The sequence below is a fragment of the Streptomyces buecherae genome (assembly GCF_014295035.1).
GTDB classification, from domain to species: domain Bacteria; phylum Actinomycetota; class Actinomycetes; order Streptomycetales; family Streptomycetaceae; genus Streptomyces; species Streptomyces youssoufiensis.
On the sequence record NZ_CP060404.1, the window covers coordinates 1,520,991 to 1,578,661 of the forward strand.

Genomic DNA, 57,671 nt, shown 5'->3' on the forward strand with positions numbered 1-57,671 from the left:
CCCGGCCTCGGCCCACGGGCCCCAGGCCACCGAGGTGGCGGCGAGGCCCTGGGCCCGGCGCTGCTGCGCCAGGGCGTCGAGATAGGCGTTGGCCGCCGCGTAACTGCCCTGGCCGGCCCCGCCGATCGCCCCGGCGAGCGAGGAGAAGAGCACGAACGCGGACAGGTCGAGACCCTGGGTCAGCTCGTGCAGGTGGCGGGCCCCGTCCACCTTGGGACGCAGCACGCCCGCCACCCGCTCCACCGACATCGAGTCCAGGACGCCGTCGTCCAGGACGCCCGCCGCGTGCACGACGGCGTGCAGCGGGTACCGCTCGGGGATGGCGGCCAGTACGGCGGCCAGGGCGTCGCGGTCGGCGATGTCACAGGCCGCGACGGTCACCTCGGTGCCCAGGGCGGCGAGTTCGTCGCGCAGTTCGGCCGCGCCGGGGGCGTCCAGGCCACGCCGGCTGGTCAGCACCAGGTGTTCGGCGCCGGCGCCCGCCAGCCACCGGGCCACCTGGCCGCCCACTCCCCCGGTGCCGCCGGTCACCAGCACCGAGCCACGCGCGTTCCACGGCCGGGCCGTGGTCCGCGGCGCGGCGGCCCGCACCAGGCGCCGGGTGAACACGCCGGACGTGCGCACCGCCACCTGGTCCTCGAACTCGCCCGCGCCGCCGCCCAGCACACCGGACAGCCGGTTCGCGGCACGCTCGTCCAGCGTCTGCGGGAGGTCCACCAGGCCGCCCCAGAGCTTGGGGTGCTCCAGTCCGGCGACCCGGCCGAGGCCCCAGACCTGCGCCTGGGCGGCGCTACGCAGGGTGTCGGATGCGGTCACCGACACGGCGCCCCGGGTCGCCACCCACAGCGGGGCCTCGACACCGGCGTCCACGAGTGCCTGGAGCGCGACGAGGTTCAGCGCGAGCCCTCGCGGCACCACCGCGTGCCCGACGCAGGGGTCCTCGTCCAGGGCCAGCAGGGAGAGCACCCCGCCGACGGTCCCGCCGGACGCGCCCTCGACCGCGGTACGCAGCCGTTCGGCGACCGCCGCCCGGTCGGTGTCCACCGCGCCGTCGAGCACGATCCGTGCCACGTGCGCGCCCTGCCGTTCGAGCATGGTCACCGCGGAGGTGACCAGCGCGTCGTCGGCGTACGGCTGGGGGACCATGACCATCCAGGTGCCGGTCAGTGCCCGCTCCGAGAGCTCCGAGACCGCGTTCCACGCGATCTGGTAGCGCCAGCCGTCCACCGTGGACCGCTCGCGGTGGCCCTTCCGGTACGACGACAGGGCGGGGAGCACCTCGGTCAGCGAGGCGCTTCCGTCCACGTGCAGGGCGGTGGTCAGCGCCTCCAGGTCCTCGCGCTCGACCGCGTCCCAGAACCGGGCGTCGACCGAGTCCGCGGAGGCGGAGGGGTCGACGGCGTCGCTCTCGGGGGCGTCCAGCCAGTACCGCTGCCGCTGGAACGCGTACGTCGGCAGCTCGACCCGCCGGACGTGCTGGCCGGCGAACAGGGCCTGCCAGTCGACGGTGGCGCCGTGGACGTGGAGTTCGGCCAGCGCCGTCGTCAGCGCCCGCACCTCGGCGCGGTCCTTGCGCAGCGCGGGCACCACGACCGGGGCCGAAGCCCCCTCCGCCGTCAGGCACTCCCGTGCCATCGCCGCGAGCACACCGTCGGGGCCGACCTCCAGGAACCTGGTCACGCCCGCGCTCTCCAGGGAGCGCAGCCCGTCCAGGAAGCGTACGGCCTCCCGGACGTGGCGCACCCAGTACTCCGCCGAGCACACCTCGTCGGCGCCCGCCGCCTTGCCCGTCACGTTGGACACCAGGGCGATGGCCGGCGGGGCGAACGACAGCTCTTCGACGACCTTGCGGAAGTCGCCGAGCATCGCGTCCATGCGGGGTGAGTGGAACGCGTGGCTGACCCGCAGCCGACGGGTCTTACGGCCCTGCTCGGCCCACCGTTCGGCGATCTCCAGCGCCGCGGCCTCGTCACCGGCGATGACCACGGCGTTCGGGCCGTTGACCGCGGCCAGGCTCACCTCGGCCTCACGACCGGCGAGCGACGCCGCGACCTCCTCCTCGGACGCCTCGACGGCGACCATCGCCCCACCGTCCGGCAGGGCCTGCATCAGGCCACCACGGGCGGCCACCAGCGTGCACGCGTCCTCCAGCGAGAACACCCCGGCCACATGCGCGGCGGCGATCTCACCGATGGAATGCCCGATCACCACGTCCGGCCGGACACCCCAGTGCTCAAGCAGCCGGAACAACGCCACCTCGACGGCGAACAACGCGGGCTGCGTGAACGCGGTCCCGTCCAGCAGCTCGGCGTCCGCGCTGCCCTCCGCCGCGAACACCACGTCCAGCAACGGACGGTCGAGCAGCACGTCCAGATGCGCGCACACCTCGTCCAACGCGCGGGCGAACACCGGGAACGTCTCGTACAACTCCCGTCCCATGCCCAGGCGTTGCGCGCCCTGGCCCGAGAACAGGAACGCCGTGGTCCCCGTCGGGGTCGCGACCGCGCGGACGACGCCGGGGGCGTCCTCGGCGGCGGCGACGGCCTCAAGACCGCGCAGCAGCTCCGCGCGGTCCGCGCCGGTCAGTACGGCACGGTGCTCGAACACCGCACGGGTGGCGACCAGGGAGTAGCCGACGTCCCTCAGGCTCAGCTCCGGACGTGCGATCAGCTGTGCCCGCAGCCGCCGTGCCTGGGCCCGCAGCCCGTCCGCGCTCCGGGCGGAGAGCGTCCAGGGCGCCGTGCCACGGTCGTCGGGGGTCGCCGCCTCGGCCGGTCGGGTGTCCTCGGCGTCCGAGGGGGCCTGCTCGATGATGGTGTGCGCGTTGGTCCCGCTCACGCCGAAGGCGGAGACGCCGGCCCGACGCGGATGCCCGCTCTCGGGCCACTGGGTGGCCTCCGTCAGCAGCCGCACCTCACCCGCCGACCAGTCCACCTGGTGCGACGGCTCGTCCACGTGCAGCGTCTTCGGCAGCACACCGTGCCGCATGGCCATCACCATCTTGATGACCCCGGCGAGCCCGGACGCGGCCTGGGTGTGGCCGATGTTCGACTTCAGCGCGCCCAACAGCAGCGGACGATCCTCCGGCCGGTCCTGGCCGTAGGTGGCCAGCACCGCCTGCGCCTCGATCGGGTCACCCAACGACGTACCGGTACCGTGCGCCTCCACCGCGTCGACCTCGGCCGCCGACAGTCCGGCGCTGGCCAGCGCCTGCCGGATCACCCGCTGCTGCGACGGGCCGTTCGGCGCGGTCAGACCGTTGCTGGCACCGTCCTGGTTGACCGCCGAACCCCGCACGATGCCCAGCACCTGGTGGCCGTTGCGCCGCGCGTCCGACAGCCGCTCCACGAGCAGCACATCGGCGCCCTCGCTCCATCCCGTACCGTCCGCCGCCGCCGCGAACGGCTTGCAGCGGCCGTCGGGCGCGAGCCCGCCCTGCCGGCTGAACTCGACGAACGCCATCGGAGTGGCCATCACCGCCACACCGCCGACCAGCGCCATGTCGCACTCGCCCTGACGCAGCGACTGGCAGGCCAGGTGCAGGGCCACCAGCGACGACGAGCAGGCCGTGTCCACCGTGATGGCGGGGCCTTCCAGGCCGTAGGTGTAGGCGAGCCGGCCGGAGACGACGCTGCCGGCGTTGCCGGTCAGCAGGTGGCCCTCGACGTCCTCGGGCACCGTCTCCAGGTTGGTGCCGTACCCGGAGCCCGAGAAGCCGACGAACACACCGGTCTGGCTGCCCCGCACCGACGCGGGGTCGATGCCCGCCCGCTCGAACGCCTCCCAGGAGGTCTCCAGGAGCAGGCGCTGCTGCGGGTCGGTCGCCAGGGCCTCGCGGGGCGAGATCCCGAAGAAGCCGGGGTCGAACTCACCGGCGTCGTAGAGGAATCCGCCTTCCCGGGCGTAGAACGTGCCCGGCCGGTCCGGGTCGGGGTCGTACATGCCCGACAGGTCCCAGCCACGGTCCGTCGGGAACGACGAGATGGCGTCACCGCCGCCGTCGATCAACTGCCACAGGTCCTCCGGGCTCCGCACCCCACCGGGCAGGCGGCAGCTCATGGAGACGATCGCGATGGGCTCGTCGTCCGCGCCGGAGCCGGCGGGGCCCCCGGGGCCGGTGGCCGGCTCCGGGGACGTGGCGCCCAGTACCTCGGTGCGCAGATGCGCCGCGAGCACCGCGGCGCTGGGGTAGTCGAAGACCAGCGTGGCGGGGAGGCCGAGACCGGTCTCGGCGGCCAGCCGGTTGCGCAGGTCGACCGCGGTCAGCGAGTCGAAACCCAGGTCGCGGAAGGCCCGGTTCGGCTCGACCGTCTCGGCGGAGGAGTAGCCGAGTACGGAGGCGGCGTGCCCGCGCACCAGGTCGAGCAGCGCCCGGTCCCGCTCGCCCTCGGTGAGCGGCTTCAGCCGTTCACGCAACTGGGCCCCGGCGGCGTCGGCGCTCCCGCCGTCACCGCCCTTCGTCTCCAGCGCCCGGACCTCGTCGAGGTCGCCCAGGAACGGGCTGGGCCGGACCGCGGTGAACGAGGGCGCGAACCGCTCCCAGTCCACGTCGACGACCGTGACCACACCGTCGTCGCCCGCCACCGCGCGTTCCAGGGCGGCGATCGCCAACTGGGGTGCCATCGCGGGCAGTCCGCGCCGCGCGAGCTGCTCCCCCGCGTCGCCCCGGGTGGCCATGCCGTCCTCGGCCCACGGGCCCCAGGAGACGGCGGTGCCCGCGAGGCCCCGCGCACGGCGGCGCTCGACCAGTGCGTCCAAGAAGGCGTTCGCGGAGCCGTAGACGCCCTGACTGCCGCCGCCCCACACACCGGAGATGGAGGAGAAGACCACGAACGCGTCGAGCTCGCGGTCGCCGAGCAGCTCGTCCAGGTTGACGGCGCCCGCCACCTTGCCCGACACGACCGCCGCCGCGTCGGCGAGCTCCGTCTCCAGCAGGGAGGCCGCGAGCGTGACACCCGCCGCGTGCACCACCGCGGTGAGCGGCCGGTGCTCCGGTACGGCGTCCAGGACGGCGGCGAGCGCGTTCCGGTCGGCCGCGTCGCACGCGGCCACCGTCACCTCGGCGCCCATCTCCTCCAGCTCCGCCTTCAACTCGGCGGCGCCTTCGGCGGCGAGACCGCGGCGGCTGGTCAGCACCAGGTGCTCGGCGCCACTACGGACCAGCCAGCGGGCCACCTGCCCGCCGAGCCCGCCCGTGCCACCGGTCACCAGCACGGTGCCGCGCGCCCGCCACGAGGGCCCCTCGCCGACGGACGCGGCCGAGCGCGCCAGACGCCGTACGAAGACACCGGAGCCGCGCACCGCGACCTGGTCCTCGCCGCCCTCGACGGACAGCACACCGGCCAGCCGTTCCGCACCGCGCGGGTCCAGCGTCGCGGGCAGGTCGACCAGACCGCCCCACAGGGGCGGCAGTTCCAGACCGGCCACCCGGCCCAGCGCCCAGACCATCGCCTGCGCCGGGCTGGTGAGCCGGTCGGAACGGCCCACCGAGACGGCGCCGCGCGTACCGCACCACAGCCGGGCCGGAAGATCGGCCTCGACCAGGGCCCGCACCAGCACCAGGGTCAGCGCATAGCCGCCGGTCAGCGCCGGATGGCCGGGGCAGGGCCGCTCGTCCAGGGCGAGCAGCGACAGCACGCCGCCCAGCTCGGGTGCCTCGGCGGCCACCACGCGCAGCCGCTCCGCCAGCACGTCCGCGTCGAGGTCCCGCTCGTCCACGGTGACCGGGACGGCGCTCGCGCCATGCCGTTCGAGCCCGGCGACGACGCCCGAGACCAGTTCGTCCTCGGCGAGGGACGCCGGAACCACCACGAGCCACGTCCCCGACAGCGAGCCGTCGGCGGCGTCGGAGAACGGCTTCCACGTGACCCGATAGCGCCAGCCGTCGATCGTGGACCGGTCGCGGTTGTCGCGGTGGTACGCGGACAGGGCGGGCAGCACGGCGCTCAGCGGCGCCTCGCTGTCGACCGCCAGCGTCCCCGCCAGCGTCTCCAGGTCCTGGCGCCGCACCACGTCCCAGAACCGCTCGTCGACGGAACCGGCGCCATCGGCCACGCCCCCGCCGGGCGGCAGACCGAACCCGTCGAGCCAGTAACGCTCGCGCTGGAAGGCGTACGTCGGCAGCTCGACCCGGCGGGCACGACGGCCCTCCAGGGTGACGGCCCAGTCGACCCTGGTGCCACGCGCGAACACCTCGGCGGCGGAGGTCAGGAACCGCTCCAGGCCGCCCTCGTCGCGGCGCAGCGTGCCGACGACCACGGCCTGGGCGTCAGCGGCCTCCACCGTCTGCTGGACCGGCAGGGTCAGCACCGGATGCGGGCTCACCTCGACGAACACACCATGTCCAGTGCCCAGGAGAGTACGGGTCGTGGCCTCCAGCTCAACCGTCTGACGCAGGTTGCGGTACCAGTACTCGGCGTTCAGGCCGACGGTGTCCACCAACTCACCGGAGACCGTCGAGTAGAACGGCACCTGCGACGAACGCGGCGCGATGTCCGCCAGGACCTGCAACAGTTCCTCGCGGATCGACTCCACGTGCGCGGAGTGCGAGGCGTAGTCCACCGGCACCCGGCGAACCCGCACCTCCTCACCCTCAAGCTCGGCCACCATCTCATCCAACGCACCCGGATCACCGGAGACCACGACCGAGCCCGGGCCGTTGACCGCGGCGACCGAAATCGCACCGCCCCAACCCGCGATGCGCTCCCGTGCCTGGTCCACCGGCAACCCCACCGACACCATGCCGCCACGACCCGCCAGACCACCCGCGATCGCCCGCGACCGCAACGCCACCACCTTCGCCGCGTCCTCCAACGACAACGCGCCCGCCACACAGGCCGCCGCGATCTCACCCTGACTGTGACCCATCACCGCATCCGGCACCACACCCACCGAACGCCACAACCGCGCCAACGACACCATCACCGCGAACAACACCGGCTGCACCACATCCACCCGATCAAAACCGGGAGCACCCGCAGCACCACGCAACACATCCGTCAACGACCAGTCCACATACGCCGACAGAGCCGCCTCACACTCGGCCACCGCCTCCGCGAACACCGGCGAGGAGTCCAACAACCCCACCGCCATACCCACCCACTGCGCCCCCTGACCCGGGAACACGAACACCGAACGACCACGCACATCGGCCACACCACGCGTCACACCCGAGACCACCTCGTCCCCGGCCAACGCACCCAACCGCGCCAACAACTCCTCACGATCAGCACCCGTCACCACCCCACGGTGCTCGAACACCGAACGCGACGTCGCCAACGAGAACGCCACATCAGCGGCGCTCAACCCAGGACGCTCGGCCACGAACTCCCGCAGCCGCCCCGCCTGCGCCCGCAGCCCGGCCGCGCTGCGGCCCGACACCACCCACGCCACCGGACCATCGGCGACCCCGGCCTCGGACGACTCCTCGGCCTCCTCGGACTCCTCGGCCTCCGGCGCCTGCTCCAGGATCGCGTGCGCGTTCGTCCCGCTGATGCCGAACGAGGACACACCCGCCCGCCGGGGCTGCTCGGTCTCGGGCCAGTCAGTGGCCTCGGTGAGCAGTCGGATGTCGCCCTCGGACCAGTCCACTTGGGTGGAGGGCTCGTCCGCGTGCAGGGTCCTGGGCAGTACACCCTCGCGCATGGCCATCACCATCTTGATGACCCCGCCGACACCGGCGGCGGCCTGGGAGTGGCCGATGTTGGACTTCAGCGAGCCCAGCCACAGCGGCCGTCCATCCGCCCGCTCCTGACCGTAGGTGGCCAGCAGTGCCTGTGCCTCGATCGGGTCCCCCAGCGCGGTGCCCGTACCGTGCGCCTCGACCGCGTCCACGTCGGCCGGCGTCAGGCCCGCGTTCTTCAGTGCCTGGCGGATCACCCGCCGCTGCGAGGGGCCGTTGGGCGCCGTGAGACCGTTGCTCGCACCGTCCTGGTTCACCGCGCTGCCCCGCACCACGGCCAGCACGGGGTGGCCGTTGCGCCGGGCGTCCGAGAGCCGCTCCAGGAGGAGCAGGCCCACGCCTTCGGCCCAGCCGGTGCCGTCGGCTCCCGCGCCGAACGCCTTGCACCGGCCGTCGGGAGCGAGCCCGCCCTGCCGGCTGAACTCCACGAACATGCTGGGGGTGAACATGACCGCGACGCCGCCCGCCAGGGCCAGCGAGCACTCCTCCTGACGGAGTGCCTGGCAGGCCAGGTGCAGGGCGACCAGCGACGACGAGCACGCGGTGTCCACCGTCACGGCGGGCCCTTCCAGGCCCAGGGTGTAGGCCACCCGGCCGGACACCACGGAGGTGGCGTTGCCCGCGAGCAGCAGCCCCTCGACGCCTTCGGGCATCTCGCTCACCCCGGCGCCGTAGCCGGAGGACGAAGCGCCGACGAACACACCGCCCTGGCTGCCCCGCACCGACGCCGGGTCGATCCCGGCGCGCTCGAACGCCTCCCACGCGGTCTCAAGGAGCAGCCGCTGCTGCGGGTCGGTGGCGAGTGCCTCCCGCGGGCTCATGGAGAAGAAGCCGGGGTCGAAGTCGCCGGGGGCGTCCAGGAATCCGCCCTCGCGGACGGAGAAGGTCCCGGACCGCTCCGCGTCGGGGTCGAAGAAGCCGTCGACGTCCCAGCCCCGGTCGGGCGGGAACTCGGTGATGCCGTCGCCGCCCTCGGCGACGAGCCGCCACAGCTCCTCCGGAGTCCGCACGCCTCCGGGGTACCGGCAGCTCATCGCCACGATGGCGATGGGCTCCCGGTCCCGCTCCTCCACCTTTCGAAGTCGCCGACGAGCCTGACGCAGGTCAGCCGTCACCTTCTTGAGGTAGTCAAGGAGTTTTTCGTCTTCCGCCACTATCCCCAGCCCCTTGAAACACTCTGTGAGTTCCAGCTCGCCACGTCAGGACATTCCGAATTCGTCATCGATGAGTTTGAAGATGTCGTCGGCGGTGGCCGACTCGATCTCGCTGCTGTCGTCCAGGTCGTCGTCCGCCACCGTCACGGCGCCGGCCACCTGGCCGGTACCGCCGGCGGACCACTTCGCCACCATCCCCTGGAGCCGCGCCATGACCTGGGCGTGCGTCTTGCTGTCGGACGCGAGCGCCGACAGGGTGGATTCCAGTTGGTCGAGTTCTCCGAAGACGTGCTCGGTCGCGGGCTCGTCGGCGGGGGCGACCTCCTCGCGCAGGAACCGTGCGAGCGACGCCGGCGTCGGGTAGTCGAACACCAGGGTCGCCGGCAGCCGCGTTCCGGTGATCGCGTTGAGCCGGTTGCGCAGCTCGACGGCCGACAGGGAGTCGAAGCCCAGGTCCTTGAAGGCGTGTCCGGGGTCGATCGCCTGCCCCGACGCGTATCCGAGGACGACGGCCACCTGGTCGCACACCAGGTCCACCAGGACGCGCTCGCGCTCCGTCTCGGACTTCCCGGCCAGGTGCTGCTTGAGCGCGGCGGCCGGATCGACCGTGGTGCTCGTGGCCGCCGACTCCGCGGTCCGGCGCGCGGGTGCGCGCACCAGTCCGCGCAGGAGCGCGGGTACCGGCTCGCCCACCGAGGACATGTCCATCGTCATGGGCACCAGGACGGCACCGTCGAGATCGCGGGTCGCGTCGAACAGCGCGAGCCCGGCCTCGGGGGTGAGGGCGACCATGCCGGTCCTGGTCATCCGGGTGACGTCGGCGTCGGCCAGTTCGGTGGTCATGCCGCCGTCCTGCGTCCACGGCCCCCATACGAGGGAGGCCGCCGCGAGGCCCGCGGCCCTGCGGTGCTGGGCGAGGGCGTCCATGAAGGCGTTGCCCGCCGCGTAGTTGGCCTGGCCCGCGCCGCCGAAGGTCCCGGATACGGAGGAGAACAGGATGAACGCGGAGAGGTCGAGGTCGCGGGTCAGCTCGTGCAGGTGCAACGCCGCGTCCACCTTCGGACGCAACACCCGATCCACCCGCTCCGGCGTCAACGACTCCACCACACCGTCATCCAGCACACCCGCCGCATGCACCACAGCCGACAACGGGTACTCAGACCCGATCCCCGCCAACACACCCTCCACCGCGGCACGATCAGCAACATCACAGGCCACCACCCGCGCCTGCGCACCCAACCCCACCAACTCCGCCACCAACTCCACCGCGCCCGGCGCCTCCACGCCACGACGACTCGTCAACACCAGAGAACGCACACCGTGCTCGACCACAAGGTGACGAGCCAACAACGCACCCAGACCACCCGTACCACCCGTGATCAACACCGTGCCACGACCGTCCAGCGTCCTCGGCATCGTCAGCGCCACCTTGCCGGTGTGGCGTGCCTGGCTGAGGAAGCGGAAGGCGTCGGGCGCCCTGCGGACGTCCCAGGTGCGTACCGGCAGCGGTCGCAGTACTCCCTGCTCGAAGAGCGCGATCAGGTCGTTCCACATCTCGTTGATGCGGTCGGGTCCCGCCTCGATCAGGTCGAACGCCCGGTAGGAGACACCGGGGTACTCGGCGGCCACCTCTTCCGGAATCCGGATGTCGGTCTTGCCCATCTCCAGGAACCGGCCGCCGCTCGGCAGCAGCCGCAGGCCGGCGTCCACGAACTCCCGCGCCAGCGAGTCGAGCACCACGTCCATGCCGCGCCCGCCGGTCGCTTCGAGGAAGCGCTTCTCGAAGTCCAGCGTCCGGGACGACGCGATGTGCTCGTCGTCCAGACCCAGCGACCGCAGCGTGTCCCACTTGCCCTCGCTCGCGGTGCCGAAGACCTCGGCGCCGAGGTGCCGTGCCAACTGGAGCGTGGCCATGCCCACGCCACCCGCGGCGGAGTGCACCAGCACCGACTGACCGGCCTTCAGGCCAGCCAGGTCCACCATGGCGTAGTAGGCCGTCAGGAACACGATCGGGGTGGAGGCCGCCTGCTCGAACGTCCAGTTCTCCGGGACCCGGGCGACGACGCGCCGGTCGGTGATGGCGAACGGGCCGAACGACCCGCTGAAGATGCCCATCACCTTGTCACCGGGGACGAGGTCCCGCACCGCGGAGCCGACCTCGGTCACCACGCCGGCACCCTCACCACCGAGCGGCCCGGCCTCCCCGGGGTACATCCCCAGGGCGTTGAGCACGTCGCGGAAGTTCAGGCCCGCGGCGCGCAGCGCCACCCTGATCTCGGTCGCGCCGAGTTCCTCCGAGGCGTCCGGGCTGGGCAGCAGCGCCAGGTTCTCCAGGGTCCCCTTGGCGTGCATGTCCAGCCGCCAGTCCCGCACCCCGGCGGGCGGCAGCAGCGCGGTGCCCGAGGAGACCCGAGCCATGCGCTGGCCGAGCACCGTGCCCTCGCGGACCACGGCCTGCGGCTCGTCGGTGGCGAGCACCGCGGGCAGTACGGCCTTGGACGCCTCGTCCTCGTCGAGGTCCACCAGGACGAAGCAGTTCGGATTCTCCGACTGCGCGGACCGCACCATGCCCCACAGCGGGGCGTGGATCAGGTCCGGGGTCTCGTCGCGATCGTCGGGTGCCATCGCGCCCGAGGTCACGAAGACCAGCCGGGAGGAAGCGAACCGGCGGTCGCCCAGCCAGCCCTGGATCATGCCGAGCGTGTGGTGCGTCACCGCGTGGATGGCTTCCACGGGCTCCAAACCCCGCTTGGCCTTGCCCCTGCCCTTCGCCTTGCCCTTCCCCTTGCTCTTGGGCCCGCCCTGCGCCGCCTCGTCGGCGAGGCCCGGCGCGTAGGAGACCAGCACGGCCTCCGGGGCGGCGGCGCCGTCGTCGATCGCGGCGCCCAGGGCGTCGAGATCGGCGTAGGCGGTCACCTGGGCCCCGGCGATCGCCCCGGCGGCCAGTCCGTAGTGGTCGGTGCCCACCACGGCCCAGGTGGCCGTGGTCGCGTCCGCCGGGGAGACGGCCGGCACGGGGGTCCAGTCCAGCGTGAACAGCGAGTCGCGGAACGCCGACGTCCTGGCCGTGTCGATGTGGTCCACGGATACCGGGCGCAGTACGAGGGACTCGATCGACGCCACGGGGCGGCCTGTTCCGTCGGCCACCGCGAGGGAGATGGAGTCCGGCCCCAACTGGGTGAGGCGCACCCGCAGCGTGGAGGCGCCACCTGCGTGGAGCGACACCCCGCTCCAGGAGAACGGGAGCCGGGAGAGCCCGACGTCCTCCAGGGCGACGAAGGTCACCGCCTGCACGGCGGCGTCAAGCAGCGCCGGGTGGAGGCCGAAGTCGGCCGCCAGTGACGCGTGCTCCTCGCCGAGGCTGACCTCGACGTAGACGTCGTCGCCGGCGCGCCAGGCGGCCCGCAGGCCCTGGAACACCGGGCCGTAGGCGAAGCCGGAGGCGGCGAAGCGCTCGTAGAAGTCGCTGATGTCCAGCGCTTCCGCGTCCGCCGGGGGCCATACGCCCAGGTCGAACGACGGCTCGGGGCCGGCGGGGGCCAGCGCGCCGGCCGCGTGCTGCGTCCACGGCTCGCCCGAGGGGGCGTCGGCCGGGCGGGAGTAGAGGCCGATCGAGCGGTGGCCCGTCTCGTCCGCGTCATCCACCCACAGCTGCACCTGGACCGGTTCGTTCTCGGGCAGGACCATCGGGGTGGCCAGGGTGACCTCCTCGACCCGGCCGCAGCCGACCTGGTCGGCCGCGCGGATGGCCAGTTCGAGGAATCCGGTCCCCGGGAACAGGGCCGCGCCCGCGATCGCGTGGTCGGCCAGCCAGGGCTGGCTCTGCACCGACAGCCTGCTGGTGAACAGGAATCCGTCGCTGCCCGCGAGTTCGACCCCGGCACCCAGCAGCGGGTGGTTGGGGGAGCTGAGGCCGACGGAGGCGACGTCCCCGGTCATGGGGCCGCCGGCCTTCGGCCAGTAGCGCTGCCGCTGGAACGCGTAGGTGGGCAGCTCCACCCGCCGGACGTCGTGTCCGGCGAACGCCGTCGACCAGTTCACGGTGGTGCCGTGGACGTGGAGTTCCGCCAGCGCCGTGGTCAGCGACTGGACCTCGGGGCGGTTCTTGCGCAGTACGGGGACGAGGACGCGCGCGCCCCCGGCCTCGTCGGCCGTCAGGCACTCCTGCGTCATCGCGGTGAGCACACCGTCGGGGCCCACCTCCAGGAACGAGGTCACCCCGAGCTTCTCCAGTGCCCGCACCCCGTCGGCGAACCGCACGGCCTCGCGCACGTGGCGCACCCAGTACTCCGCCGAGCACACCTGCTCCGCGCCCGCCGGCGCGCCCGTGAGGTTGGAGACCAGGGAGATCGACGGTGCCTGGAAGGTCAGCCCCTCGACGACCTGGCGGAAGTCGTCCAGCATCGCGTCCATACGGGGCGAGTGGAAGGCGTGGCTGACCCGCAGGCGACGGGTCTTGCGGCCCTGTCCGGCCCAGTCCTCGGCGATCTCCAGCACCGCGGTCTCGTCACCCGCGATCACCACGGCCGTCGGGCCGTTGACCGCCGCGATGCTCACCTCGGCCTCACGACCGGCCAGCGATCCGGCGACCTCCTCCTCCGATGCCTGGATGGCCACCATCGCGCCGCCCTCCGGCAGCGCCTGCATCAACCGACCACGCGCCGCGATCAACGCACACGCGTCCTCCAGCGAGAACACCCCCGCCACGTACGCGGCCGTGACCTCACCCACCGAGTGGCCGATGAGCACATCCGGGGTGACACCCCAGTGCTCCAGCAACCGGAACAACGCCACCTCGACGGCGAACAACGCCGGCTGCGTGAAACCCGTCCGGTCCAACAGTTCGGCATCCGCGCTGTCCTCGGCCGCGAACACCACCTCGCGCAGCGGACGGTCAAGGACGACGTCCAGGTGCGCGCACACCTCGTCCAGGGCCTGGGCGAACACCGGGAACGCGTCGTACAACTCCCGTCCCATGCCCAGGCGTTGCGCACCCTGGCCCGAGAACAGGAACGCCGTCTTCCCGCCGGTGCCCACCGATCCCTGGACGACCCCGGGGGCCGTGGCGCCCGAGGCGATGGCGTCGAGGCCACTCAGCAGCGCGTCCCGGTCACCGTTCAGGAGGACGGCACGGTGGTCGAAGACGGACCGGGAGACCGTGAGCGAGTAACCCACGTCGCCCAGGTCGAGTTCGGGATGGTCCGCCAGGTGGTCGCGCAGGCCGCGCGCCTGCGCGCGCAGCGCCGCGGCGCCCTTGCCGCTGATCGTCCAGGGGAGCGTGCGCGCACCGGTCGGGAGACCGTCCGTGCCGACCCGCGACACCGCCTCCGGCTCCTCGGGTTCCGGGGCCTGCTCGATGATGGTGTGGGCGTTGGTACCGCTGATGCCGAACGAGGAGATACCCGCCCGTCGCGGTTCGCCGTTCTCCGGCCACGCGGTCGGCGCGGTCAGCAGCCGGACCTCGCCGGCCGTCCAGTCCACGTGGGGTGTGGGCTCGTCCGCGTGGAGCGTCTTCGGCAGCACGCCCTCGCGCATGGCCATCACCATCTTGATGACACCCGCGACACCGGCCGCCGCCTGCGTGTGACCGATGTTCGACTTGATCGAACCCAGCCACAGCGGCTGGTCATCGGGCCGCCCCTGGCCGTACGTGGCCAGCAGCGCCTGCGCCTCGATCGGGTCACCCAGCCGGGTGCCGGTGCCGTGCGCCTCGACCGCGTGCACCTGGTGGGCGGCGAGGTCGGCGCTGGCCAGCGCCTGCCGGATCACCCGCTGCTGCGACGGCCCGTTGGGCGCCGTCAGGCCGTTGCTGGCGCCGTCCTGGTTGACGGCGGAGCCGCGCACGATCGCCATGACCGGGTGGCCGTTGCGCCGTGCGTCCGACAGCCGCTCAAGGAGCAGCACGCCGACACCCTCGCCCCAGCCCGTGCCGTCGGCCGATGCCGCGAACGCCTTGCAGCGCCCGTCCGACGACAGCCCCTTCTGGCGGCTGAAGTCCACGAACGAGCCCGGGGTGGACATGATCGTGACACCGCCGGCCAGCGCCATGGAGCACTCCCCCTGGCGCAGCGACTGCACGGCCATGTGCAGTGCCACCAGGGACGAGGAGCACGCCGTGTCCACCGTGACGGCCGGTCCTTCGAGGCCGAAGGTGTAGGAGACGCGGCCCGACACGACGCTGCCCGCGTTACCGGTTCCGAGGTAGCCGTCGGGGCCGCCCGGGGCGGTCAGCAGCAGGCCGATGTAGTCCTGGCCGTTGCTTCCGGCGAAGACGCCGGTCCGGCTTCCCTTGAGCGACGTGGGGTCGATGCCCGCCCGCTCGATCGCCTCCCAGGACGTCTCAAGGAGCAGCCGCTGCTGCGGGTCGATGGTCAGCGCCTCGCGGGGGGCGATCCCGAAGAACGCCGGGTCGAACTCGTCGGCGTCGTAGACGAAACCGCCGCCGCTGGCGTAGCTGGTGCCCGTGTTCTCCGGGTCCGGGTCGTACAGGTCGTCCAGGTCCCAGCCACGGTTGGTCGGGTACGCGCTGATCACGTCGCTGCCCTCGGAGACCAGTCGCCACAGGTCCTCCGGAGTGCGCACCCCGCCGGGGAAGCGGCAGCTCATGGACACGATCGCGATCGGGTCGTCGTCCACGACCGTGCCCGTGACCACCGGCTGCTCGTCGGCCGGCGCGGGCACGGTGCCCAGCACCTCGCCGAGGATGAACCGGGCGAGCGCCGTGGGCGTCGGGTAGTCGAAGGCCATGGTGATCGGAAGGTTCACACCGGCCGCCGCGCTGAGCCCGTTGCGCAGCTCCACGGCGGTCAGCGAGTCGAACCCGATGTCCCTGAAGGCCCGCTCCGGCTCCACCGCGTCGGCGTTCGGGTAACCGATCACCTCGGCGGCGTGGGTCCTGACGAGGTCGAGGACCTCCGTCTCGCGTTCGGCGGCCGACAGTCCTTCGAGGCGTACGGCCAGCCCGGTGAGGGCCGCGCCCAGCTCGGCCTCCGCCTCCTCCAGGGCCCGCCGTACCTCCGGCAGCTCGTTGAGCAGCGGACGCGGCCGGGCCGAGGCGAACCCGGGGGCGTAACGCTCCCAGTCCACATCGGCGACGGTGATGTCCACCTCGTCGTGGTCGAGCGCCTGCTGAAGGGCCTCGACGGCCAGTTCGGGCACCAGCGGCGGCATACCGCGCCGCTTCAACTGGGCCGCGGTGGCGTCGTCGACCAGACCGCCGCCGCCCCAGGCGCCCCACGCCACCGAGGTCGCGGCCAGCCCCTGGGCCCGGCGCTGCTGCGCCAGGGCGTCGAGGAAGGCGTTCGCGGCGGCGTAGCTGCCCTGACCGGCACCACCGACGGTTCCGGCGTACGAGGAGAAGAGGATGAACGCGGACAGGTCCAGGTCCCGGGTCAGCTCGTGGAGGTTCACCGCGGCGTCCACCTTGGGCCGGAAGACCCCCTGCGTCCTGGGGACGGTGAGGGTGTCGACGAGGCCGTCGTCCAGCACACCGGCCGCGTGCACCACGCCGGTCAGCGGGTACTCCGCGGGCAGCCCGTCGAGGAGCTCCCGCAGCGCGTCACGGTCGGCGGCGTCACAGGCGGCGACGGTGACCCGCGCGCCCAGGGCGGTCAGTTCGTCCCTCAACTCGGCCGCGCCGGGGGCGTCCGGGCCACGGCGGCTGGTGAGCACCAGGTGCTCGGCGCCGCCACGGGCCAGCCAACGGGCGAGACGGCCACCGAGAGCACCCGTACCACCGGTGATCAGAACGCTGCCACGAGGCTGCCAGGCGCGGGCCGGCCGGGCATCGCCCAAGGGCGCCCGGACCAGCCTCCGCGCGAAGACCCCGGAAGCGCGCACCGCCACCTGGTCCTCGTCGCCGGAGCGCCCGATCAGGCCGACCAGACGGTTCAGCGCCCGCTCGTCGAGCGCGTCCGGCGACTCGGGCAGGTCGACGAGACCGCCCCAGCGCTGTGCGTACTCCAGGCCGACCACCCGGCCCAGACCCCACACCAGGGACTGCTTGACGCTGCCGACCCGGTCGGAACGGCCCACGGACACGGCACCGGTGGTGGCGAGCCACAACGGCACGTCGATGTCGATGTCGGCGAGCGCCTGGACCAGGGCCACCGTGCCGGCGAAGCCGCGCGGAACGCCCGGGTGTCCGGCGAGCGCCTCCTCGTCAAGGGCCAGCAGGGAGAGCACTCCGTCGATCGCGAGCGTCCCGTCCTGCTCGGAGCCGTCCGTGGCGGACGTGCCGGGGGCCGCGGCCCGCAGGAGTCCGGCCAGCGAAAACCGCTCCGGCTCCGTCGCGTCCAGGTCGACCCGCACCACGCGGGCACCGTGGCGCTCCACGTCCCGTGCGACGCGCTCCGCCAGTTCACGGGCGGCGTCGACCGGCGGGACGACGATCGCCCAGGTACCGGTGATCGGGGCGCCCTGCTCCTGCCCGGAGCCGGCCAACGGCTGGTCGATGAGGGGCTTCCAGTTGATCCGGTAGCGCCAGTTGTCGACCGTGGAGCGGTCACGCCTGCCTCGCCGGTACGACGACAGGGCGGGCAGCACCGCACTGAGCGGGGCCTCCCCGTCGAGCTCCAGCGTCTGCGCGAGCCCTTCGAGGTCCTCGCGCTCGACGGCTTCCCAGAACCGGGCGTCCACCGAGTCGACCTCGGAGACGGGGCCGTTGCCGAACCCGCCGTCCTCGCCCGGCTGCGGCCAGTACCGCTGCCGCTGGAAGGCGTACGTCGGCAGGTCGACCTGCCGGCCACCGTGTCCGGCGAACACCTTCCGCCAGTCGACGTCGGCGCCGTTGACATGCAGCTCGGCGATCGAGGTCAGGAACCGCTCGGCCCCGCCCTCGTCACGGCGCAGTGTCCCCACGACCACGGCCTGCGCCTCGACGGCCTCCACCGTCTGCTGCACCGGCAGGGTCAGCACCGGATGCGGGCTCACCTCAATGAACACGGTGTGACCGTCATCCAGCAGGAGGCGAGTCGTGGCCTCCAACTCCACCGTCTGGCGCAGGTTGCGGTACCAGTACCCCGCGTCCAGCCCGGCCGTGTCCACCAACTCACCCGACACCGTCGAGTAGAACGGCACCTCAGACGAGCGCGGCTCCAGATCCGCCAGGACCTTCAACAGTTCCTCGCGGATCGACTCCACGTGGGCGGAGTGCGAGGCGTAGTCCACCGGCACCCGGCGAACCCGCACCTCCTCACCCTCAAGCTCGGCCACCATCTCGTCCAACGCACCCGGATCACCCGAGACCACGACCGAACCCGGACCGTTGACCGCGGCGACCGACACGGCGCCGTCCCAGGCGGCGATGCGCTCCCTGACCTGGTCCACCGGAAGCCCGACCGACACCATCCCACCGCGACCCGCCAGCCCGGCCGCGATGGCCCGCGACCGCAGCGCCACCACCTTCGCCGCGTCCTCCAGCGACAACGCGCCCGCCACACAGGCCGCCGCGATCTCACCCTGGCTGTGACCCATCACCGCGTCCGGCTCGACACCCACCGAACGCCACAGCTTCGCCAACGACACCATCACCGCGAACAACACCGGCTGAACGACATCCACCCGGTCATAGCCGGGAGCACCCTCGGCACCACGCAGCACATCCGTCAGCGACCAGTGCACATACGCCGACAGGGCCACCTCACACTCGGCCACCGCCTCGGCGAACACCGGCGAGGAGTCCAACAACCCCACCGCCATACCCACCCACTGCGCCCCCTGACCCGGGAACACGAACACCGAACGGCCAGGTGCCTCGATGGCGTTGGCGCGGACCACGCCCGGTGTCCTCGCGCCCTCGGCCATCGCCTCCAGGCGTTCGAGGAGCTGCTCACGGCTGGTCCCGGTCACCGCGCCCCGGTACTGGAACGCGGACCTGGTCGTCGCCAGGGAGAGCGCCACGTCGGCGGCGCTCAGCTCGGGGCGCTCGGTCACGAACTTCCGCAGCCTGTCGGCCTGGTCCCGCAGCGCGTCACCGCTCTTGCCGGACACGACCCACGCCACCGGACCGTCGACGGCCCCGGCCCCGACGGGCTCGGTTCCGACGGGCTCGGCCTCCTCGACCGCCTCGGCCCCCTCGGCCTCGGGGGCCTGTTCCAGGATGGTGTGCACGTTGGTGCCGCTCATGCCGAACGCCGACACACCCGCGCGACGCGGATGCCCCGTCTCCGGCCACGGCCTGGCCTCGGCCAGCAGCTCGACGTCGCCGGCCGTCCAGTCCACCATCGGCGACGGCTCGTCGATGTGCAGCGACTTCGGCAGTACGCCGTGCCGCATCGCCATCACCATCTTGATGACGCCACCGACACCGGCGGCGGCCTGCGAATGCCCGATGTTGGACTTGATGGCCCCCAGCCACAGGGGCTGGCCCTCGGGGCGCTCCTGACCGTAGGTGGCCAACAGCGCCTGGGCCTCGATCGGGTCACCCAGCGACGTACCCGTACCGTGCGCCTCGACCGCGTCGATCTCGGCGGCCGACAGGCGGGCGTTCGCCAGTGCCTGCCGGATGACCCGCTGCTGCGAGGGGCCGTTGGGCGCCGTGAGGCCGTTGCTCGCGCCGTCCTGGTTCACCGCGCTGCCCCGCACCACGGCGAGGATGGGGTGGCCGTTGCGGCGGGCGTCCGAGAGCCGTTCGAGGACGAGCATGCCGACGCCCTCGGCCCAGCTGGCGCCGTCCGCGGCGGCCGAGAACGGCTTGCTGCGGCCGTCGGAGGCGAGCGCGCGCTGGCGGCTGAACTCGATCAGCGACATCGGTGTGGACATCACCGTCACACCACCGGCGAGCGCCAGGTCGCACTCGCCCTGGCGCAGCGCCTGCCACGCGAGGTGCAGGGCGACCAGCGACGACGAACACGCCGTGTCCACCGTCACCGCCGGCCCTTCGAGGCCCAGGGTGTAGGAGATGCGGCCGGAGAGCACGCTGGGCGAGACGCCGGTGCCGATGTAACCCTCGACGTTGTCCTGAGACCCGGCGAGGACACCGCCGTAGTCCTGGTAGGTCACGCCCGCGTAGACACCGGTCTGGCTGCCCTTCGCGGAGACCGGGTCGATACCGGCCCGCTCCAGCGCCTCCCACGAGGTCTCGAGGAGCAGCCTGTGCTGCGGGTCCATCGAGAGCGCCTCACGCGGCGAGATCCCGAAGAACGCCGGGTCGAACTGGCTGGCGCCGTGCAGGAAGCCGCCTTCCCGCGTGTAGCACTTGCCCGGCTCGTCCGGGTCCGGGTCGTAGAGGTTCTCCACGTCCCAGCCTCGGTCGGTCGGGAAGGGAGAGATGCCGTCCCGGCCTTCGGCGACCAGGTTCCACAGGTCCTCCGGGGTGGTCACCTCTCCGGGGTAGCGGCAGCTCATTCCCACGATGACGATCGGATCGTCGTTGCCCGCCACCGCGACCGGCACCGGCCGCACCGCTCCGGTCTCCGTGCCGAGGACCTCGGCACGGGTGAACTTGGCGAGTTCGGCGGGGGTCGGGTAGTCGAACACCGCCGTCGCCGGGAGCCGCAGGCCGATGGCCTTGCTCACCCGGTTGCGGAACTCGACGGCGGTCAGCGAGCTGAAGCCGAGGTCCTTGAACGCCTGCGAGCCCTGGACGGCGCCAGCCGAGGCGTGTCCGAGCACCGCCGCGACGTGCGTACGGATCACTTCGAGCAGCATCCGGTCCTGCTCGGGCTCGGAGAGCCCGGCCAACCGCTCCCGCAGCGCGGCGAGCGGCCCGGAGTCCGTCCCGCCCCGCTTGGCGGAGCGCCGTGCGGCCTTGCGGCGGCGTGACGGCTTGGCGGAGGAGGTCTCCGCCACAGAAGTTTCGGCGACCGCCTCGGGCGAGACGGCGGGCTCGGGCAGGGTCTCGGCCGCGTCGGCCGCTGGGGTGGCCTCCGGCTGCTCCGGGGTGACCTGACGGAGGGTCAGCGTGTCCGCGGTGAGCACGGTGTCACCGGCTCCGTCGACCGCGGTCAGGGAGAGGGTCTCCGGACCCGTACGGGCGAGCCTGACGCGCAGCGCGGAGGCACCGGACGCGTACAGCGATATCCCGGCGAGGCTGAACAGCATGCGTCCGCGCCCCACACCGTCCAGCACGCCGAGGCCGAGCGGCTGCAACGCCGCGTCCAGAAGGGCGGGGTGCAGCCCGAACCGCTGGGCGTCCACGACGGACTCCTCAGCGAGGCTGACCTCGGCGAACACCGCGTCGTCGCGCTGCCACACCGCGCGCAGGCCACGGAAGGAGGGGCCGTAGACGAGGCCGTCGCCGGCGAGCGTCTCGTACAGGCCGTCCACCTCGACGCGCTCGGCGCCGGGCGGGGGCCATGCGGCGAAGCCCGCCGCCGCCTCGGCGGCCGTGGCGTCGTCCGGCTCCGGGGCGAGCACACCACTGGCGTGGCAGATCCACTCGTCCGCGTCCTCGTCCGCGTCCTCACCCACTCGTGAGTACATCTCCAGCGAACGGGTGCCGGTCTCGTCCTCCTCGCCGAGGACGAGTTGGATCTGGACGCCGCCGCCTCGGGGGACAGCCAGCGGCGCCTGGATGACGAGTTCCTCCACGTGACCGAGGCCGACCTCGTCGCCGGCGCGGATGGCCAGTTCGACGAGGGCCGTGGTCGCCAGGACCGCCTCGCCGCGCAGGACGTGGTCGGCCAGCCAGGGCTGGGTGTGCAGCGAGAGGGTTCCGGTGAACAACAGGCCGTCGGCGCCCGCGAGGGGGACGGCGCCGCCGAGCAGTGGGTGGTCGGCGGGGTCGAGGCCGAAGGCCGAGGCGTCGCCCGCCGAGGTACCGGCCTCCAGCCAGTAGCGCTGGTGCTGGAACGCGTAGGTGGGAAGGTCCACGCGGCGGGCGCCGCGTCCTGCGAAGAAGGCCCGCCAGTCGACGGTTTCGCCGTGGACGTGGATCTCGGCGAGGGCCGCGACGAGTGCTTGTGACTCGGGGCGGTCCTTGCGCAGCACCGGCACCAACAGGGGGGCCGGTGTGTCCTCGGCCGTGATGTCGGCGACCGGTCGGGTCAGGCAGTCCTGGGCCAGGGCCGACAGCACGCCGTCGGGGCCCACCTCGATGTACGCGGTGACGCCCTGCGCTTCGAGGGCCCGCACCCCGTTGAGGAAGCGGACGGTCTCCCGCACATGCCGCACCCAGTACTCCGGCGCGCGCACCTCGTCGGCACCGGCCTGCTCACCCGTGACATTCGAGATGAACGCGACGGACGGGCTGTTGTAGGCGAGCGTCCGCGCGACCGCACGGAAGTCGTCCAGCATGGCGTCCATGCGGGGCGAGTGGAACGCGTGGCTGACCCGCAGGCGGCTGGTCTTGCGGCCCTGCTCCGACCACTGGCCGGCGATCTCCAGTACGGCGGCCTCGTCACCCGCGATGACCACGGCCGTCGGGCCGTTGACCGCCGCGATGCTCACCTCGGCCTCACGACCGGCAAGCGATCCGGCGACCTCCTCCTCGGACGCCTCGATGGCGACCATCGCCCCACCGGCCGGCAGGGCCTGCATCAACCGACCGCGCGCCGCGACCAGCGCGCACGCGTCCTCCAGCGAGAACACCCCCGCCACGTGCGCGGCGGCGATCTCACCGACCGAGTGGCCGATGAGCACGTCCGGCTTGACACCCCAGTGCTCAAGGAGCCGGAACAACGCCACCTCGACGGCGAAGAGCGCGGGCTGCGTGAACGCGGTCCCGTCCAGCAGTTCGGCGTCGACGCTGCCCTCGGCCGCGAACAATACGTCCTTCAGCGGACGGTCCAGGACGACGTCCAGGTGCGCGCACACCTCGTCCAGGGCGCGGGCGAACACCGGGAACGTCTCGTACAACTCCCGCCCCATGCCCAGGCGTTGCGCACCCTGGCCGGTGAACAGGAACGCGGTCTTGCCGCCGCCTGCGGCCTGCCCCTGGACGATGCCGGGGGCGTCGTCGCCCGCGGCGAGGGTCTCCAGGCCGCGCAGCAGCGTCTCGCGTTCGGTGCCCAGCAGCACCGCGCGGTGCTCGAACACCGAGCGTGTGGCGACCAGCGATTCGGCGATGTCCAGAACGCCGTGCTCGGGTCCGTCGACCAGGTGGGTCCGCAGCCGCTCGGCCTGGGCGCGCAGGGCTTCCGGGCTCCGGGCCGAGAGCGTCCAGGGGGCCAGGCCGTGGTCGTCGGCGGGGGCCGGGCCGGGCTGCGCCTCGGCCTCGACCGGCGGGGCCTGCTCGATGATGGTGTGGGCGTTGGTCCCGCTCACGCCGAAGGCCGAGACACCGGCCCGGCGCGGGTGCCCGGTCTCGGGCCACTGGGTGGCCTCCGTGAGCAGCCGCACCTCACCCGCCGACCAGTCCACCTGGTTCGACGGCTCGTCCACGTGCAGCGTCTTCGGCAGCACACCGTGCCGCATCGCCATCACCATCTTGATGACACCGGCGACACCGGCGGCGGCCTGGGTGTGGCCGAGGTTCGACTTGAGCGAACCCAGCCACAGCGGCAGGTTCTCCGGCCGGTCCTGACCGTAGGTGGCCAGCAGCGCCTGCGCCTCGATCGGGTCACCCAGCGTCGTCCCCGTACCGTGCGCCTCCACCACCTGGATGTCGGCGGCGGACACTCCGGCGTTGGCGAGTGCCTGGCGGATCACCCGCTGCTGGGACGGTCCGTTGGGCGCCGTGAGGCCGTTGGACGCGCCGTCCTGGTTGACGGCCGAGCCCCGCACGATCGCCAGCACCTGGTGGCCGTTGCGTCGGGCGTCGGACAGCCGCTCCACAAGGAGCATGCCCACACCCTCGGACCAGCCCGTGCCGTCCGCCGCGTCCGCGAAGGGCTTGCAGCGGCCGTCGGGGGCCAGGCCACGCTGGCGGCTGAACTCGACGAAGGCGGCCGGGTTGGTCATCACGGTGACGCCGCCGGCGAGCGCCATGTCGCACTCACCCTGGCGCAGCGCCTGCGCGGCCTGGTGCAGGGCGACCAGCGACGACGAGCACGCCGTGTCCACGGTCAGCGCCGGCCCCTCAAGACCCAGCGTGTAGGAGATACGACCGGAGACGACCGAGGTGGCACTGCCGGTCAGCAACTGCCCTTCGAGTCCCTCGGGGATCTCGTGCAGTCCCGTTCCGTAGCCGGAGGTCGCGGCGCCGACGTAGACGCCGATCTGGTTGCCGCGTACGGACGCCGGGTCGATGCCGGCGCGCTCGAACGCCTCCCAGGACGTCTCAAGCAGCAGCCGCTGCTGCGGGTCCATGGCCAGGGCCTCGCGCGGCGAGATCCCGAAGAAGGCGGCGTCGAACTCGCTCGCCCCGTCGAGGAACCCGCCCTCGCGGGCGTAGAACGTGCCCAGGCGCTCCGGGTCGGGGTCGTACATCCCGTCGATGTCCCAGCCCCGGTCGGAGGGGAAGTCCGTGATGGCGTCCGTGCCGGCCGCGACGAGGTTCCACAGATCCTCGGGGCTTCCGACGCCACCCGGGAAACGGCAGCTCATCCCGACGATCGCGATCGGGTCATCATCGACCGGGGCCACCACCGCCGAAGGCACCGCCACCGCCTCCCGCCTACCCAACACCTCGGCACGCAGATGACCAGCCAGCACCACAGAACTCGGGAAGTCGAAGACCAACGTGGCCGGCAACACCAACCCCGTCTCCGCGTTCAACCGATTACGGAACTCCACCGCGGTAAGCGAATCGAACCCCAGCTCCTTGAACGCCCGCCCCGGCTCCACCACCTCCGCACCCGCGAAACCGAGCACCGCCGCCGCCTGACCACGCACGAGATCGAGCAGAGCCCGATCGACCTCGGCCTCGGTCAGCCCCGCCAGACGCTCCCGCAGTGCCGAACCGCCCTCGGCGTGGCTCTTCTCAGCGACACGGGCCTGTTCCAGGGCCGATACGACCTCGGGCAGTTCGCCGAGGAGCGGGCTGGGCCGCCCCATCGTGAACGCGGGGGCGAACCGCTCCCAGTCCACGTCGGCGACCGTCAGCACACCGTCATCGCCCGCGACCGCGCCACGCAGCGCCGCGAGAGCCAGTTCTGGCGCCATCGCGGGCAGACCACGACGGGCCAACTGGTCGCCACCGTCGCCGGCCGCCATACCGCTTTCCGCCCACGGCCCCCAGGCCACAGCCGTACCAGCCAGGCCCCGGCCCCGGCGGTCCTCCACCAACGCGTCCAGGTAGGCGTTGGCCGCGCCATAAGCAGCCTGACCACCACTACCCCACACACCCGCGATCGAGGAGAACACCACGAACGCGTCCAACTCGCGATCACCCAGCAACGCGTCCAGGTTGACGGCGCCGGCTACCTTGCCGGAGATCACAGCGGCGGCATCGGCCACCGTCGTCTCGGCCAGCGGCCCCGCCGCGTTGGCACCCGCGGCGTGGACCACCGCCGCAAGCGGGTACTCCTCAGGCACGGCGTCCAGCACCGCGGCCAACTGCTCTCGGTCAGCCACATCACAGGCCACCACGGTCACCTGGGCGCCCAGGGCCTCAAGCTCCTCACGCAGCTCGGGCGCACCCGGCGCCTCAAGACCACGGCGACTGGTCAACACCACATGCTCGGCACCGTTACCCACCAGCCAGCGGGCCACCCGACCACCCAGCGCACCCGTACCACCAGTCACCAACGCCGTCCCACGCGTACGCCACGGCGTTACGTCAGCGGCAGGCGCCGCCGACCGGGCCAGGCGCCGCACGAACACACCAGAGCCACGCACCGCGACCTGGTCCTCGCCACCCTCACCGGCCTCGGCGGACAACACGCCCACCAGCCGCGCGACCGCACGCTCATCCAGCACCTCGGGCAGATCGACCAGACCGCCCCACAGCCCCGGCAGCTCCAACGCGGCCACCCGGCCCAACGCCCACACCATCGCCTGCGTCGGACGGCTGAGCCGCTCGGAACGGCCCACCGAGACCGCGCCCCGCGTGCCGCACCACAGCGAAGCCTCGATGCCCGTGTCCGCCATGGTCCGCACCAGGGTCAGCGTCAGGGCGAGGCCGCTGGGCAGCTCGGGGTGTCCGGAACAAGGCTCCTCGTCCAGGGCAAGCAGCGACAACACGCCACCCACAGCGGGCGCTTCGGCGACCGCGGCGCGCAGCCGCTCCCCCAGCGCCCCGGCGTCGAGGTCACGCTCGTCCGCCACCAGCGGCACCACATCGGCGCCATGGCGCCGGAGCCCGGCGACGGCCTCCGTCACCCACTCGTCCTCGGCACGCGACGCCGGAACGACCACCAGCCACGTCCCCGACAGCGACCCACCGGCCACGTCCGAGACGGGCTTCCACGCCACGCGGTAGCGCCAGTTGTCGATCGTGGACCGGTCACGCCTGTCGCGGTGGTACGTGGACAGCGCCGGCAGCACCGCGCTCAGCGGCGTCTCGCCGTCGACGTCAAGCGCCTCGGTGAGCGCTTCGAGATCCTCGCGCTCGACCGCTTCCCAGAACCGCGCGTCCACCGAATCGGCGGCGCCCCGCGCGTCCAAGCCGCTCAGGGAGAGGGACACCTCGGGCCAGTACCGCTCACGCTGGAAGGCGTACGTCGGCAGCTCGACCATCCGCGCGCCGCGCCCGGCGAACACGGACTCCCACTCCACCGAGGCGCCGTGGACGTGGAGTTCGGCCAGCGCCGTCGTCAGCGCCTGGGCCTCGGGGCGGTCCTTGCGCAGGACCGGCACCACGGCCGAGGCCGCCGCCTCGTCCGGCGTCAGGCAGTCCCGCGCCATCGCGGACAGCACACCGTCGGGGCCGACCTCCAGGAACCTGGTGACGCCCTGGGCGCTGAGCGCCCGCATGCCGTCCGCGAAGCGCACGGCCTCCCGGGCATGGCGCACCCAGTACTCCGGCGAGCACACCTCGTCGGCGCCCGCCGCCTCGCCCGTCACATTCGACACCAGGGCGATGGCCGGTGCCTGGAAGGACAGACCGGTGACGACGTCACGGAAGTCGTCCAGCATGGCGTCCATACGCGGCGAGTGGAAGGCATGGCTGACCCGCAGGCGGCTGGTCTTACGGCCCTGCCCGGCCCACTGTGCGGCAACCTCCCGTACGGCGGTCTCGTCACCCGCGATGACCACGGCCGTCGGGCCGTTGACCGCCGCGACACTCACCTCGGCCTCACGACCAGCGAGCGAGCCGGCGACCTCCTCCTCCGATGCCTGGATGGCCACCATCGCGCCGCCCTCCGGCAGCGTCTGCATCAACCGACCACGCGCGGCAACCAGCGCACACGCGTCCTCCAGCGAGAACACCCCCGCCACATACGCGGCGGCGATCTCACCGACGGAGTGACCGATCAGCACGTCCGGGGTGACACCCCAGTGCTCAAGGAGCCGGAACAACGCCACCTCGACGGCGAAGAGCGCGGGCTGCGTGAACCCCGTCCGATCCAGCAGTTCGGCATCCGCGCTGCCCTCCGCCGCGAACACCACGTCCTTCAACGGACGGTCGAGCAGCACATCCAGATGCGCACACACCTCGTCAAGCGCACGGGCGAACACCGGGAACGCCTCGTACAACTCCCGACCCATACCCAGGCGTTGCGCACCCTGGCCCGAGAACAGGAACGCCGTCCGGCCACCCGTTACGGCCTGCCGCTGGACGACTCCCGAGGCGATGCCGCCCTCCGCGACGGCCCGCAGGCCGCGCAGCAGGGCCTCCCGGTCCTCGCCGACCAGTACGGCACGGTGCTCGAACACCGACCTGGCCGCCAGCGTGTGGCCGACGTCCAGCGCCCTGACGTCCTCGCGAGCCGCCACGTCCCCGTACAGCCGCTCGGCCTGCGCCCGCAGCGCCTCCCGGCTCTTCCCGGAGACCAGCCACGGCACCACGTCCGTCGACACCGGCGTCCCGGGCCCGGCCGCTTCCGAGGCCAGGGCCTCTTCCAGCTCGGGGGCCTGCTCGATGATGGTGTGGGCGTTGGTCCCGCTCAGCCCGAACGAGGAGACACCCGCCCGGCGCGGACGGCCGGTCTCGGGCCACGCGGTGGCCTCCGTCAGCAGCCGCACCTCACCCGCCGACCAGTCCACCTGACTCGACGGCTCATCCACGTGCAGCGTCTTCGGCAGCACACCGTGCCGCATGGCCATCACCATCTTGATGACCCCGGCCACACCCGCGGCGGCCTGCGTATGCCCGATGTTGGACTTGATGGCGCCCAGCATCAGCGGGCGGCCCTCCGACCGTTCCTGACCGTAGGTGGCCAGCAGCGCCTGCGCCTCGATCGGGTCACCCAGCGTCGTACCCGTACCGTGCGCCTCCACCGCGTCCACCTCGGCGGCGGACAGCCCGGCGCTGGCCAGCGCCTGCCGGATCACCCGCTGCTGCGACGGGCCGTTCGGCGCCGTCAGACCGTTGCTGGCACCGTCCTGGTTGATGGCGCTGCCGCGGACCACCGCCAGCACCGGGTGGCCGTTCCTGCGCGCGTCCGACAGCCGCTCCACCAGCAGCATGCCGACACCCTCGGACCAGCCCGTGCCGTCCGCGCCCTCCGCGAACGGCTTGCAGCGGCCGTCGGGGGCCAGGCCACGCTGGCGGCTGAACTCCACGAAGGCGCCGGGTGTCGACATGACCGACACACCACCGGCGAGCGCCAGGTCGCACTCGCCCTGGCGTAGTGCCTGCACCGCGAGATGCAGCGCGACGAGCGACGACGAACACGCCGTGTCCACCGTCACCGCGGGCCCCTCAAGGCCGAAGGTGTAGGAGATACGGCCGGACACCACGCTGGCCGCGCTTCCCGTACCCACGTGGCCACCGAAGTCCTCGACGGCGTCGAGCATGATCGTGGAGTAGTCCTGGCCGTTGGTGCCGACGAACACACCGGTACGGCTGCCGCGCAGCGCGGCCGGCTTGACGCCTCCGTACTCGAACGCCTCCCAGGACGTCTCAAGCAGCAGCCGCTGCTGCGGGTCCATGGCGAGCGCCTCGCGCGGCGAGATCCCGAAGAAGGTGGGGTCGAACTGGGGCGCCCCGTAGAGGAATCCGCCCTCGCGGGCGTAGAAGGTGCCCGGGTGCTCGGGGTCCGGGTGGTACATGCCCTCGACGTCCCAGCCCCGGTCGCCGGGGAACCCGGCGATGCCGTCGCCGCCCTCGGCCAGGAGTCGCCACAGGTCCTGCGGGTTCTCCACGCCTCCGGGGAAGCGGCAGCTCATCGCCACGATCGCGATGGGGTCGTCGTCATCCGGCCGCACGCGGTGCGAGACCGCCGACGTGGCGGCCTCGGCGTGGGCGCCGCCCAGCTCACGCCGTAGCTGGTCGGCGAGCACCTCGGCGGTCGGGTAGTCGAAGATGAGGGTGGCGGGCAGGCTCAGACCGGTGGCCAGGTCGAGTCGGTTACGCAGCTCGATGGCCGTCAGGGAGTCGAACCCGAGGTCCCGGAAGGCGCGGCCCGGCTCGACGGAGTCGGCCGAGAAGTGGCCGAGTGCCGAGGCCGCGTGGGTGCGGACGAGGTCCAGCAGGAGGAGGCGCTGTTCCTCGTCCGACTGTCCGGCCAGTTGTCCGCGCAGGTCATGGCCCGGTCCGGCCTGGCCGATAGTGCCGGCCGCGGCGGTCAGCAGCTCACGTGCCTCGGGGATGTCGCTGACCAGGGCGCTGGGGCCGGCGCTCAGCGCGGAGGCCATGCGGGTCCAGTCGATGTCGGCCACGACCAGCGCGGCCTCGTCCTGGCCGGCGGCCCAGCCCAGCGCGTCCAGGGCCAGCGAGGGAGTCATGGGGGGCAGTGGCCCGCCGCGCGCCCGCTCCCCGGCTCGGCCGCTCGCGGCCATCCCGCTCTCGGCCCACGGGCCCCAGGCGACCGAGGTGGCGGCCAGGCCCTGGGCCCGGCGGTGCTGTGCCAGCGCGTCGAGGTAGGCGTTGGCCGCCGCGTAGGCGGCCTGGCCGGCGCCGCCGACGGCACCGGCGAACGAGGAGAACAGCACGAACGCGTCGAGCGACAGCTCCGCGGTCAGCTCGTGCAGATGACGCGCGCCCTCGGCCTTCGCGGCCAAGGTCCCGGCGAGTTGGCCGACGGTCAGGCCGTCGAGCACACCGTCGTCCAGGATGCCCGCCGCGTGCACGACGGCGGTCAGCGGATACCGCTCCGGTACGGCGGCCAGCACCTCGGCCAGGGCGTCCCGGTCGGCGGCGTCGCAGGCCACCACGGTCACTTCGGCGCCGAGTGCCTCGAGTTCAGCGGTGAGTTCGTAAACGCCGTCGGCCGACGGGCCTCGACGGCTCGCCAGCACCAGGTGTTCCGCGCCCTCACGCGCGGCCCAGCGCGCCACCTGGGCGCCCAGGGCCCCGGTGCCGCCGGTGATCAGCACCGAGCCCCGGGGGCGCCACGCGCGCTCCGCCGACCCGTTGCCGACCGTGACCCGGGTCAGGCGCCGGGCGTACGCTCCGGAGCCGCGTACCGCCACCTGGTCCTCGCCGTCTCCGGCGGACAGGGCCCAGGCCAGTCGCGCGGCGGCGCGCTCGTCCACGGTCTCGGGCAGATCGACCAGACCGCCCCAGATCCGGGGGTGCTCCAGGGCGGCCACCCGGCCCAGACCCCAGATCTCCGCCTGCACGGCGCTGGTGAGCTGGTCGGAACGGCCCACCGACACAGCACCCCGGGTGGCGCACCACAGCCGGGCGCGGATGTCCGTCTCGGCCAGGGCGCGCACCAGCGCCAGCGCCAGCGCGAGGCCGCGCGAGACCACCGGGTGCTCGGTGCAGGGCCGCTCGTCCACCCCCAGCAGGGACAGCACACCGCCGAGCCCGGACGGCTCGGGGGCCACGTCACGCAGTCGCCCGGCCAGCGCGCCGGGGGCGAGGTCGGCCTCGTCCGCCACCAGACGCACGACATCGGCACCGTGCCGCTGGAGCGCGGCGGACACCGAGTCGGCGAACGCGTCGGCGACACCGGACGCGGGAACGACCATGAGCCAGGTACCCGGCAGTGTGGCCGCGGGGGTCTCCGAGACCGGCTTCCACGAGATCCGGTAGCGCCAGCCGTCGACCGTGGCCCGGTCGCGTCGCTGACGGCGGTACGAGGACAGCGCGGGCAGTAGCTCGCCCAGCGAACCGCTCCCGTCGACGTCCAGCGTCTGTGCCAGCGCCTCCAGGTCCTCACGCTCCACGGCGTCCCAGAACCGCGCGTCCACCGAGTCCGCGGCGGCGGAGGCGCCCGAGGCTCCGCCCGTGCCCTCCAGCCAATAGCGCTGACGCTGGAAGGCGTACGTCGGCAGCTCCACCGTCCGCGCACCGCGCCCGGCGAAGACCTGCTCCCAGCCGACCGTCACACCGTGCACATGGGCCTCGGTCAGCGCCGCCGTCAGCGCCTGCACCTCCGGCCGGTCCTTGCGCAGGACCGGCACCACGACCGGGGCCCAAGTCGCCTCGCCCGCCAGGCAGTCCCGCGCCATCGCCGAGAGCACACCGTCGGGGCCCACCTCGATGTACGCGGTGACGCCCTGAGCCTGGAGGGACCGAACGCCGTCGGCGAACCGCACGGCCGCGCGCACGTGCCGCACCCAGTACTCGGGGGAGCGGACATCGTCGGCCCCGACCGGCTCTCCGGTGACATTGGAGACCAGCGCCAGGGTGGGAGCCCGGAAGGTCAGGTCCCGCGCGACGCGACGGAAGTCGTCCAGCATGGCGTCCATACGGGGCGAGTGGAACGCGTGGCTGACCCGCAGGCGGCTGGTCTTACGGCCCTGCTCGGCCCACTGTGCGGCAACCTCCAGTACGGCGGCCTCGTCACCCGCGATGACCACGGCCGTCGGGCCGTTGACGGCAGCGATACTCACCTCGGCCTCACGACCGACCAGCGACCCGGCGACCTCCTCCTCGGACGCCTGGATGGCGACCATCGCCCCACCGGCCGGCAGCGCCTGCATCAACCGACCACGCGCGGCCACCAGCGTGCACGCGTCCTCCAGCGAGAACACCCCCGCCACGTGCGCGGCGGCGATCTCACCGACGGAGTGGCCCATCACCACGTCCGGGGTGACACCCCAGTGCTCAAGCAGCCGGAACAACGCCACCTCAACGGCGAACAACGCGGGCTGCGTGAACGCGGTCCGGTCCAGCAGTTCGGCGTCCGCACTGCCCTCGGCCGCGAACACCACGTCCTTCAACGGACGGTCAAGCACGACATCCAGGTGCGCGCACACCTCGTCCAGAGCTTGCGCGAACACCGGGAACGCCTCGCACAACTCCCGACCCATACCCAGGCGTTGCGCGCCCTGGCCGGAGAACAGGAACGCGGTCTTGACGGCCGCCCCGGCCACGCCTTGGACCAGTCCCGGGGCGGCTTCGCCGGATGCGACGGCATCGAGCCCGGCGAGGAGTTCCGCTCGACTCGCGCCCGACACCACCGCACGGTGTTCGAACATCGACCGCGTCGCCACCAGCGAGTGGCCGACATCCCACGCGCTCCACTCGTCCTGCTCCAACAGGAACGACCTGAGCCGCGCCGCCTGCGCCCGCAGCGCCTCCGCGCCACGAGCCGACAGCAACCACGTAGCCACACCACTGTCGACACCGGTAGCCGGAACCTCCCCGGCCCCGGACTCCTCCTCGCCGACCGGCGGGGCCTGCTCGATGATGGTGTGCGCGTTGGTCCCGCTCACACCGAAGGCGGAAACACCAGCCCGACGCGGACGCCCGGTCTCAGGCCACTGGGTGGCCTCCGTCAGCAGCCGCACCTCACCCGCCGACCAGTCCACCTGCCGCGACGGCTCATCCACATGCAGCGACTGCGGCAACACACCATGCCGCATCGCCATCACCATCTTGATGACGCCCGCGACACCGGCCGCGGCCTGCGTGTGACCGAGGTTCGACTTCAGCGAACCCAACCACAGCGGACGGCCCTCCGGCCGTTCCTGGCCGTAGGTGGCCAACAGCGCCTGCGCCTCGATCGGGTCACCCAGGGACGTACCGGTACCGTGGCCCTCCACCACGTCCACATCGGCGGCAGCCAGACGGGCACTCGCCAGCGCGTCGCGGATCACCCGCTGCTGGGACGGGCCGTTGGGCGCGGTCAGACCGTTGCTGGCGCCGTCCTGGTTGACCGCCGAACCCCGCACGATCGCCAGCACCGGGTGGCCGTTCTTGCGCGCGTCCGACAGCCGCTCCACCAGCAGCATGCCGACGCCCTCGGACCAGCCCGTGCCGTCCGCCGCGTCCGCGTACGGCTTGCAGCGGCCGTCGGGGGCCAGCCCGCGCTGTCGGCTGAACTCCACGAAGGCACCCGGTGTGGACATCACCGTGGCACCGCCGGCAAGAGCCAGGTCACACTCGCCCTGGCGCAGCGCCTGCGCGGCCAGGTGCAGCGCGACCAGCGACGACGAACACGCCGTGTCCACCGTCACCGCGGGCCCCTCAAGGCCGAGCGTGTACGAGATACGGCCCGATACGACCGAGGTCGCCGTACCGGTCAGCAGGTGGCCCTCGATCTCCTCGGGGAAACCGACGACGTCCGCCCCGTAGCCCGAGGTGGCGGCTCCCACGAACACACCACCACGGCGGCCCTTCACCGATCCCGGAGCGATGCCCGCCCGCTCGAAGACCTCCCACGAGGTCTCAAGCAGCAGCCGCTGCTGCGGGTCCATGGCAAGGGCCTCACGCGGCGAGATCCCGAAGAAGCCCGCGTCGAACTCGTCCGCGTCGTGAAGGAAACCGCCCTCACGGGAGTAGAACGTCCCCGAACTTTCCGGGTCCGGGTCGTACATTCCCTCCACGTCCCATCCGCGATTGGACGGGAAATCGGAAATGGCATCACCACCGCCGGCCACCAGCCGCCACAAATCCTCGGGGCTCCCCACACCGCCCGGGAAACGGCAGCTCATCGCCACGATCGCGATGGGTTCCTGCTCTCCTGCCTCCAGCTCGCGCAGGCGTTGGCGCGCTTGGTGCAGATCAGCCGTTACCCGCTTGAGGTAGTCCCGAAGCCTATCTTCGTTCACCATGAAACCCTTGCCTGTTACGAGTCAAAGAAGACTGAAGAATGAAAGGAGGCCAGAGAACTGCCTCGGCGCTCGCGTGTTAGCTGAGCTCGTTCTCGATGAAATCGAAGAGATCGTCGTCGGACGCCCCGTCAAGCCGCTGCGTGATGCTCTCAGCGTCCTTCGCTCCGCTCTCGTCGCCGTTCAGCCTGGCAAGGAGTACGTGGAGTCGAGCCGCGATGGCCGTTCGCCCGGCATCGTCCGGTTCGGCCGTGGAAAGTGATGCCTCAAGCTTTTCCAGATCCGCGATCAGCGGGGAGGCGGATACCCCTTCGTCGGGCAGGACGCCCGCCCTTACGTGCTCTGCCAGCGCCTTTGCGTTGGGGTAGTCGAAGACCAGAGTGGTGGGCAGCCTCAGCCCGGTATCTGAGTTCAGCCGGTTACGGAACTCCACCGCGGTGAGCGAGTCGAACCCCAATTCCTTGAAGGCTCGGTCGGATTCCACGCCTTCCATACCGGCGAATCCGAGAACCGCCGCCGCGTGACCGCGCACCAGGTCGAGCACGGCGCGCTGCCGCTCGCTCGGAGCCAGCGCGAGGAGCCTTTCCCGCAGTGCCGATCCGCCCTCGGCCTGGCTCTCCTCGGCGACTCGGGCCTGCTCCAGGGCCGATACGACCTCGGGCAGTTCGCCGAGCAGCGGGCTCGGCCGCTCCAAGGTGAACAAGGGCGCGAACCGCTCCCAGTCCACGTCGGCGACCGTCACCACACCGTCATCACCCGCGACCGCACCACGCAACGCCGCAAGCGCCAGCTCGGGCGCCATGGCGGACAGACCACGACGAGCCAACTGATCACCGCCGTCGCCGGCCGCCATACCGCCTTCCGCCCACGGCCCCCAGGCCACAGCCGTACCAGCAAGACCCCGGCCCCGACGATCCTCCACCAACGCGTCCAGGTAGGCGTTGGCGGCACCGTAAGCAGCCTGACCACCACTGCCCCACACACCCGCGATCGAGGAGAAGACCACGAACGCGTCCAGCTCACGATCACCCAGCAACGCGTCCAGATGCCCGGCACCCGACGCCTTGCCGGAGATCACACCGGCGGCATCCGCCAACCCCATCCCCGCAAGCTCCGCCGCCTGCTCCACGCCTGCCGCATGGAAGACAGCCCGCAACGGAAACTCCTCAGGCACGGCATCCAGCACCGCGGCCAACTGCTCACGGTCAGCCACATCACACGCCACCACCGTCACCCGGGCGCCCAGGGCCTCAAGCTCCTCACGCAACTCGGGCGCACCCGGCGCGCCAAGGCCACGGCGGCTGGTCAACACCAGATGCTCGGCACCGTTACCCACCAGCCAGCGGGCCACCCGGCCGCCCAGCGCACCCGTACCACCGGTCACCAACGCCGTCCCACGCGTCCGCCACGACGTCACATCAGCGACAGGCGCCGCCGACCGGGCCAGACGACGCACGAACACACCAGAACCACGCACCGCGACCTGATCCTCGCCACCCTCACCGACCCCACCAGACAGCACGCCCATCAGCCGCGCGACCGCACGCTCATCCAACACCTCAGGCAGATCAACCAGACCACCCCACAACCCCGAGTGCTCCAACCCCACCACCCGGCCCAAACCCCACACCTGCGACTGCACAGCACCCGCCAACCGATCCGAACGCCCCACCGACACCGCACCCCGCGACACACACCACAACAAACCCCCAGCACCCACCTCCACCAACGCCTGCACCAACACCAACGACGAGGCAAAACCAGCAGACAGCCCCGGATACCCCCCACACACACCCTCGTCCACAGCAAGCAGCGACACCACGCCACTCAACTCCGGCGCAGAATCAAGCACTTCGCGCAACCGCCCGCTCAGCACCCCAGGCCCGAAGTCCCCCTCGTCCACCACCAGCGACACCACACCCGCACCATGCCGCTCAAGCCCCGAAACAACCCCCTCCACCAACTCATCCTCAACACACGCCCCCGGGACCGCCACCAACCACGTCCCCGACAACGACCCACCCACCACATCCCCAACCGGCTTCCACGACACCCGATAACGCCAACCATCAATCGTGGATTGCTCGCGGTTGCTCCGGTGGTACGCGGACAGCGCGGGCATGACCGTACTCAGCGGCGCATCGCGATCGACGTCGAGCGCCTCGGCGAGCGCTTCGAGATCCTCGCGCTCGACCGCTTCCCAGAACCGCGCGTCCACCGAGTCCGCGGCCGTCGAGCCGGAATTCCGGCCGCCGCCGGACGCGGATACCTCGGGCCAGAACCGTTCCCGCTGAAACGCGTAGGTGGGCAGCTCCACCTTGCCGGCACCGTGCCCGGCGAATATCGCTTCCCAGCCCACCGTGGCACCGTGTGCGTGCAGTTCGGCAAGCGCCGTCATCAAAGACCCTGCTTCGGGTCGCTCCTTACGCAGCACCGGGACCAGAACCGCCGCCGAGGCGTCCTCGGCGTGTGCCGCGAGGCAGTCCTGCGCCATGGCGGTGAGCACACCGTCCGGACCGACTTCCAAGAACCTTGTCACACCCAACGCCTCAAGCGAACGCACCCCATCCGCGAACCGAACCGCCTCACGCACATGCCGGACCCAGTAGTCCGGAGAACACGCCTCCCCCTCCGAGGCCAGCCCGCCAGTCACGTTGGAGACCAGCGCCACGGTCGGCGACGCAAAAGGGATCTCACGGACTACTTGGCCGAACTCGTCCAACATCCTGTCCATGAGGTAAGAGTGAAACGCATGTGAGACCCGCAATCCCCTAGTCTTTTTCCCCATCGCCGTCCATGCGTCCGCCACCTCTTGGACCGCTCGCGTGTGCCCGGCGATCACCACGGCCGTCGGTCCGTTGACCGCCGCGATGCTCACCTCGTGCTCACGGCCGGCCAACGAGGCAGCGACCTCCACCTCAGATGCCTGGATGGCGACCATCGCGCCACCCTCCGGCAGGGCCTGCATCAGCCGGCCACGCGCCGCGACCAGCGTGCACGCGTCCTGAAGCGAGAACACCCCGGCCACATGCGCGGCGGCGATCTCACCCACCGAGTGGCCCATCACCACATCCGGGGAGACACCCCAGTGCTCCAGCAACCGGAACAACGCCACCTCGACGGCGAACAACGCCGGCTGCGTGAACCCCGTCCGATCCAGCAGTTCGGCATCCGCACTGCCCTCCGCCGCGAACATCACGTCCTTCAGCGGACGGTCAAGAAGTACGTCCAGGTGCGCGCACACCTCGTCCAGAGCCTGAGCGAACGCCGGGAAGGCGTCGTACAACTCACGCCCCATACCCAGGCGTTGCGCACCCTGACCCGAGAACAGGAACGCCGTCTTACCGCCCGACACCGCCTGCCCCTGGACCACACCGGAGGCGATTCCGCCCTCGGCCACGGCCTCAAGACCACGCAGAAGGGTCGCCCGGTCCTCGCCGACCAGCACGGCACGGTGCTCGAACACCGACCTGGCCGCCAGTGAGTACCCCACATCCAGCACACCGAGGTCGCCCCGGGCCGCCACATGCGCGGCCAGCCGCCCGGCCTGTGCCCGCAACGCCTCCTGGCTCTTGGCCGAGAGCAGCCACGGCACCACTGTCGCCGAGTCGACGGTCTCGGTGGCCGAAACCGGAGTGGAAGCGGGAGCCACGGCGTCCGAAGCCGCGGGCTGCCCGGCCTCCGGCGCCTGCTCGATGATGGTGTGGGCGTTGGTCCCACTCAGCCCGAACGAGGAGATGCCCGCCCGACGCGGACGGCCGGTCTCGGGCCACGCGGTGGCCTCCGTCAGCAACCGCACCTCACCCGCCGACCAGTCCACCTGACTCGACGGCTCATCCACATGCAGGATCTTCGGCAACACGCCCTCGCGCATCGCCATCACCATCTTGATGATGCCCGCGACACCGGCCGCCGCCTGCGTGTGCCCGATGTTCGACTTGATGGCACCCAACCACAACGGCTGCTCCTCAGGCCGCCCCTGGCCGTAGGTGGCCAGCAGCGCCTGCGCCTCGATCGGGTCACCCAACGTCGTCCCCGTACCGTGCGCCTCCACCGCGTCCACCTCGGCAGCGGACAGTCCGGCACTCGCCAGCGCCTGCCGGATCACCCGCTGCTGCGAGGGACCGTTGGGCGCCGTAAGGCCGTTGGACGCACCGTCCTGGTTGACCGCCGAACCCCGCACGATCGCCAACACCGGGTGACCGTTCTTCCGCGCGTCCGACAGCCGCTCCACCAGCAGCAAGCCCACACCCTCGGACCAACCCGTACCATCCGCCGCGTCCGCGAACGGCTTGCACCGGCCGTCGACCGCCAGCCCACGCTGCCGGCTGAACTCCACGAAGGCGCCGGGTGTCGACATCACCGACACGCCGCCGGCAAGGGCCAGGTCGCACTCGCCCTGGCGCAGCGCCTGTATGGCCATATGGAGTGCCACCAGCGACGACGAACACGCCGTGTCCACCGTCACCGCGGGTCCTTCGAGACCGAAGGTGTAGGAGATACGGCCCGACACCACGCTGGCCGCACTGCCCGTGCCCAGGTGGCCTTCGAGGTCGCCCTGGGAGTCCACCCACAATCCGGCGTAGTCCTGGCCGTTCGTTCCGACGAACACACCCGCCCGGGCGCCTCTCAGCGACTCGGGAGCGATACCGGCGCGCTCGAACGCCTCCCACGAGGTCTCAAGCAGCAGCCGCTGCTGCGGGTCCATGGCCAGCGCCTCACGCGGGGAGATCCCGAAGAACCTGGCGTCGAACCGCGGGGCGTCGTAGAGGAAGCCGCCCTCGCGGGCGTAGGACGTGCCGAGCCGCTCGGGGTCGGGGTTGTACAGCGCGTCGAGGTCCCAACCGCGGTCGGCGGGGAACGCGGAGATGGCGTCGGCGCCTTCGGCCACCAGCCGCCACAGGTCCTCCGGGGTATGGACGTCTCCGGGGAAATGGCAGCTCATCGCCACGATCGCGATGGGTTCGTCGTCCACGGCCACCGCGTTCGGCTGGGCGGTGTCGAGGGCCGGCCGGGCCGTGCCGAACGCCTCGGCGTCCAGGTAGTCGGCCAGTTCGGCGGCCGTCGGGTAGTCGAAGACGAGCGTCGCCGGGAGGCGCAGGCCGGTCGCGAGGTCCAGCCGATTGCGCAGCTCGACCGCCGTGAGGGAGTCGAACCCGAGGTCGCGGAAGGCGCGGCCGGGTTCGATCGAGTCCGCCGATGTGTGGCCGAGCACCGAGGCCGCGTGGCCGCGGACCAGCTCCAGCACGGCCTCGTTGCGTTCGGTCGCCGACAGTCCGGCGAGCCTCCCGGCGAAGGTGGCCGCCTGCGTACCGGCGCCGTCGTCGTCCGTGGCCAGGTGCTCGTGCGCCTCGGGGATGCCGCTGACGAGAGTGCCGCCACGCGCGGCGGCCAACGCCGGGGCCAGGCGCTCCCAGTCGACGTCCGCGACGACGAGCGACGCCTCCTCCTGGCCGACGGCCCAGCTCAGCGCGTCCACCGCCAGCGCCGGAGCCATCGCGGACACCGCGCCACCGCGCACCCGCTCCCCCGCACGGCCGCTCGCGGCCATACCGGATTCGGCCCAGGGTCCCCAGGCCACCGCCGTACCGGCCAGCCCGGCACCACGGCGCGCCACGGCCAGCGCGTCCAGATACGCGTTCGCCGCCGCGTAGGCACCCTGTCCGGCACCGCCCACCACGCCGGCGAACGACGAGAACAGCACGAACGCGTCCAGTTCCAGGTCGGCCGTCAGCTCGTGCAGCAGCCGCGCGCCCTCGACCTTCGCCCCCAGCACCCCGGCGAGCCGCTCGATGGTCAGGCCGTCCAGGACGCCGTCATCCAGCACGCCGGCCGCGTGCACCACACCGCGCAGCGGGTAGCGCTCGGGAATTGCCGCCAGCACCTCGGCCAGCGCATCCCCGTCGGAGGCGTCACAGGCCACCACCCGCACGGAGGCGCCGAGCCCTTCCAGCTCCGCCCCCAGCTCGGAGGCACCCTCCGCCGCGAGCCCACGACGGCTGGTCAGCACCACGTGCTCGGCACCCGCACGCACCGCCCAGCGCGCCACATGCGCGCCCAGCGCACCCGTACCCCCGGTGATCAGCACCGAGCCACTCGGTCGCCATGCCTCGCCGCCCGTGGATGCCGTACGCACCAGCCGCCGGCCGAACACACCGGAGCCCCGGATCGCCGTCTCGTCCTCACCGTCCTCCGCGGACAGCACACCGGCCAGCCGCGCCACGGCGCGCTCGTCCAACGTCTCGGGCAGATCGACGAGCCCGCCCCAGAGCTGCGGGTGCTCCAGCGCCGCCACCCGGCCGAGGCCCCACACCTGCGCCTGCGCGGTGCTCGCGAGCCGGTCCGAACGGCCCACCGACACCGCGCCCCGCGAGGCACACCACAGCCGAAGGCCCACGTCCAACCCGGCCGCGGCCTGCACCAGCCGCAGCGTCAGCGCGAGCCCGGCGGCGACCACCGGCTCCGCGGCACACGGCTCCTCGTCCAGCGCGAGCAACGACAGCACACTCGCGTCGGGCTCGTCACCGAGCGCGGCGAGCAGCAACTCGGCGAGCCCATCGCGGTCCGTGTCGCCGTCGACCGACACCGGTACGACGCGAGCGCCGTGCTCCTCCAGCCCCTGTGTGATCGTGACGGTCAGCTCGCCGTCCGCGAGCCCGGCGGGCACCACCAGCAGCCACGCGCCCGACAGCGTCCCCGCCGCCGCCTCCGGAACCGGCTTCCAGGAGACCCGATAACGCCAGCCGTCGACCGTGGCCCGGTCGCGCTGCTGACGGCGGTACGAGGAGAGCGCGGGCAGCAACTCACCCAGCGAGCCACCTCCGTCGACGTCCAGCGCCTGTGCCAGCGCCTCCAGGTCCTCCCGCTCCACCGCGTCCCAGAACCGCGCGTCCACCGAGTCCACCGCGGAACCAGGCGAAGCCTGCGCACGGTCCTCCAGCCAGTAGCGCTGACGCTGGAAGGCGTACGTCGGCAGCTCCACCGTCCGCGCACCACGCCCGGCGAAGACCCGCTCCCAACCCACCTCGACACCGTGCACATGGAGTTCGGCCAACGCCGCCGTCAGCGCCAGAACCTCCGCGCGGTCCTTACGCAGAACAGGTGCCACGACCAGGGCCGAACCCGCGTCCGCCCGCAGGCAGTCGCGCGCCATGGCGGACAGCACACCGTCGGGGCCGACCTCGACAAACCGGGTCACGCCCAGCCTCTCCAGCGCCCGCACCCCGTCCGCGAACCGCACGGCCTCCCGGACATGGCGCACCCAGTACTCCGGCGAGCACACCTCGTCGGCACCCGCCGCCTCACCGGTCACGTTCGACACCAGCGCGATCGACGGCGTCTGGAAGGACAGCCTCTCGACGACCTTGCGGAAGTCGCCGAGCATGGCGTCCATACGGGGCGAGTGGAAGGCGTGGCTGACCCGCAGGCGGCTGGTCTTACGGCCCTGCTCGGCCCACTGTGCGGCAACCTCCAGTACGGCGGCCTCGTCACCCGCGATCACCACGGCCGTCGGACCGTTCACGGCGGCGACACTCACCTCGGTCTCACGACCGGCCAGCGTCTCGGCGATCTCCTCCTCGGACGCCTGGATGGCGACCATCGCGCCACCCTCCGGCAGCGCCTGCATCAGCCGGCCACGCGCCGCGACCAGCGTGCACGCGTCCTCCAGCGAGAACACCCCCGCCACGTGCGCGGCGGCGATCTCACCAACGGAGTGACCGATCAGCACGTCCGGGGTGACACCCCAGTGCTCAAGCAGCCGGAACAACGCCACCTCGACGGCGAACAACGCCGGCTGCGTGAACCCCGTCCGATCCAGCAGTTCGGCATCCGCACTGCCCTCGGCCGCGAACATCACGTCCCGCAGCGGGCGGTCAAGCACGACGTCCAGGTGCGCGCACACCTCATCCAGGGCGCGGGCGAACACCGGGTACGCCTCGTACAACTCCCGACCCATACACAGGCGTTGCGCGCCCTGGCCCGAGAACAGGAACGCCATCACACCCGAGGTGTTCGCGACGCCCTGTACCGCTCCGGGCGCCACTTCACCGGTCGCGACAGCCTCGACGCCGCGCAACAACTCCGCGCGGTCGGCACCCACGATCACCGCGCGGTGTTCATGCGCCGCGCGGGTCGCCACCAGCGAGTAGCCCACATCCAGCGCGCCCAGCTCGGCACGCTCGACCAGATACGACCGGAGCCGCTCGGCCTGGGCGCGCAGAGCCTCCGCGCTCCTGGCGGAAAGCGCCCAGGGCACGATGCCGTGATCCTCGACCGGGGTTGTCGGGGCAGGCTGCGCCTCGTCCTCGACCGGCGGGGCCTGCTCGATGATGGTGTGCGCGTTGGTCCCGCTCACACCGAAGGCGGAGACACCGGCCCGACGCGGATGCCCGCTCTCGGGCCACTCCGTGGCCTCCGTCAGCAGCCGCACCTCACCCGCCGACCAGTCCACCTGCCGCGACGGCTCATCCACATGCAGCGACTGCGGCAACACACCATGCCGCATCGCCATCACCATCTTGATGATGCCGCCCACGCCGGCCGCAGCCTGGGTGTGACCGAGGTTCGACTTCAGCGAACCCAGCCACAGCGGACGACCCTCCGGCCGCTCCTGACCGTAGGTGGCCAACAGCGCCTGCGCCTCGATCGGGTCACCCAACGTCGTACCCGTACCGTGCGCCTCCACCACGTCCACATCGGCCGCCGACACTCCGGCGTTGGCGAGTGCCTGCCGGATCACCCGCTGCTGGGACGGCCCGTTCGGCGCGGTCAGACCGTTGCTGGCACCGTCCTGGTTGACCGCCGATCCCCGCACGATCGCCAGTACCTCGTGACCGTTGCGCCGCGCGTCCGACAGCCGCTCCACAAGCAGCATGCCCACACCCTCGGACCAGCCCGTGCCATCCGCGGCGTCCGCGAACGGCTTGCACCTGCCATCGGGGGCCAGGCCACGCTGGCGGCTGAACTCCACGAACGCACCGGGTGTGGCCATGACGGTGACACCGCCGGCGAGCGCCATGTCGCACTCACCCTGACGCAGCGCCTGCGCGGCCTGGTGCAGGGCGACCAGCGACGACGAGCACGCCGTGTCCACCGTCAGCGCCGGCCCCTCAAGACCCAGCGTGTAGGAGATGCGACCGGAGACGACCGAGGTCGCGTTGCCGGTCAGGATCTGCCCTTCCAGCTCCCCGGCCGCTCCGTCGTGCCCGACTCCGTAGCCCGACGTCGCGGCTCCGACGAACACGCCGATCTGGCGGCCACGTACGGAGGTGGGAGCGATACCGGCGCGCTCGAACGCCTCCCAGGATGTCTCCAACAGCAGCCGCTGCTGCGGGTCCATGGCCAGGGCCTCACGCGGCGAGATCCCGAAGAAGGCGGCATCGAACTCGCCCCCGTTGTGCAGGAAGCCACCCTCACGGGCGTAGAAGGTGCCCAGACGCTCGGGGTCCGGGTCATACATCCCGTCCACGTCCCAACCACGGTCGGACGGGAAGTCGGAGATGGCGTCACCACCGCTGGCCACGAGTCGCCACAGGTCCTCGGGGCTTCCGACGCCGCCCGGGAAACGGCAGCTCATCCCGACGATCGCGATCGGGTCATCATCGACCGAGGCCACCACCGCCGAAGGCACCGCCACCGCCTCCCGCGTACCCAACACCTCGGCACGCAGATGACCAGCCAGCACCACAGAACTCGGGAAGTCGAAGACCAACGTGGCCGGCAACACCAACCCCGTCTCCGCGTTCAACCGATTACGGAACTCCACCGCGGTAAGCGAATCGAAACCAAGCTCCTTGAACGCCCGCCCCGGCTCCACCACCTCCGCACCCGCGAAACCGAGCACCGCCGCCGCCTGACCACGCACGAGGTCGAGCAGAGCCCGGTCGATCTCGGCCTCGGTCAGCCCCGCCAGACGCTCCCGCAACCCCGTCGACGCGTCGCCTGCCTGACCGGACGAGCTCGCGGCGTCGAGTGCCCTCCGAACCTCGGGCAGGTCACCGAGCAACGGGCTCGGCCGCTCCAAAGTGAACAAGGGCGCGAACCGCTCCCAGTCCACGTCGGCGACCGTCACCACACCGTCATCACCCGCGACCGCACCACGCAACGCCGTAAGCGCCAGCTCGGGCGCCATCGCGGACAGACCACGACGAGCCAACTGGTCACCACTGTCACCGGCCGCCATACCGCCTTCCGCCCACGGCCCCCACGCCACAGCCGTACCAGCAAGACCCCGACCCCGACGATCCTCCACCAACGCGTCCAGGTAGGCGTTGGCCGCACCATAAGCAGCCTGACCACCACTACCCCACACACCCGCGATCGAGGAGAACACCACGAACGCGTCCAACTCACGATCACCCAACAACGCGTCCAGGTTGATGGCGCCGGCCACCTTGCCCGACACCACCGATGCCGCATCCGCCAACCCCACACCCATAAGCTCCGTCACCTGCTCCACACCCGCGGCGTGGAACACAGCCCGCAACGGAAACTCCTCAGGCACGGCATCCAGCACCGCGGCCAACTGCTCACGGTCAGCCACATCACACGCCGCCACCGTCACCCGGGCACCCAGCCCCACCAACTCATCCCGCAACGCCACGGCACCAGGCGCGTCAAGACCACGGCGGCTGGTCAACACCACATGCTCGGCGCCCTGCTCCACAGCCCAACGGGCCACCCGACCACCCAGCGCACCCGTACCACCAGTGACCAACGCCGTCCCACGCGTCCGCCACGACGCCACGTCAGCGACAGGCGCCGCCGACCGGGCCAGACGACGCACGAACACACCAGAACCACGCACCGCGACCTGATCCTCGCCACCCTCACCGACCCCACCAGACAACACACCCACCAACCGCGCGACCGCACGCTCATCCAACACCTCAGGCAGATCAACCAGACCACCCCACAACCCCGAGTGCTCCAACCCCACCACCCGACCAAGGCCCCACACCTGCGACTGCACAGCACTCGCCAACCGATCCGAACGCCCCACCGACACCGCACCCCGCGACACACACCACAACAAACCCCCAGCACCCACCTCCACCAACCCCTGCACCAACACCAACGACGAAGCAAAACCAACAGACAACCCCGGATACCCCGCACACACCCCCTCAGCCAGAGCAAGCAGCGACACCACACCACTCAACTCCGGCGCAGAACCGAGGACTTCGCGCAACCGCCCGCTCAACACCCCAGGCCCGAAGTCCCCCTCATCCACCACCAGCGACACCACACCCGCACCATGCCGCTCAAGCCCCGACACAACCCCCGCCACCAACTCGCCACCAACACACGACCCCGGGACCACCACCAACCACGTCCCCGACAACGACCCACCCACCACATCCCCAACCGGCTTCCACGACACCCGATAACGCCAACCATCGATGGTCGACTGGTCGCGGCTGCTGCGCCGGTACGCCGAGAGCGCGGGCAGAACCGCGCCCAGCGTCGCTTCGTCATCGAAGTCGAGCGTCTTGGCGAGCGCTGCGAGATCCTCGCGCTCCACGGCCTGCCAGAACCACGCGTCCACCTCGTCCCGGATGCCGGCGTCAACACCGGATGATCCGTCGGCGGACTTCTCGATCCAGTAGCGCTGACGCTGGAACGGGTAGGTCGGCAGGTCGACCCTGCGAGCTTCGAGGCCGTCGAACGCCGGCCGCCAGTCGACAACGGAGCCATGGACATGCAGCCGCGCCAGCGTCGTGGTCAGGGCGACGACCTCTGAGCGGTCCTTGCGCAGCACCGGCACGACTACGGGCGCCGAGCCGGAATCGCCCCGTTCCGCCAGGCAGTCCTGTGCCATCGCCGAGAGCACACCGTCGGGGCCCACCTCCAGGAAGGTGGTCACGTCCTGCGCGTCGAGCGTCCGCACACCGTCCGCGAACCGCACGGCCTCCCGCACATGCCGCACCCAGTACTCCGGCGAGCACACCTCCGCGTCCGCCACCTTGCCGGTGACGTTGGAGACGAGATCGATGGAGGGCGAGGCGAACGACAGGGCTCCCACGACGCGGCGGAAGTCGTCCAGCATGGCGTCCATACGCGGCGAGTGGAACGCGTGGCTGACGCGCAGGCGACGGGTCTTGCGACCCTGCTGCTCCCACTGCCCGGCGATCTCCGATACGGCGGCCTCGTCACCCGCGACCACCACGGCCGTCGGACCGTTCACGGCCGCGATGCTCACCTCGGCCTCACGACCGGCCAACGAGCCGGCGATCTCCTCCTCGGACGCCTGCACCGCCACCATCGCGCCGCCCTCCGGCAGCGCCTGCATCAGCCGGCCACGCGCCGCGATCAGCGTGCACGCGTCCTCCAGCGAGAACACCCCCGCCACATACGCGGCAGCGATCTCACCCACCGAGTGACCCATCACCACATCCGGGGAGACACCCCAGTGCTCCAGCAACCGGAACAACGCCACCTCGACCGCGAACAACGCCGGCTGCGTGAACGCGGTCCGGTCCAGCAGCTCGGCATCCGCACTGCCCTCCGCCGCGAACATCACCTCTCGCAGCGGACGGTCAAGAAGTACGTCCAGGTGCGCGCACACCTCGTCCAGGGCGCGGGCGAACACCGGGAAGGCGTCGTACAACTCACGCCCCATACCGAGGCGTTGCGCACCCTGGCCCGAGAACAGGAACGCGAGGGTGTCCTCCGTCCGTGCCACACCCTGGACGACCTGAGCCACGTTCTCACCGTTGGCCAGAGCCTCCAGGGCGCGGAGGAGGCCATCACGGTCCTCGGCGACCACGGCCGCTCGGTGATCGAAAACCGAACGGGTCGTGGCCAGGGAAAAGGCCACATCGGTCGGCGACAACTCCGGATGCGCACTCATGTGGGCATGGAGCTGGCGCGCCTGGGCGCTCAGCCCCTCCGCGCTCTTACCGGACACCAGCCACGGCAGGACGGTGGGCTGCTTCGCCACGTCGGCCTGGGGGGCGGTCGCCTCTTGTTGTTCATCGAGGTCGGCCTCCGGCACCTGTTCGATGATGGTGTGGGCGTTGGTCCCGCTCAGCCCGAACGAGGAGATACCCGCCCGACGCGGACGGCCGGTTTCGGGCCACGCGGTGGTCTCCGTCAGCAGCCGCACCTCACCCGCCGACCAGTCCACCTGGCTCGACGGCTCATCCACATGCAGGATCTTCGGCAGGGTGCCGTGCCGCATGGCCATCACCATCTTGATAATGCCCGCGACACCGGCGGCGGCCTGCGTGTGCCCGATGTTCGACTTGATGGCACCCAACCACAACGGCTGCTCCTCAGGCCGCCCTTGGCCGTAGGTCGCCAGCAGCGCCTGCGCCTCGATCGGGTCACCCAGCGTGGTACCCGTACCGTGCGCCTCCACCGCGTCCACCTCGGCCGCCGACAGTCCGGCGCTGGCCAGCGCCTGCCGGATCACCCGCTGCTGCGACGGACCGTTCGGCGCCGTAAGGCCGTTGGACGCACCGTCCTGGTTGACCGCCGAACCCCGCACGATCGCCAGTACCGGATGACCGTTCTTGCGCGCGTCCGACAGCCGCTCCACCAGCAGCAAGCCGACACCCTCGGACCAGCCCGTGCCGTCCGCGCCCTCCGCGAACGGCTTGCACCGGCCGTCGACCGCCAGCCCACGCTGCCGGCTGAACTCGATGAACGAACCGGGCGACGACATGACCGACACGCCACCGGCGAGCGCCAGGTCGCACTCGCCCTGGCGCAGCGCCTGCGCGGCCAGGTGCAGCGCGACCAGCGACGACGAACACGCCGTGTCCACCGTCACCGCCGGCCCCTCAAGGCCGAAGGTGTAGGAGATACGGCCTGACACCACGCTGGCCGCACTGCCCGTCAGATAGCCCTCCAGTTCGCCTCCCACCTCGTAGAGATGGGTCGCGTAGTCCAGGCCACTCGTGCCGACGAACACCCCGACCGGCCTGTTGCGCAGGGAGACGGGGTCGATACCGGTTCGCTCGAACGCCTCCCACGAGGCTTCCAGCAGCAGCCGCTGCTGTGGATCGGTCGCCAGCGCCTCACGCGGAGACATCCCGAAGAACTGCGGGTCGAACTCGTCGGCGTCGTAGAGGAAGCCGCCCTCACGGGTGTAACTCGTCCCCGGGTTGTCCGGGTCCGGGTGGTACAGCGTCTCGTTCTCCCAACCGCGATCGGTCGGGAACTCGGAGATGGCATCGACGCCATCCATGACGAGTTGCCAGAGCTGCTCGGGGGTGCGCACGCCGCCGGGGAAGCGACAGCTCATACCGACGATGGCGATGGGCTCTTTCGAGGCCGCGACCAGACGCTGGTTCTGTAGCTTGAGGCGGTCGTTTTCCCGCAGAGAGGCGCGCAGCGCTTCGACAACTTTTTCGGAGGACGTAGCCATCAGTAGCTCCACACTTCCAACAACATCAAAGGTCAGCGCCGCCCAGAGCCCTCTGGACGAGGTCATCGACATCCATCGTGTCGACCGCGCTACTCAGTACTTCTTGCGGCGCCGACTCGGAACCGCTCTCCGATATCTGAGCGAGTTCGAGCAGGGTGTCCATGAGCCCGGCTTCACGGAAACGCGCGAGCGGAACGGAGGCCAACGCCTCGCGTATCCGGTCCTCTTCCGAGCCGTTCCGCTCGGCCCCACCGCCTTGCGGGAACATGCCTGCTTCCAGGTGCTCCGCCAGGGCGATGAGGTTCGGGTAGTCGAATGCCAAAGTGGTCGGCAGCTCCAGGCCGGTGATCGCGCCCAGCCGGTTACGAAGCTGAACAGCCGTCAGGGAGTCGAACCCCAGCTCGGTGAACGACCGGTCATTCCCGATGGCGTCCGGGGCCGTGTGCGCCAGGACCGCGGCGACGTGCTGGCGCACCAGCTTGCGTAGTTGGCGCTGACGCTTCGCCGAGGGCAGCGCCTCCAGGCTGGTGCGCAGCTCGGTCGCCGCCGACTCGGTCGCCGCCGGGTCGGAAGGCGTCAGTGACGCCGTCGGCCGCCGCGTCTCCAACAGCTCGCTCAGCAACGCTGTCGTCCGGTCCGCTCCCAGCTCGCCCGCGAGCCGCTCCCATGTGGCATCGGCCACGAGGAGGAAGGCTTCGTCCAGGTCGAGAGCACGCTGAAGCGCGGAGATGGCCAGGTCCGGGTCCATCGGGGCCATGCCGCCCCGCCGCATCTGCTCTTCGAGCTCCCCGTCGACCGCCATACCGCTGCCGGCCCAGGCGCCCCAGGCGATGGACGTCGCCGGAAGACCATCCGCACGCCGCTGCAACGCCAACGCGTCCAGATACGCGTTACCCGCCGCATAACTCCCCTGACCCGGCCCACCCAACGTACCCGCCGCCGACGAGAACAACACAAACGCCGACAAGCCCATATCAGCCGTCAACTCGTGCAAGTTCCGCGCCGCAACCACCTTCGGACGCAACACCCCAGCCGCCCGCTCCACCGTCAGAGCATCCACCACACCGTCATCCAACACACCCGCCGTATGCACCACGGCAGTCAGCGGCAACTCCCGCGGAACACCCGCCAACACCGCCACCAACGCCTCACGATCCGCCACATCACACGCCACCACCGACACCCGAGCCCCCAGACCCTCCAACTCGGCCTTCAACTCAGCGGCACCCTCGGCCCCCAACCCACGACGACTCGTCAACACCAGATGCTCAGCACCCCGACGAGCCAACCAACGAGCCACATGACCACCCAACGCACCCGTACCACCCGTCACCAACACCGAACCACCCACACGCCACCCCTCACCACCCACGGCCTGAGGAGCCGAAGCGCGCACCAACCGCTTGGCGAACACACCCGAACCACGCACCGCGACCTGATCCTCACCCCCCACACCCGCCAACACCCCGACCAGACGCGACACAGCACGCTCATCCAACGACTCGGGAAGGTCGACAAGCCCACCCCAACGCTGCGGTTGCTCAAGCGCCGCGACGCCGCCGAGGCCCCACACCTGCGCCTGTGTGGCGCTCGCGAGCCGGTCGGAACGGCCCACCGACACCGCGCCCCGAGTGCCACACCACAGCCGAGCGCGCACCCCCAGCCCTGCCACGGCCTGCACCAGCCACAGCGTCAGCGCAAAGCCAGCGGATAGCGGATGCCCGGCCATCGGCTCCTCGTCCAACGCGAGCAACGACAGCACCCGGACCTCGGACTCGCCGTCGACCGCGGCCAGCAGTGCCCGGGCGAGCACGTCGCGGTCCGCGTCCGGGTCCACCGCCAGCGGTACGACACGGGCGCCGGACTTCGCGAGCCCTTGGGAGATCGTCTCGGTGAACTCGCTGTCCGCGAGCCCGGCGGGCACCACCAGCAGCCAGGCGCCCGACAGTGTCCCCACCGCCGTCTCCGGAACCGGCTTCCAGGAGACCCGGTAACGCCAGCCGTCGACCGTGGTCCGCTCGCGCTGCTGACGGCGGTACGAGGACAGCGCGGGCAGCAACTCGCCCAGCGAACCGCTCCCGTCGATGTCCAGCGTCTCCGCCAGTGCCTCCAGGTCCTCCCGCTCCACCGCGTCCCAGAACCGCGCGTCCACCGAGTCCACGGCGGAACCACCCGGCACGGAGCTGGTCGACGCCTCCGCCGGGTCCTCCAGCCAGTAGCGCTGACGTTGGAAGGCGTACGTCGGCAGCTCCACCGTCCGCGCACCACGCCCGGCGAAGACCCGCTCCCAACCCACCTCGACACCGTGCACATGGAGTTCGGCCAACGCCGCCGTCAGCGCCTGCACCTCCGCGCGGTCCTTACGCAGAACAGGTGCCACGACCGAGGCCGGACCCGCGTCCGCCCGCAGGCAGTCCTGCGTCATCGCGGTGAGCACACCGTCGGGACCCACCTCCAGGAACGAGGTCACCCCGAGCTTCTCCAGCGCCCGCACCCCGTCCGCGAACCGCACCGCCTGCCGCACATGCCGCACCCAGTACTCCGCCGAGCACACGTCGTCCGCGCCCGCTGGCTCACCGGTCACATTGGAGACCAGCGCGATGGTCGGCGGGGCGAACGACAGCCCCTCGACGACCTTGCGGAAGTCGCCCAGCATGGCGTCCATACGGGGCGAGTGGAAGGCGTGGCTGACCCGCAGGCGACGGGTCTTGCGCCCCTGCTGCTCCCACTGCCCGACGATCTCCGATACGGCGGCCTCGTCACCCGCGATGACCACGGCCGTCGGACCGTTGACCGCCGCGATGCTCACCTCGGCCTCACGACCGACCAGCGAGCCCGCGACCTCCCCCTCCGATGCCTGGATGGCCACCATCGCGCCACCCTCCGGCAGCGCCTGCATCAACCGACCACGTGCGGCCACCAGCGCACACGCGTCCTCCAGCGAGAACACCCCCGCCACATACGCGGCAGCGATCTCACCCACCGAGTGACCCATCACCACATCCGGAGTGACACCCCAGTGCTCCAGCAACCGGAACAGCGCCACCTCGACGGCGAAGAGCGCGGGCTGCGTGAACGCGGTCCCGTCCAGCAGCTCAGCATCCGCGCTGCCCTCCGCCGCGAACACCACTTCCTTCAGCGGACGGTCAAGCACGACATCCAGGTGCGCGCACACCTCGTCCAGAGCTTGCGCGAACACCGGGAACGCCTCGTACAACTCCCGACCCATACCCAGGCGCTGCGCGCCCTGACCCGAGAACAGGAACGCCCGTAGACCGGACGCGTTCGCCTCGCCCTGAACCAGTCCCGGGGCGGCTTCGCCGGATGCGACGGCCTCAAGTCCGGCGAGGAGTTCCGCACGACTCGCGCCCGACACCACCGCACGGTGCTCGAACATCGACCGCGTCGCCACCAGCGAGTGGCCGACATCCCACGCGCTCCACTCGTCCCGCTCCAACAGGAACGACCTGAGCCGCGCCGCCTGCGCCCGCAGCGCCTCCGCGCCACGAGCCGACAGCAACCACGTGACCACATCACTGTCGACACCGGAAGCCGGAACCTCCCCGGCCCCGGACTCTTCCTCACCGACCGCCGGAGCCTGCTCGATGATGGTGTGCGCGTTGGTCCCGCTCACACCGAAGGCCGAGACACCAGCCCGACGCGGACGCCCGGTCTCAGGCCACTGGGTGGCCTCCGTGAGCAGCCGCACCGCACCCGCCGACCAGTCCACCTGCCGCGACGGCTCATCCACATGCAGCGACTGCGGCAACACACCATGCCGCATCGCCATCACCATCTTGATGACCCCAGCCACGCCCGCAGCCGCCTGCGTATGACCAATGTTCGACTTCAGCGCGCCCAGCCACAGCGGACGACCCTCCGGCCGGCCCTGGCCGTAGGTGGCCAGCAGCGCCTGCGCCTCGATCGGGTCACCCAGTGTCGTGCCCGTGCCATGCGCCTCGACCGCGTCGACCTCGGCCGCCGACAGTCCGGCGCTGGCCAGCGCCTGCCGGATCACCCGCTGCTGTGACGGCCCGTTCGGCGCCGTGAGACCGTTGCTGGCGCCGTCCTGGTTGACCGCCGAACCGCGCACGATGCCCAGCACCTGGTGGCCGTTGCGCCGGGCGTCGGACAGCCGCTCCAGGAGCAGCATGCCCACGCCCTCGGACCAGCCCGTACCGTCCGCGGCGTCCGCGAACGGCTTGCACCTGCCATCGGGGGCCAGGCCACGCTGCCGGCTGAACTCCACGAACGCACCGGGCGACGACATCACCGAGACGCCTCCGGCGAGCGCCAGGTCACATTCGCCCTGGCGCAGCGCCTGCGCGGCCAGGTGTAGGGCGACCAGCGACGACGAGCATGCCGTGTCCACCGTCACCGCGGGTCCCTCAAGACCGAGCGTGTACGAGATACGACCGGATGCCACGCTTCCGGCGCTTCCGCTGCCGAGCGATCCCTCGAAGCCCTCGGGAACCTGCCGCAGCCGGGTGCCGTAGTCGTTGTACATCACGCCCACGAACACACCGGACCGGCTGCCCCGCTTGGTCGTGGGGTCGATACCGGCCCGTTCGAACGCCTCCCACGAGGTCTCAAGGAGCAGCCGCTGCTGCGGGTCGGTCGCCAGTGCCTCGCGCGGACTCATGTCGAAGAACGCGGGGTCGAACTGGTGCGCGTCGTAGAGGAACCCGCCGTTCTGGGCGTAGTACGTGCCCTCGCGGTCGGGGTCCGGGTCGTACAGGCGCTCAAGGTCCCACCCACGGTCGGACGGGAACTCGGACATCGCATCCGTGCCCGCCATGACCAACTGCCACAGTTCCTCGGGGGTCCGCACCCCACCCGGAAAGCGGCAGCTCATGCTCACGATCACGATGGGATCGCTGTCCACCGGCGTGCCCGGCGCGGCCAGCGCCGCCGCGCCCGCCGCGGAGGCAGCGCTGTCTCCGCCCAGGATCTCGTCACGGATGTGGCCGACGAGCGCCATCGGGGTCGGATAGTCGAAAACCAGCGTGGCGGGCAGCCGCAGACCTGTCTCCGCGGTGAGCCGATTCCTGAGATCGACCCCCATCAGCGAGTCGAAGCCGAGTTCCTTGAACGGCCGTCGCGTGTTGACGGTCTCGGCGGTGGCGTGTCCGAGGGCAGCCGCGGTCTGCGCGCGGACCAGTTCCAGCAACATCTGATCCTGCGATGCCCGCGGCAGGCCCGCGAGGCGCCGGCGCAGTTCATGGGGAAGGCTCTCGTCCTGCTCCGATCGCACGACACGGCGCGCTGTCACAGCGGGCACGACGTTGCGGAAGAGGGCGGGGAGTTCGGCACCCTGCGCGCGCAGCGCCGGGACGTCCAGCCGGAAGAGAACCGGAACGACCGCAGTCGAGACCAGAGCCGCATCGAACAGCTCAAGCCCCTCCTGGGAGGAGAGCGGCACCAGACCGGAACGCGACACTCGGCGCAGGTCCCTCTCGCCGAGGTGTCCGGTCATGCCGCTGGCCTCGGCCCACAAACCCCACGCCATCGACACACCCGGCAACCCCCGAGCCCGCCGCCACGACGCCAAACCATCCAAAAACACATTCGCCGCCGCGTAATTACTCTGCCCCGCACTCCCCAACACACCAGCAGCCGACGAGAACAACACAAACGCCGACAGACCCATCCCCTCAGTCAGCTCATGCAGGTTCCACGCCGCATCCACCTTCGCCCGCAACACCAACTCAACCCGCTCACGCGACAACGACGTCAACAACCCGTCATCCAACACACCCGCCGCATGCACCACACCACTGAGCCCAAAACCCTCAGGCAACCCCGCCAACACCCCAGCCAACACCCCACGATCCGCAGCATCACACGCCACAACCACCACCTCAGCACCCGCACCCTCCAACTCCGCCCGCAACTCCACCGCACCCTCAGCCCCCACACCACGACGAGAAAGCAACACCAACTTCCTCACCCCATGCCGAGCCACCAAATGCCGAGCCACCAAACCACCCAAGACACCCGTACCACCCGTCACCAACACCGCACCCGAACCAAACACCCCCGACCCCGACGGATCCGGTACTGGCACCCGACCCAAACGCGGCACCCGCACCACACCCGACCGCACCACCACCTGCTCCTCCCCCAACGCCAACACCCCAGGAAGAACACCCTCAACACCCTCCAGATCATCGGTGTCCACCAACACCAAACGCCCAGGATTCTCCGACTGCGCAGACCGCACCAAACCCCACACCGCAGCCCCCGCCAAATCCACCACACCACCACCCACATCAACAGCACCCCGGGTCACCACCACCAACCGCTCACCCACAACACCCTCACCCTCACCCGCATCCCCCACCCACGACCGCACCCGCTCCAGAACCTCAAGAACCCGCCCATACACCTCACCCACCACACCCGAACCACCAGAAACCACCCGCACAACCTGGGACCCCGACCCCACCTCACCCGCAACCACAACCCCAGGCGCATCCACCCACTCCACCTGGAACAACGCATCACGCGCCACCCCACCCACCGCACTCAACTGACCCGCGTCAACCGGCCGCAACACCAACGACTCGACCGACGCGACTGCGCGCCCCGACTCATCCCCCACCCACACCGACACCGCACCCGACCCTGAACCCGAACCGTGATCCGCCGACGCCAACCGCACCCGCAACGACGTCGCCCCCACCGCCTCCAGAACGAACCCACGCCAGGAAAACGGCAGCAAGCTCCCCGAACCACCCGCGAAGCCCTCACTCACACCCATCGCGTGCAACGCCGCGTCAAACAACGCCGGATGCAGACCAAACTGGCCCGCCCGCTCCCGCTCACCCTCAGGAAGCTCGACCTCAGCGAACACCTCACCATCACGCCGCCACGCCCGCCTCAACCCCTGGAAGAGCGGCCCATACTCCAACCCACTTGCCGCAGCCCGCACATACTCACCCGACACATCAACCAACTCAGCCCCCACCGGCGGCCACACACCAAAGTCGAAGGGAGCCACGTCGGCGGCTGCCGTCGGCGCGAGGACACCACGGGCATGGCACGTCCACGGCACGTCATCGGCCGCTGCCTCTTCCCGTGAGAACACACTCACCTCACGGAAGCCGGAAGCGTCCGCCTCCCCCGCCTCGACCTGGATGCGCACCCCACCGTGCTCAGGCAGGATCAGCGGCGTCTCAAGGACGAGTTCCTCAATCCGGCCACAGCCGACGTGATCCCCGGCCTGCCCCACAAGCTCGACAAACGCCGTCCCGGGCAGCAGCACGACCCCGTGGACGGCGTGATCCGCCAGCCACTCATGTGTGGCCAGCGACAACCGCCCACTCAGCAGCACTCCGCCACCGCTGGCCAACGACACCACCGCACCCAACAACGGATGCCCCAACGAACCCAACCCCACCGAACCCACATCACCCACACCCACAGGGGCATCAAGCCAGAAACGCTCCCGCTGGAAGGCATACGTCGGCAAGTCGACCTGCCGACCGCCTCGGCCCTTCAACACAGTGGCCCAGTCCACCTCGGCGCCGTTCACGAACACCTCGGCGACGGAGGTCAGGAACCGCTCCAGGCCGCCTTCGTCCCGCCGCAAGGTCCCCACCACCACGGCCTGCGCCTCGACGGCCTCCACCGTCTGCTGGACCGGCAGGGTCAGCACCGGATGCGGGCTCACCTCGATGAACACACCATGCCCAGTGCCCAGGAGAATTCGGGTCGTGGCCTCCAGCTCGACCGTCTGCCGCAGGTTGCGGTACCAGTACTCCGCGTCCAGTGCAGCCGTATCCACCAACTCACCCGACACCGTCGAGTAGAACGGCACCTCAGACGAGCGCGGCTCCAGGCCCGACAGGACCTTCAGCAGCTCCTCGCGGATCGACTCCACATGCGCGGAGTGCGAGGCGTAGTCCACCGGCACCCGGCGAACCCGCACCTCCTCACCCTCAAGCTCCGCCACCAGCTCATCCAACGCACCCGGATCACCCGACACCACGACCGCACCCGGGCCGTTGACCGCAGCGACCGATATCGCACCGCCCCAACCCGCGATGCGCTCCCGCGCCTGGTCCACCGGCAACCCCACCGACACCATGCCGCCACGACCCGCGAGACCACCCGCGATGGCCCGCGACCGCAACGCCACCACCTTCGCCGCGTCCTCCAGCGACAACGCGCCCGCCACACACGCCGCCGCGATCTCACCCTGACTGTGACCCATCACCGCATCCGGCACCACACCCACCGAACGCCACAACCGCGCCAACGACACCATCACCGCGAACAACACTGGTTGCACCACATCCACCCGATCAAAACCGGGAGCACCCTCAGCACCACGCAGCACGTCCGTCAGCGACCAGTCCACATGAGCCGACAGAGCCGCCTCACACTCGGCCACCGCCTGCGCGAACACCGGCGAGGAGTCCAACAACCCCACCGACATACCCACCCACTGCGCCCCCTGACCCGGGAACACGAACACCGAACGACCGGGAGGCGCGCTCTCGCCCACCACCACGCCCGGACGAGCGGACTTCTCCGTGACGGCGCTCAGGCCGGACAGCAACGTGTCCCGGTCCCTGCCCACCAGCACCGCGCGGTGCTCCAGCACCGACCGAGTCAGGACCAGGGACCGCGCCACATCGGCGGCGCCCAGTTCCGGACGCTCGGCCACGAACTCCCGCAGCCGCTCCGCCTGCGCCCGCAGCCCCTCCTGGCTACGGCCCGACACCACCCAGGCCACCGGGCCCTCGGTGACCTCTGCCTCAGAGTCGCCAGCCGGCTCAACCTCCGGCGCCTGCTCCAGGATCACGTGCGCGTTCGTCCCGCTCACACCGAACGAGGACACACCGGCCCTGCGCCGCTCACCCGTCTGCGGCCACGGGGTCGACTCGGTCAGCAGCGACACCGCCCCCGCCGACCAGTCCACGTGTTCCGACGGCTCGCCCACGTGCAGCGTCTTGGGCAGCACGCCGTGCCGCATCGCCATCACCATCTTGATGACGCCACCCACGCCCGCGGCTGCCTGGGTGTGCCCCACGTTCGACTTGAACGAGCCCAGCCACAACGGCCGGTCGGCTCCGGAGCGCTCCTTGCCGTACGTGGCCAGCAGCGCCTGCGCCTCGATCGGGTCACCCAGCGGTGTTCCGGTGCCGTGTGCCTCCACCGCGTCCACATCGGCCGCGGACAGGCCGGCGTTGCGCAGCGCGTCGCGGATCACCCGCTGCTGGGAGGGGCCGTTGGGCGCCGTCAGTCGGCTGCTCGCCCCGTCCTGGTTCACGGCGGCGCCCCGTACCACGGCCAGCACCTGGTGCCCGTTGCGCTGGGCATCGGACAGCCGCTCCAGCAGCAGCACGCCGGCGCCCTCGGACCATCCGGTGCCGTCGGCGGCGTTCGAGAACGACTTGCAGCGTCCGTCCGCGGCCAGGCCGCGCAACCGGCTGAACTCGATGAACACCCCTGGTGTCGCCATCATGGCCACGCCACCGGCGAGCGCGAGCGAGCAGTCGCCCTTGCGGAGCGCCTGGACGGCCAGTTGGAGCGCCACCAGCGACGAGGAGCACGCGGTGTCCACGGTCACGGCGGGGCC

4 protein-coding genes (2 of these 4 cut by a window edge) are annotated in these 57,671 nt (G+C 71.4%); all 4 read right to left on the bottom strand.

Annotated elements, in window-relative coordinates; all coding sequences use genetic code 11:
• Window positions 1-8,835: the 5' portion of a type I polyketide synthase gene (locus tag H7H31_RS05670; RefSeq protein ID WP_187117805.1), read on the bottom strand. 795 nt of this gene lie to the left of the window's left edge; the window shows 8,835 of its 9,630 coding nt (coding positions 1-8,835); the start codon lies at window positions 8,833-8,835; the stop codon falls past the left edge of the window.
• Window positions 8,836-8,880: 45 nt separating this feature from the next.
• Window positions 8,881-33,711, bottom strand: coding sequence for a type I polyketide synthase (locus H7H31_RS05675; protein ID WP_187117806.1), 24,831 nt, complete (start codon window positions 33,709-33,711; stop codon window positions 8,881-8,883).
• Between the two features lie 76 nt (window positions 33,712-33,787).
• Window positions 33,788-48,082, bottom strand: coding sequence for a type I polyketide synthase (locus H7H31_RS05680; protein ID WP_187117807.1), 14,295 nt, complete (start codon window positions 48,080-48,082; stop codon window positions 33,788-33,790).
• 25 nt (window positions 48,083-48,107) lie between these two features.
• Window positions 48,108-57,671, bottom strand: partial view of a type I polyketide synthase gene (locus tag H7H31_RS05685; RefSeq protein WP_187117808.1) — the 3' portion only. It continues 582 nt past the right edge of the window; 9,564 of the gene's 10,146 nt are visible here — the last part of the coding sequence; the start codon falls outside the window, past its right edge; the stop codon is at window positions 48,108-48,110.

Bases quoted from the DNA above. Each gene is read 5' to 3' on its own strand.
- H7H31_RS05675 (WP_187117806.1), bottom strand. From the start codon at position 33,711: ATGGTGAACGAAGATAGGCTTCGGGACTACCTCAAGCGGGTAACGGCT.
- H7H31_RS05680 (WP_187117807.1), bottom strand. From the start codon at position 48,082: ATGGCTACGTCCTCCGAAAAAGTTGTCGAAGCGCTGCGCGCCTCTCTG.